Here is a 57671-nt window from a genome sequence, read left to right as displayed (position 1 = left end):
TGGGAAGGCGACCATCTGACGTTGTACGACTCGACGCAATACATCCATGGCGTGCGCCGCATCGTGGCGCAGACGCTGGGCATGGCGCCGGAAAAGCTGCGGGTGCTGTGCCCGTACATCGGCGGCGGCTTCGGCTGCAAGGGCTCGGTGTGGTCGCATGTGGTGCTGGCCGCGATGGCTGCGCAGATGGCGGGCCGGCCGGTGAAGCTGGTGCTGGACCGGCCGCAGATGTTCGGCCCGGTCGGCGCGCGCCCGGTGACGAAGCAGCGCCTCGCGCTGGCATCAAGCACTGACGGCAAACTCACCGCGTCGCGCCATGATGTGATCGCGGCGACCTCGATGATCGAGAACTGGATCGAGCCTTCCGCGCTCATCACGCGGATGATGTACGACTGCCCGACCCAGGAAACCACGCACCGCCTGGCCAGCATGGATATCGGCACGCCGACCTTCATGCGCGCGCCGGGCGAATCGACCGGCTCCTTCGTGCTCGAATCGGCAATGGATGAGCTGGCCATTGCGCTGAAGATGGACCCGATCGCGCTGCGCATGGCCAATTACGCGGAGAAGGATCCGGGCAAGGGCCTGCCCTGGTCGAGCAAATCGCTGGATGAGTGTTACCGCATTGGCGCCGAACGCTTCGGCTGGAGCGCGCGCAATCCCGAGCCCGGCAGCATGCGCGACGGCGACTGGCTCATCGGCTGGGGCATGGCTACCGCGACCTATCCGACCAACCGCTCGGCCGCGACCGCTTCCGCGCGCCTGAATGCCGACGGCAGCGCCGCGGTGTGCTCGGGTTCGCAGGATCTCGGCACCGGCACCTATACCGTGATGACCCAGGTGGCGGCCGACACGCTGGGACTGCCGCCGGAAAAGGTGCATTTCGATCTCGGCGACACCCGCTATCCGGATGCGCCGGTCTCGGGCGGCTCGACCACGGTGGCCTCGGTGGCGCCGGCAGTGCGCGCGGCCTGCGAAGCGGTGAAGATGAAACTGTTCGGCATTGCGCTGGCCGATGCGGCTTCGCCCCTGGCCGGGGCGCTGGCCTCGGACTTGGAGTTGCAGGACGGCTGGCTGGTGCACAAGGGCGATACGGCGCGGCGCGAGGCGGTTGGCGAAGTCGTGGCGCGCCATGGCAAACCGATCGCGGCCGAAGCCAGCGCCGCGCCGGGCCCGGAGAAGGGCAAGTTCTCGATGCATGCCTTCGGCGCGGTCTTTGCCGAGGTGCGGGTGCATGCGCATACCCGCGAAGTGCGCGTGCCGCGCATCACCGCGGCTTACGGCGTGGGCAAGCTGATGAACGCCAAGACCGGGCGCAGTCAGCTGCTCGGCGGCATCGTCTGGGGCATGGGCATGGCCTTGTTCGAGGAGAGTTATCACGACCCGGAAACCGGGCGCATCGTCAACGACAGCCTGGCCGAGTACCACGTGCCGGTGCATGCCGACATCGGCGACATCGACATCATCGTGGTCCATGAAGACGATCCGCATGTGAATCCGCTGGGCGCAAAGGGCGTCGGCGAGATCGGCATCACCGGCGTAGCGGCCGCGATTGCGAACGGGGTGCATCACGCTACCGGCCGCCGGGTTCGCGATCTGCCGATTACGCTCGACAAGCTGCTGTAGCCCGTCGCGCTAACTGACGAGCGCATTCCATGCGCATCGAGTGCCCTGCCCGCAGGCATCGTTCCTGCGCGCGGGGCACTTGTGCCTGACGCATCAGCACTTGTGTGCCCAAATCATGTTCCTGCGCAAACCGGCGCCAGAACTGCGCCTGCCGACAGCAGCCTAAGCCCTTGAGAACACAAGATTTCCGGCCCGCGTGAGCCGGAACGCATGATGACGAACATTGTTGCAATGATGAATGGCGGCGCGGGCGCCCGGGCCGGCGGCCAGGGCGGCACACCGAAGCCAGACCTGCTGAAACTGATGGCGCAAGCCAGCGAGCGTCTGAACCAGGTGGGCAGTGAAACCGATGCGCTGGCGCTGCTGCAAAGTTATGCGCACAGCGTGGCCGGCGCCGATGCGGCGATCCTGCTGTTGCGCGATTCCGGCCTGCGCCATAGCGCCACCAGTACCGATGCGCCCGATCCGTATCTGTGGGCCCTTGCCGACTGGGCCGCAAGACGACGGCAGACCGCCGTCGTTGCCGAGCTGGGCGCCGATACGCTTGTTGCGAGCAATATTGAGCGGCCGGCCGGCATCGGCAGCGTGGTGCTGCTGGCGTTGGAGCTCGCCGGCGAGCCGGCCGCGATTGCCTTTCTGTGGCGTACGCCGCATGCGCCGCAGCCGGATGAGCTTGCCGCGCTGGAGATCCTTGCGCACGCGGGCAGCGCGGCGCTGGCGCGGCAACGCTACGAGAACCGACTGCATGAAGACGAGACCCGCTACGCCGTCCTTGGCAGGGCCTCGCCGGCGCTGATCTGGCAAACCGATGCCGAGGGCAACCTGGCGCACATCAATTGGGACCATGTGAACGGCGATGCACAGGAACACGCCGGCACCTGGGACCGCTTGCTGCATCCGGAAGATACGGCGGCCTTTGGCACTGCGTTCGCCGACGCCAGGCAAAGGCGCGAGCCCTTCCGATGGCGCGCCCGCCTGCGCGATGCGCATGGCGCCTGGCGCTGGCTCGACATGCATGCGCTGCCCCTGGACGCCGCCGACGGCGGCTACGCCGGGCATGTCGGCATCGCCATCGATGTCAGCGAAGCGCTGCGCGCCGGAGAAGCCTTGCGCCAGGCCGACCGGCGCAAGGACGAGTTCCTGGCCACGCTGGCGCATGAGCTGCGCAACCCGCTCGCGCCGATCAGTAACGTCATGTACATGCTGCGTCACGAAGGCGGCCGCCGCCGTGCCGACCGGCTGCTGCAGATCGTCGAACGCCAGGTGCGGCACATCGTCAGGCTGGTGGACGATCTGCTGGAAATGTCGCGCATCACCCGCGGTCAGATCGCCCTGCGCCGCGCGCCGATGCTGCTGGCCGATGCGCTTAACGCGGCGATCGAAACAGCCAGGCCACAAATAGAGAGCAATCGACATCGGCTGGAGCTTTCGCTGCCGCCGGAAGCCTTGTGCGTGCATGGCGACATGGTGCGTCTGACGCAGGCATTCACGAACCTGCTCGACAATGCCGCCCGCTATACCGAGCCCGGCGGCGAAATACGCATCACCGCGCGCCGCGAAGGCAAAACAGCCACCGTATCGATCGCGGATAACGGCATGGGCATTGCCGCGGAACTGCGGGCCCGGATTTTCGATCTGTTCACCAGAGGCCAGCGCGGTTGCGGGCCCGGCGGGCTCGGCATCGGGCTGCCTATGGTGAAGAGCCTGGTCGAGCTGCACGGCGGCGTCGTGGAACTGCGCAGTGACGGCCCGGGACGAGGCAGCGAATTCATCGTACGGCTCCCCGCGCTGGAACGAACGCCTGACGAAACGAATTGATGGCAAAGGAGAATGCAATGCAAACGGTCGCTGAAATCATGACCAGGGATGTGCAGGCGATAGCGCCGCAAGACAGCCTGCGCCGCGCCGCGCAGTTGATGGACGACCTGAACGTCGGCGCGCTGCCGGTGTGCGTCGGCAGCAAGCTGGTAGGCATCGTCACCGACCGCGACATTACCGTGCGCGGCACATCGGCCGGCATGGCGCCGGAGACGGCGCACGTGGACCAGGTGATGAGCACCGACGTGCGCGCCTGCCATGAGCATGAATCGGTGGACGATGTGCTGCGGCAGATGGCCGACACCCAGATCCGTCGCATTCCGGTGCTGGCCAGCGGCGACGGCCGGCTGGTCGGCATGCTGTCGCTCGGCGACATCGCCACCCGGGCCGATGCGCAGATACGCGATGAACAGTTCAGCGAAGTGATGGGACGGGTGTCCTACCCTTCCGAGCCGGACCGCTCGGGCGCCGGCAATGGCGCCGCCGACGAAGCGCTCGCGTCGAACACCCACAGCGCGGCGCGCCTGGTCGGCTCGGATGTGCTTGCCGACCAGATGAATCCGGGCATCGAAGTCTCGGGCACCGCCGATCCGAGCGAGATGGTGGAAGTCACGCCGCGCGAACTGGTGAACCGCAACGCCCCGGGCAGCCGCATTCCCAATACACCGGACGGTGCGCAGCGCGTCAAGCCGAAGGAAGGCGTGACGGTGCGCCATGTCGCCGCGCGCGGCGAAGACACCAGCACGGGAGCGAGCGGCGCGCCGGAAGGCATCGATGCTGCCGGCGCAGCTGGTGCGTCGGGCGGCGCAGCTGGTGCGTCGGGCGGCACGGCTGGCACAGGCGGATCGGCCGGGACGGATGTGGGAGCGGCGCCGCAGGGCTAAGCCTTTCGAGTCGGAAGCTAATTCCGCGAAGGGGATAACGCCACTGGCGTCGAGGGTGTGCCGCGCGTACTCGTCCTGTCCGCGGCTCAGCGACTCCAACGGTGAGACGCTTTGATGTCGACCGAGCATTTCGATTCCCCTTGAGCGTGCTACCACGCTCAAGCCCCTCCAGAAAACGGCTCTGCGCGGACTTGCGTGAAGAGCCGAAAATTCGCGTGCGTTCACAGCACGTAGCATTCCTCATCCAGAAATTCCGCCGTTTCCCTATGAAGCTGCGCACGTGATGCCACCATCACGGTGGCATACATCCACCTCGCGTTCTTCTAACGCCCACAATCTTTGCGTCATCGCTTAACTCTTCTTCGAATCCGAAGAGTTAACTCTTAAGGACTTCAGCGCGTGCAGTCCCCCTGCCGCTGACCACATGCCGTTTCGTTGTGCGCCTAGCGCATGCGTAATCGGTCATGAACTCCGCTACCTGGCGAGGCCAGGCCCCCGCTTCCCCCCGGCGATGCCGGCTTGTTGTTTTCCCCTTCAGTCGTGTCTTCTTCGCACACAGGAGCGAACATGGTCGCACTCGTCGCCGGCAACAGCCTTGGCCTGAACCTCACTTCCCTTGCCACGCTCGGCGCGCGCGGTGTCGCGGGCAATGCCAGCGTCGGCCGCGGCACCGACCGCGCCTATGTCAATGTCAGCAATGGCAACCTGGTCATTCAGAACCGCGACGATGCGCTCGCCGGACCAGGCCTGTGGATCGACAGCCTGCGCACCTACAACAGCCAGGAACACCTCGGCGGCGACTTCCGCCTGCCTGGTTTGCAGCCACCCAGGCTCACGTCCACCGGCGGCATCGGCAAGTCCAACAGCAGCGTGGTCAGGAAGGATGCCGACGGCGGCGAAGATCTCTACACCTTCGACGCCAACCGCGCCGCCTACATCAGCACCGATGGCGCCGGCGCTTACGACACCATCCGCTACATCAACAACCAGCTGGTCTGCACCGATGGCGATACCGGGCTGACCGAGTACTACGCCCGCTATCAGAACGAATGGCAGCTCGTGCTGCGTCAGGACAGCGATGGCAATGGGATCAGCTTCCTCTACAACAAGGATGGCCAAGTCCAGTCGGCCATCAACCGTTCCGGCGAAGGCATCTATTACGACTACAGCAACCGGCTGCTGGCGCAGGTACGCACCGTCACCATCGATGCGAACGGCAATGCGCAGACGGTACGCGTGCGCTATGGCTATGACAGCTTCCGGAGATTGGCATCGGTGACAGTCGACCTGTCGCCGGAGAACGGCAGCACCGCCGACGGCCGCGTGTACGTGACCCGCTACGAATATGACGGCCCGAGCGACCGCATCACCGCAGTGCGCGAGAGCGATGGCAGCAGCCTGGCCATCACCTACATCGGCGCCGGCAACGACATCCGCGTGGCCAGCGTCACCAATGCGCTGGGCGAGACGCTGCGCTTTGCCTATGACACGGCAAACCGCCGCACCACCGTCACCGATGCGCTCGGCCTCATCACCCGCTACGACTACGACGCGCTGGGCCAGTTGACGCGCATCACCGGCCCAGCGATCAATGGCGGCTCGCAGGTGCAGAGCTTCGTCTACAACGCCCGCGGCGACGTGGTGCAGATTACCGATGCCAAGGGTGGTGTCACCGCGATGGAGTACGACGCCAATGGCAACCAGGTGCTGCAGCGGGATGCGGCCGGCAACGTGGTCGCGCGCAGCTACGACGGCCAGAACCAGTTGCAGACCGAGACGGTGTATCTGGTGCCGGATGCCGATGGCACGGGCCCTGGCCGGGCCAGCACGCCGCAGACCACGCACACCATCCACGACGCCGGCCAGCGCAACCAGCTGCGCTTCGTCGTCAGCCCGGAAGGCCGGGTTACCGAGTACCGCTACAACAGCACGGGACAGCGCATCGTCGAGCTGCATTACGCGGCGGCATATCGCGATACTGCCGGCTGGCCGATCGCGTATCCGCAACAGTTGCCGACCACGCCGCTGGGCATGGGCGCGGCCGTGTCCGGCGGTGGCTATACCGGAACAGTGCCGACCGAAGCGCTGCTGGCCGCATGGGCGGCTGCGCAGGACCCGAGCCAGGTGGTGCGCGTTGACAACCGCTATGACTTCCGCGGCCAGTTGCAGCAGCAGTTGCGCTATCCCGTGTTGCCGAGCGATGCCAGCACCAACGTCGCTACCAGCGCCGGCAGCAATCCGAACCTGATCACCAGCACGATCGGCAACGGCAATAGCGTCGGTAATGGAAATGGCAACGGCAATGCGAATGGCAAGGGTAATGGCGTTGGGAACGGCAACGGCGTCGGCAATGGCAATGGCGGCGTCGGTAACGGAGGGGGTAATGGCAATGGCAATGGCGTGGGCAACGGCAAGCCCTCCACCCCAGCCGACATCACCCAGTACGTCTACGACCCCTTCGGCCGGCTACTGCAAGTCATCACACCCAATGGCGGCACCACGAGCTACGCCTACGATGGTCTGAACCGCGTGCTCACCGCGAAGGACGCCTACGGCACGCTCACGCTCACCAGCTACGACGACGCCGGCGACCGCACCACCGTGCAGTCCGCCAACGGCTTGCGCAGCGTCAGCAGCTTTGACCGCGCCGGCCGGCTGATGAGCCTGATGCAAACCGACGCCGCCGGCCAGGCGCTATCGACGACCACCTACGACTACGACGCCGACGGCCGCCTGCGTCACCGCACTGACCCGACCGGCGTCGAACACTGGATGCTTTACGACGATGCCAGCCGCCTCGTCGCCGAGATCGATGGCAACCGCAGCCTCGTCGAATACGTCTACGACCGCAACAACCAGGTGGTGCAGACGATCCGCTATGCCACGTCGGTCTTGGGCACGCTGCCCGCAATTCTGCCGTCAACGTCGCTGGCAAGCTTGCGCCCGTCAGCACAGGCAGGCGATGTGCGGACCTGGCGCCTCTTTGACGCCGCGAACCGCCTCGTTGCCGAGGTCGATGCCGAAGGCGGCGTGGTACGCACCGAATACGACGGCGTTGGCCGTGTGACCCGCACCACCGCCTATGCGACGGCTATCGATGTCTCGAGGCTGCCCGCCGAGCCGACACTGGCTGCAGTGCTCCCAGCCACTTCTCAAGAAGATCGCATCGCCCGCCGCTTCTACGACAATGACGGCCTGTTGCGCGGCATGCTCGACGGCGAAGGCTATCTGCAGGAATGGCGCTATGACGCCGCCGGCCAGCAGGTCGCAGGCATCCGCTATGCCACCGCGACGAACGCCTCCTTGCGCGCCACCGGCGCACTCGCGCAACTGCGTCCTGCCAGCAGCAACACCGACATCCTCACCAACTGGATCTACAACGCGCGCGGCCAGGTGACGGCCGAGATCGATGGCGAGAACTACCTGACCAGCTATCGCTATGACGGCGATGGCAACCGCATCAGCACCATCCGCCATGCCCGTGCATTGACCGATGCCCAGCGCGCCGCGCTGATCGCCGGCGGCATCGCCTCCAGCTGGAGACCGGCGCCGAGCAGCGCCGACGGCGTGCAAACGCAAAGCTACGACCTGCTCGACCGTCTCGTCGCCAGCACCGACATCAGCGGCACTGTCACGCGCTATGACTATGACCCGATGAGCCGTCTGGTAAAGACCACGATGGCGGCCGAATCAGTGGAAGAGCGTATCCAGACCCGCCGCTACGACCTGCAAGGCCGGCTGCTGGCGGAGTTGTCTGGTGAAGGCAATGCGGCGCTGGCACGGCTGGTCAACCCGAACGCTGCGCAGGTGGAAGCGATCTGGCAGCAGCATGCAACGCGCTACCAGTACGATGCGGCCGGCCGGCTTCTGACGCGCATTGACGCCAACGGCAACCGCAGCCTGTTCTATTACGATGCCGACGACCAGCTGCTGTATGCGGTCAATGCCGCCGGCGAAGTGCAGGCCCACCAATACGACGCGCTTGGCCGCGAACTCCTGCTCACGCGCTATGCGACTCGCCTCAGCGCCACGCAGCTCGCCACGCTGCAGGGCGGGCTAATCAACGGCAATCGCAACGCCGACATCCCGTCGCTGATAACTTCATTAACCAGCGCCAGCGGCGACAGCAGCACCCGCTACCGCTACGACCGCACCGGCCGCGTGATCGAAGTCACCGATGCGCTCGGCCAGCGCATCACGCAGCGCTATGACGCTTTCGGCGGCATGGTCGGCAAGACGCTGGTCGGTACCGAGAATGGCAACATCAATGAGGCGATGCGCTACGACCGACGTGGCTTGCTGCTGTCCGATGTGCGCGACGCCAGCGGCCTGCAGGCGCAAACCCGCGCCGACTATGACGCCTTCAGCCGCGCCATCCGCACGATCGATCCGAACGGCAACGTGCGCGAGCAGCGCTATGACCGCCTCGGCCGCACCGTGCAAACCATCGACGGCACCGGCGCGCTGTTCGCCACCGGCTACGACGCGCTGTCGCGTGTCGTCTCCCGTACTGATGCGCTCGGCAATACCACCACCATCGCTTACGACAACGCCGCGCGCTCCAGCACGGTCACTACGCCCGAAGGTGTCGTCGTCACCACGGTCATGAACCGCCACGGCCAGACGCAGCGCGTCACCGACGGCGATGGCAACACGACGACATCTGCGTATGACCGCAATGGCAACCTCGTCACGACCACGGCGCCGCTAGCCACGACGAACAAGCGCTACTATGCCGGCAACCGCCTGATCGAAACCATCGACGGCAATGGCGTGTCTACCATGCTGAGCTACGATGCGGCCGACCGCGTGCTGACGCGCATCGTCGACCCGAGCGGGCTCGCGTTGAAGACCAGCACCGTCTACGACGCGCTCGGCCGCATGATCCGCATCACCGATGCGAACGGCGTCGATACGAGCTACCGCTACGATGCCCTCGGCCAGCTGCTCGAACAAGTCGTCGACCCCGCCGGCCTGGCGCTGACCACCCGCTACACCTGGAACAGCCGCGGCCAGCAATTGAGCGTAACCGACCCGAACGGCACGACCACCCGCTACAGCTACGACAACCTCGGCCGCCGCATCAGCGAAACAGTTGACCCCGATGGCCTCGCGCTCACCACCCGTTACGCGTACGACGCCAACGGCAATGTCATCGCCAAGACCGATGCCAACAGCCACACCAGCCGCTACGCCTACGACGCCGAGAATCGCTTGCTCGCCAGCGTTGACGCTGCCGGCGGCGTCACCGTCACCAGCCATGACGCCAATGGCCGCATCGTCAAGACCATCTCCTACGCCACGCCCATCGCCCTCGATGGCTTGCCGCTTGCCGCCTCCGCTGGCGACCTCACTTCCCGCCTGCAGCCCGACGCCATCCACGACGAAGTACTCCATCGCCTCTACGACCGCGACGGCCGACTGATTGCCACGGTCAATGGCGTTGGCGCCGTCATCACTTACCGCATGGACGGCAATGGCAACGTCGTCGAGCGCCGCGCCTATGCGCAGGCCATAGCCATGGCCACCTGGACGCCCGGCAGCCTGCCAAAGCCGCAACCGGACGACATTCACGATGCACGCCAGCGCACGCTGTACGACGCCGCCAACCAGGCCATTGCCATCCTTGATGGCGTCGGTGGCCTGACGCGGCAACGCTTCGACGCCAATGGCAACCTGCTCGCGCGCACCGCCTACGCCACGCCGATCGATCCTGATCTCGAACTGAACGCTGCCACCATCGCCGCCGCCGACGCGCGCATCGCCAATGCCACCGTCGACCACAGCGAGGTCTACCGCTATGACGCCGCCAATCGCCGCAGCTGGAGCGCCGATGGCACCGGCGCGGTGCGCCGCTATCGCTACGACGGCAATGGCCGGCTCACAGGAACCGTCGCCTATGCGACCCCGCTGGCTGCCGGCGCCGCGCTGGAGCAGGTTGCACTAAACGCAGCCGATAGCGTGACAACCTACGACTATGACGCAGCCGGACGGCTGCGTCATACGACAGATCCCACCGGCGTCGAGCGCTGGCGCCTGGTGGACGCCGACGGCCGGCTCACCGCCGAGATCGATGGCAACCGCAGCCTGACCGAATACGTGTACGACCACGCCGGCCGGCTGCTGCAGACCATCCGGTATGCCACTCCCGTGTCCGGCCCCTTGCTGCCGATGCTCTCCGCCGACGCGCTGACATTGCTGCGGCCGGCGGCGAGCGCGCAGGATAGCCGCAGCTGGCAACTGCATGACGCCGTCGGTCAGCTCGTGGCCGAGGTCGATGCCGAAGGCACAGTCACCCGGCATGATTATGACGATGCCGGTCACCTGCTGCGCAGCACGACCTATGCCACGCCGATCGATCCAGGCGCGCTGGGGGCGGCACCGACGCTGGCACAAACCCAGCCAGTTGCCTCCGAGGCCGACCGCATCACCCGCCACTTTTACGATGCCAACGGCTTGCGGCTCGGCACGCTCAATGCCGAGGGCTATCTGCAGGAATGGTGTTATGACGCCGCCGGCCGGCAGATTGCGGGCATCCGGTATGCCACTGCGACTGCTGCCGAGCGGCGCAGCACCGGCACGCTCGCCCAGCTGCGTCCGGCGGCCAGTGTTGCCGACATCGTCAGCGATCAGATGCATGACGCCCTTGGCCAATTGCTGGCCGAGATTGATGGCGAAGGTTATCTGACGAGCCATCGCTACGACGCCGACGGCAATCGCGTGGGCAGCACACGCCATGCACGCGCATTGACCGAGGCGCAGCGTGCCGCGCTGGTGAGCGGCGGCATTGCCGCGACCTGGCGACCAGCCCCCGACCGCGCGGACGCGGTGCAAACGATGACCTATGACGCGCTGAACCAGCGCCTGGCCAGCGTCGACGCGAATGGCACGATCACCCGCTATGGCTATGACAGCGCCGGGCGGCTGGCGGAGACCCGCACTGCGGCGGGAAGCAGCGAGGAACGGGTACGGACCCGGCGTTATGACACGCAAGGCCGGCTGTTGGCGGAGTTGTCGGGTGAAGGCAATGCGGCGCTGGCGCGGTTGGTGAATCCGAACGCTGCGCAGGTAGAAGCGATCTGGCAACAGCATGCGATGCGCTTCCAGTACGACGCGGCCGGCCGGCTGCTGTCGCGCACTGATGCGAACGGCAACCGCAGCGTGTTCTATTACGATGCCGACGACCAGCTGCTGTATGCAGTCAATGCCGCTGGTGAAGTGCAGGCGCATCAGTACGATGTGCTCGGCCGCGAACTCCAGCTCACGCGCTATGCGACTCGCCTCAGCGCCACGCAGCTCGCCGCACTGCAGGGCGGCCTGATCAATGGCGATCGCAATGCCGACATCCCGTCGCTGATCGCGTCGCTGACCAATGCCGGCGCCGACAGCAGCACCCGCTACCGCTACGACCGCACCGGCCGCGTGATCGAAGTCACCGATGCGCTCGGCCAGCGCATCACGCAGCGCTATGACGCTTTCGGCGGCATGGTCGGCAAGACGCTGGTCGGCACCGAGAATGGCGACATCGTCGAAGCAATGCGCTATGACCGGCGTGGCTTGTTGTTGTCTGATGTGCGCGACGCCAGCGGCCTGCAGGCGCAAACCCGCGCCGAATACGATGCCTTCGGCCGCACGATCCGCAAGATCGATCCGAACGGCAACGTGCGCGAGCAACGCTACGACCGGCTGGGCCGCACCGTGCAAACCATCGACGGCACCGGCGCGCTGTTCGCCACTGGCTACGACGCGCTGTCGCGCGTCATCTCTCGCACCGATGCGCTGGGCAATACCACCACCATCGCTTACGACAACGCCGCACGCTCCAGTACGGTCACTACGCCCGAAGGTGTCGTCGTCACTACGGTCATGAACCGCCACGGCCAGACGCAGAGCGTCACCGACGGCAATGGCAACACGACGACCTATGCGTATGACCGCAATGGCAACCTCGTGGCCACCACGGCACCGCTCGCACAAACCACCAAGCGCTACGACGCCGGGAACCGCCTGATCGAAACGATCGACGGCAATGGCGTGTCCACCGCGCTGAGCTACGACGCCGCCGACCGCGTGCTGTCGCGCATCGTCGATCCGGGCGGACTGGCACTGAAGACCAGCACGGTCTACGACGCGCTCGGCCGCATGGTCCGCAGTACCGATGCGAATGGCGTTGACACCACCTACCGCTACGACACCCTCGGCCAGCTGGTCGAACAAGTCGTCGACCCCGCCGGCCTGGCGCTGACCACCCGCTACACCTGGAACAGCCGCGGCCAGCAATTGAGCGTGACCGATCCGAACGGCACGACCACCCGCTACAGCTACGACAACCTCGGCCGCTGCACCAGCGAAACCGTCGATCCCGACGGCCTCACGCTCACCACCCGCTACAGCTATGACGCCAACGGCAACGTCATCGCCAAGACCGACGCCAACAACCACACCAGCCGCTATGCCTACGATGCCGAAAATCGCCTGATTGCCAGCGTCGACCCAACTGGCGGCGTCACCGTCACGGGCTATGACGCCAATGGCCGCGTCACCAAGACCACCGCCTACGCCGCACCGATCTCGCTCGCCGGCTTGCCGACCTCGGCGTCCACTGCCGACATCAACTCCCGCCTGCGCCCCAGCGCCAGCGACGCGATCAGCATGCGGGTCTACGACGGTGATGGCCGTCTGTCCTTCACCGTCGATGGCGTCGGTGCCGTGATCGCCTACCGTTTTGATGGCAATGGCAACGTCATCGAGCGCCGCGCGTATGCGAAGCCAATCGACCTGGCAAGCTGGCAACCCGGCACCGTGCCCACCGTGCAAGCCGATGAGGCGCACGATGCCCGTCTGCGCACCTGGTATGACGCAGCGAACCGGGCAATCGCCACCGTCGATGGCGTCGGCGCATTGACCGTGCAGCGCTTCGATGCGAATGGCAACCTGCTTGCGCGCACGACGTATGCCACGCCGGTGGACGCCAATCTCGCGTCCACGCCCCAGGCGCTGGCCGAAGCGATAAACCGCGTCGTGTCCTCCGCGGCCGATCACAGCGATAGCTACCGCTTCGATGCCGCCAACCGTGTCACGCTGCATGTCGACGGCATCGGCGCCGTCACCCGCTATCAGTACGATGCCAACGGCAACCTGCTGCGCAGCATCGCTTATGCCACCGCGCTGCAGCGGGGTCAGGATTCGAGCACAGTGCGCGTCAGCGCCGCAGATCGCATCACGGACCAGGCCTATGACGCGGCCAATCGCCTGACTTGGCAGACCGATGCGCTCGGCGGCGTCACGTCCTGGCAGCGCGATGCGAACGGCAATGTGCTGCGCACCACCCGCTATGCGCAGCCACTCGCCGCGCCAACGCCGCAATCCGCGCCGCTGTCGGCGGGTGCCTTGCAGGCGCTGGCGCAAGCGAATGTCTTATCCGACCGCACCAGCCGCTATGCGTATGACGCGGCCAACCGTCAGACTTGGGCGATCGATGCCGAAGGCGCGGTCACGGCGATGCGCTACGACGGCATCGGTCAGCGCATCGCGACGACCCGGTACGCCCAAGCACTGGGCATGGCCGCGCTGACTGCGATCGATGGCAACCGCGACGCCAGCAACACCAGCCGTGCCACCACCATCGCCAGCCTGACGCAAGCCGATCCCGCGCAAGACCGCAACACATGCACCGTCTTCGATGCGGCCAACCGCGTGGTCGCCAGCATCGATGCGCAGGGCTACGTCACGCTGAACGGCTACGATGCGCTCGGCCGCCTGCTGCGCCGCGATTCACTGGCCCGGCCGATTGCGGTGAGCGCCATGCCCGTCACCGCCGACGCGCTCGCCGCCGCGCTGCGCCGCGCACCGGATGCCGACCATGTCGACACCTACATCGTCGACGCCGCCGGACGCACCGTCTCGCATACCGATGCGCTGGGCAACACCGAGTCCTGGACCTACGATGCGCTAGGCAACAAGCGGGGTTTCCGCAACGCGCTGGGCGCGCTCTGGACCTACGACGTCGACGCAGCCGGCCGCACGGTCCGCGAAACATCGCCGCAAGTCATGCTGGCAAGCCTGCGTACGAACCCGGACGGCAGCCTGGCAATCGATACCGCGCAATCCGGCTACGCCGCCATCGTCACCGCGCTGCGCTACGACGCGCTCGGCAACCTGGTCGCGCGCACCGAAGCGCAGGGTCGGCCCGAGCAGCGCACCACGCGATACCAGTACGACGCCCTCGGCCGCCAGATCCGCACCGACTTCCCGGAAGTCGGCGTCTACGATGCCGCAAGCGACAATCTCGGCGCCAACGGCCGCACCGGCCTGGCTTTACGCACCGAGCGCAATGCGGCGCTGTACAGCGAAACCCGCTTTGATGCGCTCGGCAATGCCGTGTCCGGCCGCGATGTCGGCGGCGCGATGAGTTACAAAACCTATGACCGTATCGGCCGGCTGGAATACGAGGTCGACGCGCTCGGCCAGGTCACCGGCTATGCGCGCAACGCCTTCGGCGACATGACCAGCCTGGTGCGTTACGCCATCGCCATCGACGTGCCGGCCACCGTCACCAGCGACAGCATCCGCACCGCGCTGCGTCAAACCGCGGACGGACGCAGTCTGCGACAGGACTACGACCGCGCTGGCCGCCTGGTACGCAGCGAGCAGTCGGCGATCGATGTCTTTGACAGCAGCGCGCCGGCTGGTCAGCAAACCTTCCATGCCGGCGCCGTCACCACCCAGCGCTACAACGCCTTCGGCGAAGCGATCACAACCGCGCAACTGAAGAACCCGTTGAGCAACGCCTGGCTCGTCAGCCATGCCTGGTACGACGGCAACGGTCGTCAGATTGCCATGCAGGATGCTGCCGGGTATCTGACCACACAGGCCTGGGATGCCTGGGGCAACCTCGTCGCGCGCACCGAGTATGCCGAGGTGCAAGCCGCCCCGACGGCCATGTCAGCCTTGCCGCCCGCGATGCGCGCCAGCGAAGACGACCGCAGCACCACCTATGCCTACGACCGCGCCAACCGCAAGATCCGCGAAACACGCGTCGGCATCCTCTACACCGATGCCGACACCGGCCTCACGCAACGCGGCGATGTCACCACCAGCTACGGCTACGACGCCGTCGGCAACCAGACCCGCGTCACCGATGCGCTCGGCGCGACCACCTTCACCTATTACGACGCCCTCGGCACCATCCGCGCCGTCGCGGCTCCGGCCCGCGACAGCGGAGACGCCACGCTGATCCCGCTGACCGAGTTCCGCCGCGATGCCTACGGCAATGTGCTGGCGCAACAGGACTATGCAAACGGCCACGCCTTGGCGGACGAGCGCAGCTATCTCCCCGCCGCATCCGCCGACGACCATCTGACGCTGAATCGTTACGACAGCCATGGCCGGCTGGTGCAAAGCCAGGACGCGATGGACGTCTCGCATTACCGCTCCTATGATGCGCGCGGCAACCTGGTCAAAGCCTGGCAACGCGTCACCGCCTCTGACGGCGTCACGCAGCGCACGCTGTGGCAAGCCTTCCGCTTCGATGCGCTCGGTCGCCAAACCGATGTGCTGACGCCGCTCGATGACGGCGGCGTGATCGACACCGCCACGCAATACAACGCTTTCGGCGAAGTCATCCGCCAGGGCACCGAGGGCCGCTGGGAAACCTACTTCGATCGCGACGCCGCCGGCCATGTCTGGCGCACCAATGACAAGGACGGCATCGAGCGCATTGCGCTCTACGACCTGCAGGGCAATGTCACCGCCGAAATCAGCAGCGACGGCAGCGCGCCGCTGAACATCAACGCTCCGGTGGAAGCACTCGCCGCCAGCCACACCCGCCGCATCGACAACCGCTACGACGCGCTCGGCCACCTGATCGACCGCCTCGACACCGCCCGCGACGCCAGCCCGCTGCAGGACGATGGCGCCGGCGGCCTGACCTGGGCCACGGCCGCCGGCCCCGAGCGGCTGCGTTACCGCGCCGTAGGCAGCCGCGACTGGAGCGAGGCCGCCATTGCCCATGCCGGGGACGAGTCGCACGCCGACCTGCAAACACTGGCCGCCGGCGACTATGCCTACGAGCTCAGCCAGACCGACGCCAGCGGCATCACCACCCGCACCACCGGCCAGCTGCACATCACCGCCGGCCAGCCGGCGCAGACCATCGGCGCCAACGGCGTACCCGGCATTGCGGGTGTCGCCGCGCAGGTCGACACCATCGGCGGCCAGACCAGCAGCGACGATGCCGCCGCCTGGCTGGTGTTCGCCGATCCTGGCAAGAACTACACCGCGCAATTCCAGTACCGTCTCGCCGGCACCAGCGCTTGGCTCACGCTGCCGCTGGTGGCGCGTGGCAATGGCAAGCTCGGCGTCGACCGTCGCGGCATCGGCGCCGGCCGCTATGACTACCAGCTGCTGCTGACCCACGCCGGCCAGAACACGCCCGCGCGCACCATCGCCGGCACGGTCGCGCTCGGCGACTATATGGCAACGGATCACAAGGTCCTCGCCGCCAACCCCGACGGCAGCATCCCGGGCGCGATGCCCGCCAAGATCTTGCGCTGGACACTGCCGCCGGCTGGCGTGCAGGCGGTCCTGCAGGTGCGCAGCGTCAATGTCGAAGATGGCAGCGCCGGCGACTGGAGCGCGCTTGCGGTGCGCGACGAAGTGCTTGGCGTGGATGCGCAGGGCCAGCTCGCCGGCTACCAGAAAGCCAGCCTGGAAGGTCTGCCGCCCGGCAGCTATCAAACCGACCTGCTGTGGCTGAAGGACGGCCAGACCGTTGCCGAGACGGTCGGGCAAGTCATCATCGACGCCGACACGGTGCAATACCGCGCCACGCCATCGGCCTATGCGCCGTCCTTCACCATCGCCGCCACGCCGCCGCGCATCGACATCACCAGCGACCAGACACTGCGTCCCGAGATCCGGCAGACGGTGGACCGTTGGGGCAATGTGCTGGCCGTCAACGATGCCCGCTCGCTGGCCTGGGTCACGACCGCACGTTATAACGCCAACAACCGCGTCATCGAACATGCCGGCCCCGCTGGCACGCTGGCCAGTGGCGAGGCAGCGCGACCACTAACGCGCTTCTTCTACGACATGCTCGGCCGCCAGATCGGCATGCAGGACGCCAACGGCAATCTGACGCGCTGGCGCTTCGACGCCGCTGGACAGCTGCAAACCGAGGTACATGCCGACGGCGGCGTGGTGACGCATCAGTACGACGTCTTCGGCAATGAGGTCGGCATCGTCGACGCCTGCAACTACCGGCAAAGCATGCGCTACGACGCGCTCAATCGTCGCATCGAAACCCGCGTCGAGGGGGCACTGGTCAATGCCGCCGAGTACGACGATGCCGGCCGCATGACAGCGGCAATCAATGGCGCGCATGAAACCCTGCGCTACCGCTACGACTTGCGTGGCAATGTCGTCGCCGTCATCCAGCCGATGGGCCAGCAAACCCGGTACGCGTTCGATGCGCACAACCGCCAGACCGCCATCACCGACGCGCTCGGCCGCACTGCGACCTGGACTTATGACGACTTCGGCCTGCTGCAGTCGCATACGGACATTGGCGGCGCGCGCTATGCGTATCGCTACGACGCGGCGCGCCAGCTCGTCGAGCAAAGCAACAGCCGCGGCCAGCACCTCGTCTATGGCTACGACCTCGCCGGGCGCCAGATTCGGATCGACGACCAGGCCACCGGGAAGCTCACCGAGTACCGCGTCGATGCGCTGGGCAATCATCTCGCCGAACGCACCACACAGAACGGTGAAGTGCTGCAGAACAACCGCCTGCGCTATGACAGCGCTGGCCGGCTCACGCACATCGTCGACACCGCGGCCGGCATGGTTAGCATTGCGATCGGCTATGACGCCGTCGGCAATCGCGTCCATGTCGTCACCGACATCGCCGCTGGCAATGCGAGCCAGCACATCGACGGCTGGTATGGCTATGACGCGATGAACCGGCAGACGCTGGTCAACGCGCGGGATGCGCAAGGCACGCTCGGCGCGCATGGTCACCGCATCGCCTACGATCTCAACGGCAACCGCGTCAGCGATACCTGGCAGGGCGCGACCCTGAGCGATGCGTCCACAGCCGGCAACGATGGCGATGGCTTCGCATTCGGCCTGCTCAGGGGACGCTTCGCGATCGGCAGCGGCGACACCACCGCCACCTATGCCTACGATGCGCAGAACCGCCTGATCACTTCGTGGCGCGACGGCAAGCTGGTGCAGCAGCGACGCTACGACGACGCCGGTCGCCTCAGCGTCGAAGACGGCGGCGACGTCGATGAAGACGCCGTCAAGCAGCTCAACAGCGCCCTGCCCGAGGCCGACCGCCTGCCCGAGCGGCGCAGCGTCTATACCTATGACGACAACGGTCGCATGGTCTATCTGCAGGTGCAGCACCTGGACGGCGGTCGCGACTATGACATGGATTACAGCGACCCTCATGCCTACGATGCGCTCGGCAATGTGCAGCGTTACCAGGTCCATGGCTACAGCGACGATGGCTACACCAACACCTTCGTCAACCGCTATGGCCAGTACGAGAGCGATGTCATCACTGATACCCATGGCAGCAGCACTGTCAACGACGATGGCAACAGCCACCAGCAATACGACGTCAACGGCGACCTGATCGGCATCACCGACGATGCCGAGGGCGCGAACAACCGCAGCTATCTCAACGATGCGCAGGGCCGCGCGCTGCTGATCCGGCAGAACGGGCATACGCTGCGGCAGCTCATCGCGCGCGGCGAGGTGCTGGGCCGCTATGGCGATGGCGTGAACCCGTATGACGGCAAGGACGACGACAACCATCCGCAGTTCGCGACGATTCGGGATCTGAACTTCACCTACCAGCCGGTCAATGCGACGCACCCGGGTAGTGCGCCGGGCGCCTACATTGTCGCGAGCGGGGACACGCTGCAATCGATCGCCAGGCAGCATTATGGCGACGCAGCGTACTGGTACCAGATCGCCATGGCCAATGGCGTGGATGCGGACCACCCGCTCGTGGTCGGACGCAAGCTGGACCTGCCCTCGATCACCGGCACGACCTACGACCGCGCCGACAGCTTCAAGCCCTACGACCCGAGCAAGGTGATCGGCGACACCACGCCGACCCTGCCGCCGTCGGATGATGGCTGCGGGATATTGCAGATCCTCGTCATCGTGGTGGCGGTGGTGGTGACGATCTATACCGCGGGCGCGACGGCATCCGCGCTGGGCGCGACCGGCACCGCGGCAGGCGGCACGAGTCTGGCCTCAATAAGCACTGCCGCGCTCACCGGCGGGGCTCTGACGGGCGCCGGTGCAGTCGTCGAGGTAGTGTCCGCCGTCGTGGGCGGCGTGGTCGGATCTATCGTCAGCCAGGGCCTGGCCGTGGCGCTGGGCATTCAAAAGGACATCAACTGGAGCGGCGTAACGCTGAGCGGCTTGAGCGCTGGCATCACCTCGGGTGTCGGTGCGGCGGCGCAGGGCTGGCTTGCCGAACAGACCTTCGTGGGAAGCGTCAGCCGTGCCGTGCTAGCCAACGCGATTACGCAGGGCGTAGGCGTGGTGACGGGCTTGCAGGACCACTTCAGCTGGACCAATGTCGCGGCCGCTGGCGTGGGCGTGGGCGCGGCCGCGAGCTTCGCGGTTGCCGATGCGCTCGGCATGCATGCGGCGGACTTTGCGGATGCGAGCTTCGGAGAACAGCTGGTGAAGGGCACGATCCGCAGCTTTGCGGCAGGCGCGGCGGCGTCGCTGGCCGGAGGTGGGCGGGTGACGGTGCAGCAGGCGGCGATGGATGCATTTGGGAATGCGCTGGGGAGCAGCTGGGTGGATAGCATCGGCGGCCCTAGCCAGAACGAATTGGAGCTGCAGAAGCAGGAGGACGCGCGCGATGCGGCAATTTCCGCGGCTTTGAGTGGCGGCCCTGCGGAACGCAACGCGTACAGTTTGGCTTATGGTATGCGGGACAGCACTGGCCTGAAGCTGGGCGGCAGAACGGGCCTGCAATTGACGGATAGTGCCTACGCCGAATGGGTTAATCGGACAGATGCAAGCATTCATCAGGCGGCGAACAGCTTAGATAATGTTAATGATCCATCGGCATCCTCATCGGATGGAGGAATAAGCGAGTCTGATTATTGGGATGCTGGTAGGTCGGTTCGAATGCGCTTGACTCAACAAGGTATTCCATCCGCGAATGAACCGTACAGTCCCAATGATGGTGACTTTGGCATGGTGCTCACTGGTGGCGGAAATGCAAGAGGACCTGTGAGGCCTGGGCAGCCTTTGGAGATGGTTAAGAATTCTCGTGGTGATGCAGCGGCTCAACTGATTGCCGATCCATGGGGCTGTTGGGACCAGGGTTGACGGGCGAGTATAACGGTATTAGTGCAGCGTACGAACGTTATCGAATCAAGCAGGAAATTGAGGAAATCAGCAATCGCCTTGGGCAAAATGGGCGAAATGTGCCGGAGGTGCCCAAGGCTTGGGTCAATGGAGGGCAGCTCGTTGATGACTACTCTCCAGCTCAGCTAGAACGATTCCGCACTATCGATAACCTTGAGGCGTTACGCAAGCAAGGAATCGTCGAGCTTGATGCGAACTGGAGTATTAAGTCGGTTGCTAGCGGGCGTGAAATGTTTATCAACCCGCGTCAGGTACGATTTACTCAGGAATGGGTGAATTACAATTCCAGCGACAAGATCAATACACTAGACACAACCGGCCGTACAGTTCAGGTCTCCCCTGAAAATCTGCCGGCGATGGACGTAGTGCTGATGCCAGATGGACGGCTTACGAGCCTGGATAACCGGAGGTTGACTGCTTCGTATCTGTACGAAGCAGAAAATGTAAAAGTAATAATTCGTGCTGGCAATGATCCATTGCCAGATGCGCGGACCGTGGAGCGGTTTAGCTGGAAAGGATATGTTCCCCAGACTTGGGCCGATGCTGCGGCCGTTCGCATCTTCAAGCAAGGCCCCGAGTTCAGAGAGACATTCCGTCAAGGTAGCCCAGTAGTGCCCTTGGTGAAGAATGCTCCTTCGGATCCGTTCTATCGACCTTATCTGGCGCCTCCTACACGTCGGCGTTAAAGGTGAACAAAGATGAAAATTGAGCAAATTAGATCAAAGCTTGAGCATCAGGAACTGCCGGACAATTTCATTTATCCGACAAGTTTCGATGCGTATTTACTAGCGCACCCAACGGCTGGGAATGAATTGGAGCCGTGGGGTATTACAGCTGATCCCGAATCTAACGCACGATGCTCAGCACAATACGGACTGCCCTTAGTGAAGTTTGCGCAGGCGTGGCATGAAGACATGATTGCCTGCTTCATCGCAGGTACCGGGGACAATCCGAAGGTGGTGGTTCTGAATCCATGGGCACAAACGCTTGTAGATAATGAGTGGCGTGAGACTGGCCAAGTGCTCGAAGAGCTTCCTAACTTCGATGCTTGGCTGGAGTGGGCGCGTAATAGCGAGTTGGTAGCACTCTACGCTGAGGATCGAACTCAACGCGATGGGTGAATCTCAGGCACGCGAAGGATGCTCAACCGTCCCGGAGTGTCAGCAGAAATGTAGGTGGCACGGTTGGTGTGAGCCACACTCCGTTCTCTGCCTGATAAAACTTGTAGTCCTGTTGGTGCATGGCGACGGCTGCGATGGACAACACCACCGGTTTGCCATGGCGTCGGCCAACAGCAATAGCAGTCTGCGTATCCCGCGACAGATGCACATACTGACGTGACCCAGGTCGCAGGCCTTCCTTGAAGATCAAATCCAGAAAGCGAGTCGCGGTACCGTGATAAAGAAACTCAGGCGGCACCTTTTCCACGTAGCGGATATCTACGCGGTCGGTCGAATGCCCCTGCACAGCACGTATGCGAAGCCCATCCTCGGAAATGGCGAAGCGCCTCTTTTCGTTTGTTGCGACTATGGTCTCGATCAGCTTCCGGTCGAGATGTTTGCCTGCCTTGCTGGCGGCGGCAATCAGCGATGCGATATCGGTCCACCCTTGGCAGTCGAGTGAGATGCCGATGGCGTCCGGTCGGTGGCGCAGGACGTAGCTCAAAATTTTGCTAGCTCGGGTGTGCTTGCTGTTCATGGCTTGGCGAGAAAAAGGAAAAATGCTCTCCAAAACAAAATGCAATTCACCGCAGTATTAGCGTGCCTTTGCAAGCCGCAACAGCCATGAAGCGGCGGCCGTAACACGATAGATACGCGGCACTATCGTATTTGTTGCACTAGGCCTCTGCTTTTTGGCTTATTTCTTAGTTCCTCTCGCTGATGCGCTGAGCAATTCCTCGTCGAACACGCCACGCAGAATCGAAAAGTGTTGCAGAACAACCAGCTGCGCAATGACAGCAATGGCCGGCTGACGGAGGTCACCGATACCGCGGCCGGGTTGGTGCGCATCACCATCGGCTATGACGCCAATGGCAACCGCCGTCGCATCGCCACCGACATGCAAGCCATGCTCGGCCGGCAGGGCCGCAGCATTGCCTGCGATCTCAACAAAAACCGCATCAGCGACGCTTAATGGCGCACACGCCGCCGCTCGACAATTGCAACGACAACGACACTACCTATCGCGGTCACGTTGATGGTCTGCTCGACAAGCTACGCCATGAACTTGTCTGCATCACTAAACCCTATGCCAAATAAGCGGGGAACTGCCTCGTCGCAATGCGGCGACATCATTGCGCGCGACGATATGCCTCTGGCGGCCAGCTCAGCAAGACCGCTACCCTCGGCACCATCTCCAGCTCCGCCAATGAGAAACCCGAGCGCCGCTCCGGCATTCCGCACGTCACCACCACGCACCATACACACTCGACACCCCATAAGAAAAAACCCGACACCTCACGGTGCCGGGCTCTCAGCTCCTTCCGTACCAATCAACCCGCTTGATCAGTTCGGCACATTCACCGTCGTGCCGCTCACCGAGATCAGATTGCCCGCCGTCGGCGACAGGCTGATCGCCGGCAGGTTGGCATTGCCGATCGTTTCCGCGTTGCTGGCGCGCGTTACCGTGCGCACCACCTGACTCGGCGGCAGCCCGGCATTGCCCTGCAGGTTCGCATACACCGCATCCAGCGCACGGAACAGGTACACATGCAGCGGCACGATGCTGCCCGGGACATAGGTGCTGAAGGTGTCGAAGTGGTTGGCGTTGGTCACTTCGACATAGCGCAGCTTGCTGGCCGCGCCTTCGATCGTCGCATTCAGGCCGAGGTAAGCGCGTTCGGCATTGTTCGGCGGGATCAGGTGGTCGCTGCGGCCAGCCACGATGATGGCCGGCTTGCCATGCAGATTGCCGATCGCTTGCACTTGCGCGATGCCAGCGCGCACGCGCTGGCTCTGGTTGGCCAGGTCGCCGGTCAGTGCTTTGCCGGTCACCATGTCCACGCCAGTGGCCAGCGAGCGCAGGCACAGCATGCCATCCAGCGACCAGTCGGCGCGATTGGTGGAGGGTGATACGCCGAAGGTATAGGACTTGGCGCCGCCGACCGAGTCTTCATAGATCGGGTTGCCGATGATGCCGTTCTGGCTCGCGAAGCTTGACGCGCGCACTGCCGCCGTCAGCGCCACCGGATTGCCCGCGGTGTCGTTGCTGGCGAAGGTGAAGCCGCATACCTTCTCGTCCGGCGCGAAGCGGCCGTAGGCATTCGCGTAAGTTGCGGTGACGAGGAAGTTGGTGGTCGCGTTGAAGGTGGCGAACGGTCCGGACGCGGTGCCCTGGGTGCCGGTCAGCGTGGCCTTGGCCAGCGCATCCTGGAAGGCATCGCTGTCGGCGGTCCAGCCGTAATCCATCAGTCGCTGACGCGCGTCGGCCTGCTGCGTGGTGAGGTCGGCACCGTTCAGCAATCCCTTTTCCGCAAGGCTGGTGCAGCGCGCGGCAGTGCCGGCGATGCAGGGCTGATAGATCGCGGCGAAGCTGGAGTAGTCATACAGCGGCTTGCCTTGGGTCTTCACCGCCTGCCCGTTCTGTTGCACGGTGTAGCCGGTGGAAGTGCGCGGCTGGATCTGCGGCTCGTTCGCGGCCACGCCGTCGATCAGCCCCAGCTTGTCCTGCTCGGCGGCCAGCAGCGCCGCGCCGGCGCCGTTGGAGATCGACGAGGCCATCACGATGGTGTTGGCCGGCGTGATCACGCGCTGCTTCTGCCCATTGTTGCCGCTGTTGCCGGGCGTGCCGCCGTATTCCTGGTTCAGCGCATAGAAGGCGAAGGCGACTGCATCCAGTGTGTTGCGGCCCCAGTCCTTCTCCGGGTTCTGCTGCGAGTATGCATGCTTGAAGGCGATGCGGTTCGGGTATTGCGTGTTGAAGTTGGGGATCGACAGCTTGTTGAGGATCGCGGTGAAGATCGATTTCTTGGCGGCCGCATCTGCCGTGGCCCGCGTGCCGTCGCGCAGATTCACGGTGTTGTCGTCGAAGGTATGCAGGCCGGTGCCGCTGCCCTTGTCGGTGTAGGCCACCGCGCAGCCGTTCTTCAGTCCCCATTCACCTGAAGTGCCGATGGCGCCGTAGATGCCGCGCGAGCCGGACGAGGTGCCGGTGACGATGCAAGGCTTGGCCTTGTCGAAGCTGGCCGGGATCTGCACCATCAATGTCACATTCTTGCGGCCGCTGCCGTCGTCGACATAGGCGATGTATTCCTTGCCGGCGATCAGGCCCATGCTGGTGCCGCCGTTCTTGTCGACGTTCGGGCCGTAAAGCGTGCCGAAGCCGCTGTTGGTCGAGACGTCGATGACGGCGCGATAGTTGTTGTAGATCGCCAGCTTGCGCAGCTCGGCGGCGGTGAAGCTGGTTTGCGTGGCGGGGAAAGGCGCGGTGCCGGCAATGCCCTTGACGCCGAGCCCCGCGGTAAGCAGATCGTCGCTCGTGCCGTCATAGCTGGTAACGGTGATGTCGCGTATGCCTTCGGGCACGACGTTCAGGGAGATGTAGCTGTTGCCGCCGCCGGCAGCGCGGCCCGGCGTAAACAGGTTCAGCATGCGATCGACTTCATCGCCATCCTGGTCGTCGCTGGACGGGGTGAAGGAGACGAAGCGCGGGCTGATATCGGTGACGCCGGCGATCGTGCCGAACTCGTTTTTCAGCAGCGCCTTGAAGGCGTCGTCGGCGGCGGATAGCGTCGCCGCGCTGATCCTGGCGTAGCCGCCCTTGGCATAGCTGTCGTCGAGCGCGCTGTTGTCCGACGCATTGAGCGCAAGCTGCGCGATGGCATTGGTGAAATTGCTGATGTTGACGCGCTTGTTGCCGACGTCGTCGCTGGCGAGAAGGGTGTAATAGGTGCCATTGCTGCCCGCGACTTTCAGCATCAGCGGGAACGTGAGATTGGCGGTGGAAAAGCTGAAGTTGCCGTTGGCATCGGTAGTGGCGCTGCGGGTGGTGCCGTTGGCGTCGCGGATGCTGACGGTGGCCTTGGCGATTGCACGGCCCTCGGCGGCCACGCCGGCCAGGGTGGTGCCTCCGCCGCTCGTGCCGCCTGCCGTGCTGTTGTCATCGCCGCCGCCGCAGCCGAACAGCGCGGCGCTGACCAGCGACGCTGCAAATAGATGTGCGAGCAATTCCTTCTTCTTGTGCATGCTTGTCTCCTCGTTGGGTGGGTCCGACTACTGCGTCCCGGTACCCCGCTTGAGGAATGTGAAGGATGGTGCCGAGTCGATCGGAAACGAGGGCGAGGCGCGCAGCACGTTCGGGTCGGTACCCCGACGAGCATTTGCAACGCCGCAATCGCTTTCGAGCGGCCGACACAAGCATTCAAATCTTCTGGGACGGGGTACTGGTTGACTGATGCTTCTATGCTTGTTCATGCCGCGCCGGAGGCTGGCGCAACATTCATGCTTCTTTTTTCTATTTCAGGCAACACCGGAAGGTTCAAACAAACCGCAATCCATGTCAATCTTTCATGCCGCGCTTTTCCTGACCCTAGTGAAACTACGGTATCGGCGGCGGGCTGATGCCAATTGCGCTACGTCAAAAGCAAGATTGTCTTCCAGCCCAGCATTCCGGCAGGGACAAGGGGATGTGCCTTTTGTAATCAACAGGAGGAAGGGATGAGAACGAGGATGCGAACAAACCGGGCGGCGGCATTGGCCGCGTTGCTGTCCATGTTGTGCCTTGATGCCGGCGCCGCCGGCGGATCGATCGAGCGCGGACGTTACCTGGCGAAGATAGGCGGATGTAACGATTGCCACACGCCGGGCTATGGCCTGTCGGGCGGGCAGGTGCCGGAAGCGCAATGGCTGGTAGGCGATCAGATTGGCTGGAACGGTCCCTGGGGCACTACCTATCCGTCGAATCTGCGGCTGTACTTCCAGAAGGTATCCGAGTCGGAATGGCTGAAGGCGGCCAGGGAAAAGCAGCTGCGTCCGCCCATGCCCTGGTTTGCACTGCGCGACATGAGCGACGAGGACCTGGTTTCACTGCATCGTTTCATCCGCACGCTGGGCCCGGCCGGCGAACCGGCGCCCGCCTATCTGCCGCCGGGCGTGGAGCCACAGGGCCCGGCGATCCGCTTTCCGCAGCCGCCGAGCTAATCGCATCAGGAGCGCATCAGGAGCGCATCAGGGTCCGCCGTGGCCCCCGGTCTCGCCGTACACCTGGCCGGTGGCATAGCTCGATTCGTTCGATGCCAGCAGCACATACACGCCGGCCAGTTCCACCGGCTGGCCGGGCCGGCCCATCGGCGTTTCCTTGCCGAAGGCGGGCAGCTTTTTCGCCGGTTGCCCGCCGGTGACCTGCAATGGTGTCCAGAACGGTCCCGGCGCCACCGCATTCACGCGTATGCCCTTGTCCGCGAGCTGCTTGGCCAAGCCCTTGGTGAAGATCATGATCGCGCCCTTGGTGGCGGCGTAATCGATGATGTTCTGGCCCGGATCGTAGGCATTCACCGACGAGGTGTTGATGATGGTCGCGCCCGGCTTCATCAGCGGTATCGCTGCCTTCGTGATCCAGAACATCGCGTAGACATTGGTCTTGAAGGTTTCATCGAATTGCGCGGTGGTGATGTCCAGGATCGAATCCTGCGAGACCTGGCGCGCGGCGTTGTTGACCAGGATGTCGAGGCCGCCGAGTTCGCGCGCGGCCTGTTCCACCAGGCGCTTGCAGAAGTTCTCGTCCTTGATATCGCCGGGAATCAGCACTGCCTTGCGGCCTTCCGCGCGGATCAGCTTCGCCACGTCCTGCGCATCCGGCTCTTCAGCCGGCAGATAGTTGATGGCCACGTCCGCGCCTTCCCGCGCATACGCGATCGCCGCGGCGCGGCCGATGCCGGAATCGCCGCCGGTGATCAGCGCACGACGGCCGCGCAGTCGGCCCGAACCGCGATAGCTGGTCTCGCCGTGATCGGGAAGCGGATTCATCTTGCTGGCCAGACCCGGCCATGGCTGCTGCTGCTCGGGAAAAGGGGGACGCGGATATTCATTCAACGGGTTCTGCAGCGTCGCGGGCGCTGCTGCGCCGCCAGCTCCACCGCCGCCACCACCGCCGCCGCCGGCATTCTGCGCCATCGCCGGCGCCATCGCTCCGGCCAGCAGGCCGCCGGCCATGCCGCCGATGACCATGCGCCGGGATTTGTCGGGACTGTCCTTATCCATCGTCATGCCCTTCCAGTAAGTTGCGTGAGAAAACGTGGAAAGAGGATCAGAGTCGGAAGGCGGCCAGAGTTCCCGCGCGGCCACGGCGCGCCGCGCCTATCTGCAGGCTTGTTGCGGATTTCGTGCTGATGCGTCGTGTTGATGCGGCCAGGAGCCGGCGGAATGCGGATAGCGCCGGCGCGTCGACATGCGCGTCGCAAGCGTGGCGGCGGCAAGCGCCGGTCAAGGCCGGCGTCGCCGCTTTCAGCGGATCAATTGATGAGGCTTGCGGTGATCTCGTAGGAACGCAGCCGCGCCGCGTGATCGTGAATCTGCGAAGTGATCATCAGCTCGTCGGCACCGGTGCTGGCGACGAAGTCCCTGATCTGCCGGGCCACCGTATCCTTCGAGCCGATCGCCGAGCAGGACAGCACGTTGTCCAGCATCGCGCTCTCGGCTGGGCCTATGGTCGAGCGGTAGTCCCGCATCGGGCGCGGCAAGGGCGTCGGATGACCGCTACGCAGATTGACGAAGGCCTGCTGCATCGAGGTCGACAGGTATTGCGCTTCCTCGTCGCTGTCGGCGGCAAAGACATTGAAGCCGAGCATCACATGCGGTTTCTGCAGGCGCTCGGAGGGCCGGAACATGTCGCGATAGACCTGAATGGCCTGCATCATCTGCGTCGGCGCGAAATGCGAGGCGAACGCATAGGGCAGGCCGAGCATCGCGGCCAGCTGTGCGCCGAACAGGCTGGAGCCGAGTATCCAGATCGGAATATTCAAACCGGCGCCCGGCACCGCCAGTACGTTACGGCGCGGCGCAGCCGCGAAATACTCCATCAGCTCCATCACGTCCTGCGGGAAGGCATCCGGATCGCTGTTGAGATTGCGGCGCAGGGCGCGGGCGACAGTGAAGTCCGAGCCGGGCGCGCGGCCCAGGCCGAGATCGATGCGACCCGGGAACAGCGACTCCAGCGTACCGAACTGCTCGGCGATGACCAGCGGCGCATGGTTGGGCAGCATGATGCCGCCCGCGCCAACACGTATGCTTTTGGTGCCGGCGGCCACATGGCCGATCAGCACCGCGGTGGCTGCGCTGGCGATGCCGGGCATGCCGTGATGTTCGGCCAGCCAGTAGCGCTGGTAATGCCAGCGTTCGGCATGCTGCGCGAGATCGAGTGTATTGCGAAAGGAAACGGCGGCGTTGCTGCCCTCGGGGATCGGGGACAGGTCGAGGACGGATAAGGGGATCATGAGGCTGGTGTGAGGCAAATGAGAACGGCCATTCTACGCGGCTGAGGAAATCCTGCAGGATGGTCCCCCGCGCCGCCGAACGAAGCTGGGGCCGCGCGGTCATATGCTCGACAAGTTTTCAAACAGGCATATGGAGGTAGCGAAAATGACGTCTTCATCGCAGACACCCGCGCAGCCGCAGGCAGCATCCGGCAATGCATCGCCCGACAAGGACGCGGATGCGAAATACGCCGGACAGGCCGATGCCGGCGACACCAGCTTCGCCGGCGGCAATGCTCAAGCCGACCGACAATCCGCTGCGCCGAAAACAGTCGACGTGCCGCAAACCGCCAACCCGCCCGGCACGAAACCGCAGCCCGGCACCGGGCTCGACAGCCCCGGCACCGATGACGCGGACCAGGCCGACGCTGGCGACACCAGTTTCGATCCCGGTAAAAGCTGAGCCATTGCGCAAGCCGGCGAGCGCCGGCGCCGCGTCTCAAGCCACCGGCATTTGTATCACCTCTTCGAGCGCCGCCTCCAGCCTGCGCAGCGTGTACGGCTTGGGAAGGACCACATACGACAGCCCGGGCTCGGCATCGATGTTTTCGCCATGTCCGGAAGCGAATACCACGCGCAGTTGCGGATCGTCGCGCAGCGCGCGCCGCGCCAGCTCGACACCATCGATGCCCGGCAGGCCGACATCGGAAAGCAGGATGTCATAGCGTGACGCAGCGAGCATGGCCAGCGCCGCCTCGGCGTTGGCCGCGCATTCGACATGATGTCCGAGCACGCGAATGAGCTCGGAAGTCATTTCGCGCAGCTCTTCATCGTCTTCGACCACCAGCACCCGCCGCACTGCGCCGGCATGGGCATGCGGCGAGCTTGGCGGCGCCTTTGCCAGCGCCTGCCGGCTCTGCAATTGCTGCTGCCGGTTCGACAGCACATGCCGGATCTTGCGTGCCAGCTGCTCGCGGCGATACGGCTTGCTGATCAGCTCGACGCCGGGGTCGAGCCGGCCGCCATGCACGATCGCATTCTGGGTATAGCCCGAGGTGAACAGCACTGCGATGTCCGGGTGCAGCAGCTTGGCCTGGCGCGCAAGCTCGGGGCTGCGCAACTTGCCCGGCATGACGACATCGGTGAACAGCAAATCGATAGGCAAGCCGCTCTTGAGTATGCCGAGCGCGCTGCCGGCATCGTCGGCCTTTAATACCCGATAGCCGAGGTCACCGAGCAGCGCGACCACCGTGGCCTGCACCGCAGCGTCGTCCTCCACCACCAGGATGGTTTCGCTGCCGCCGACCACGGTGCCGGCATTGGCAACCGGCGCTTCGATCAGCGCCTCATGCGAACGCGGGAAATAGATGCGTATCGTGGTGCCGTGCCCGACTTCGCTGTAGATCTTGAAATGGCCGCCGCTCTGCTTGACGAAACCATAGGCCATCGACAAGCCCAGGCCGGTGCCCACGCCTTCCGGCTTGGTCGTGAAGAACGGGTCACAGGCGCGCTCCATCACTTCGCGGCTCATGCCGGTGCCGGTGTCCGAGATCGCCAGCATCACATACTGACCCGGCGCGATATCGCTTTCGCTGGACACATATTCTTCGTCCAGCGTCGCATTGCCGAGCTCGATGGTCAGGCGCCCGCCGTTGGGCATCGCGTCGCGCGCATTGATCGCCAGGTTCAACACCACATTCTCCAGCTGGTTCGGATCCACCAGCGCATTCCACAATCCGCCGACGCAAATGGTCTCCACTTCGATGAGCTCGCCGAGCGCGCGCTGGAACATGTCATCCATGCTGTTGATCACGCGCGCCAGGTTCACCACCGCCGGCTGCAGCGGCTGTCGCCGCGCGAAGGCGAGCAATTGCGAAGACAGCTTCGCGCCGCGCGTCACGGCATCGGACGCGGTATCGACGCGCTTGACTGCGAGCGCATTGCCGACGACATGGCCATGCAGCAGCTGCAGATTGCCGCCGATGATCTGCAGGATGTTGTTGAAGTCGTGCGCGATGCCGCCAGTGAGCTTGCCGATCGCCTCCAGCTTCTGCGAACGCTGCAGCGCTTCCCGGGTCTCTTCCAGCGCGCGCGTGCGCTCGCTCACCAGCGCTTCGAGGTCGGTCTGATAGCGCTTGAGCTCGTCCTGCGCGAGCTTGCGCGCGGTCACGTCGCTGCCCTGCACGAAGATTCCGCTGACGCGGCCCTCGGCATCCCGGATCGGTTGGTAGACGAAGTCGAGATAGCTGGTGACGGCTGTGCCGTCGCTTTGACGAATGTCGAGCGCCATCTCGCTGCCGATGAAAGGCTCGCCGCTGGCATACACCTGGTCGAGCAGCGTGATGAAGCCCTGCGCCGCGACTTCCGGCAAGGCTTCGGCCACGCTCTTGCCGACCACGTCGCGCTCGCCGATCAGACTGCGGTAGGCGCGGTTGGCCAGATCAAACACATGGTCCCGGCCGCGCAGCACGCAGATGAAGCCCGGCGCCTGCTCGAAAAGCTGCAGCAGATGGTTCTTGTCCAGCTGCAGCTCGCGCGCCAATTGCAGTGCGCGAGTAGCCTCTTCCAGTGCCCGGGTACGTTCATGCACCAGCGCTTCGAGCTCGGCCTGCTTACACTCGATTTCCTGTTGCGCGTGCACCTGCTCGGTGACATCGCTGCCCTGCGAGAACACGCCGACCACCCTACCCTCTTCATCGAAGATTGGCTGATACACGAAGTCGATATAGCGCTGCTCGCCGGGTCCGCCCGAAGCGGGCTTCACCATCAGCGGCAGCGCCCGACCGACATAGGGCGTGCCGCTTTCGAAGACGCCGTCGAGCAATTCGAAGAAGCCCTGGCCCTCGAGTTCGGGCAGCGCTTGCCGCACCGGCTTGCCGATGATGTCCTTGAATTCGGCCAGGCGATGATGCGCCGCGTTCTGCAGCTCGTACACATGCTCGGGTCCGCGGAAAAAGCAGACGAAGCCCGGCGCCTGCTCGAACAGACGCAGCAGCTGCCGGTATTCCTCGGTGCGCGCGGCCAATGCCGCTTCGCGTTCATGCGCCTGGCGCTCGCGCGCGCGGCGCTGCTCGGTAATGTCGCGCGTGATCTTGGCAAAGCCGATCGGCTGGCCGGCATCGTCAAACAGCGGATCGATGACCACATGCGCCCAGAAGCGCGAGCCATCCTTGCGCACCCGCCAGCCTTCGCTTTCGAACTTGCCTTCGGACAGCGCAGTCTGCAGCGCCCGCGCCGGCAGGTCCATGGCGCGGTCCTCCTCGGTATAAAAGCGGGAGAAATGCTCGCCGATGATTTCATCGGTGGCATAGCCCTTGAAACGCTCGGCGCCGGCATTCCAGGTGACGATATGGCCTTGCGGAGAGAGCAGATAGATGGCGTAATCGCGCACTGCGGAAATCATCCGGGCAAACTGGATTTCGGCGTCGCTTTGCTGATGGGAGGTGTCTTGGCTGACTGACATGCGAGAAACGCGCTACTTGGCCCGAGGGTCGGCAGCGCGGAAAGCGTTGGGCGAAGGCCGCATGGTAACCCGAGCTGCCCAGGATGTCCCCAGCGCATCACGAAGTCTGGCAATTCGTCAACATTGACGCGATGGATGGCGCAGCAACCAGATCAGGATCGTCCAGGCACAGCCCCGGCATGCATCCACGCGGCGAATCGCGGCCCGGAAAGCGGCTTGCGGATGAAGTAGCCCTGCCCTTCCTGGCAGCCGCGTTCGCGCAGGTAGGCGAATACCGCCTCGGATTCGATCCCTTCCGCCACGACGGTGAGTCCCAGCGTTCTGCCCAGGACGATGATGGCCTCGGTGATTGCTCTTCCCGCGCTGTCCAGTTCGATGCGCTGCACGAAGGTCTGATCGATCTTGAGCTTGTTCAGCGGCAGCCGGCTCAGGTAATTCAGGCTGGAGTATCCGGTGCCAAAGTCATCCAGCGACACCTTGATGCCCGCGCTCTTGAGCCTGCCCAGCACACCGACCGCGCGATCGATGTCATCCATCACCGCCGTTTCCGTCAGCTCGATCTGAATCGCACTGCCGCGCAGTCCGTAGCGCTTCAACGTCGCTTCGATCTGCTCGGCCAGGTCATGGCGCCGGAACTGGACCGGCGACACATTGATTGCAATCGGCAGGTCGGCCAGGCCCGCCTCTCTCCATGCGAGATATTGCTCGCAGGCCTCGGACAATACCCAGTCGCCTACCGGCCCGATCAATCCCGTGGCTTCGGCAATGGGCACAAAGCGGTCGGCGCTCGCGCTGTTTCCCGGCCAGCGAATCAGCGCCTCGGCGCAAACCACCTTCCCGGTATGCATCTCGACGACAGGCTGGTAGAACAGGCAGAATTCGTTTCCCTTGATTGCCCGTTTCAGCTCCTGTTCAATCACAGCCTGCCTTTCCACATGGGCTGACATTTCCGGGACATAGAACTCGAAGCCGTTTCGTCCACGTTCCTTCACGTAGTACATGGCCGCATCGGCATGCTGGATCAGCATGTCGGTCTCAACGCCATCATCAGGATAGAGGCTGATGCCGATCGAGGCCGATACCGCAAGGCTGAGATTGCCGACCTCGCAAGGTCTGTTGACGGTTTGCAGCAGGTGCTGTGCCATCTCCTTCACGGCCTCATGGCTGGTGAGGCGAGGCAAGAGGATCAGGAATTCATCGCCGCCAAGGCGAAATGTCATGTCCTCTTCGCGGGTATTTATCTTCAGCCGCTGCGCAATCTGGCGCAGTATTTCATCGCCGGTTTCATGGCCGTGCAGATCATTGATGGGCTTGAAGCCGTCGAGGTCAATGAAGAGGACGGCAACTTTTTCCTGCGACCGGCGCGCCGCGCCCAGCAGATGCTTCGCATACTCGAACAGCAACGCGCGATTGGGCAGGCGGGTAAGCGGGTCATGCAATGCGGCCTGGCGCGCATTTTCCTCGGCCCGCTTGCGCTGCGTGTAGTCATGGTAGATGCCCATGACTTCATCGGCGCCTTCCTTGTCATTGAGCAGCGGAACGAAGGAAGCGGCGACATAGCGGGTGCCGTATGGCGATGCATATTCAAAGTCGGCGCTCTGCAACTTGGCGTTATTGATTGCGGCCTGCAGCAATGGGCGGCGCAGATCGGCCAGTGGATGGCTTTTCAGCTCGCTTTCATGACGACCGAGGATGGCGGATGCCGGGCGCTGCAACAGCCGCGTCATCGCCTGGTTGACATAGCGTACCCGCAGGCTGCGGTCGTAAAGAACGACCGCATCCGGAATATGGTCCAGCGCGGTGCGAAAGCGCTGCTCGCTGTACCGCAAGGCCAGCTCCGCGTAATGCCGCTTCGTGACATCGCGCACTGTCAACACCGCGAATTCGGAATGCCCCTTGCTGCTGGTGGTCTTCGTGCCGCTGAAACTGGCGATCCACCTTCTCCCGGACTCCCGTTGCAGCACCCGCAGTTCGCTATTGGCCACGCTCTCGCCGCGCAGGATGCGGCATACCGGCCATTCTTCGACGGGCAGGAGGTGCAAATCCAGAGTGCGCACCTCGAAACGCTTCTCCAGCTCGACAACGCTGCTGCTGCTCTCGCTGACGTCCTGGTAGCCAAACAGCCGCAGCGCCGCTGAATTGGCCTCGATCACCTTGCCTCTGGCATTGAAGACGAACACCGCTTCATTGAGGCTGTTGAAAACGGCCTGGAGCCTCGCCTGGCTTTCTTCCGCCTTGGCCAGCACGCTCTTTTGCCATTGCACGTCGCTGAGCACCGCAATGAAGTACTTGGGCGCGCCGTCATCCTCGCGCACCAGCATGACGGCCAGATACGCCCAGACCGTATCGCCGCTCTTGTGCAGATAACGCTTTTCCAGGACATACGAACTTCTCTTGCCGCTCAGCAGTTCCTGCACCAGGGCATTGTCGGCTTCGAGATCGGCCGGATAGGTCACATCCTGATAAGTGATGGAAGCCAGTTCCTCGCGGGTATAGCCGAGCATGTTGCAGATGTACTGATTGACGCGCAGCCAGCGGCCAGTGGGCGCGACATGGGCAATGCCGACCGGGGCAAGATCGAAAGTTCGCTGCAGGTCGGCGGGCGGCATCGGCGTCGTGCCTTGCGTCTCGGTCTCGGGTTCGACGAATTCCGGCGCCGGGGCAGCGTGCTCTACCCGATGGGAATTGATGGCGGCATCGTCCGGAAAATCCTGTATGGCGATGGTCAGCAGCAGCGGATTGCCAAAGCAGTCCGACATCGGCATCAATTTGAACAGCATGCTGCGCGCCTGCCGTGCGCCAGTGCAGTGGCCGGTGACAAACAGCGCCTCGCCAAGAAAAGCGCGCCGACACATCTGCTCGAGTGGTTCCCTGTCCCCTTCAGCGGTTTCGATGAAGACAGGCACTTCGGAAAGCGCTGATCCGAATTCCACAATCGCGCCGGACAGGCGCGTCAATGCGTCCCGGCATGCTTCATTGATACCGACGATGCATAGCCTCGCATCGACTATCAGCATCGCCGCAGCGATATGACTGAGGTCCAGGCGACCATGCGTTGCGGCAGCAGGGCCCGGGTTCGTACTGGGTGCAGGGGATGGATTCTTGTGTTCGAAGGCATGCTTTTCCATGGAAACTCCAGTGCCTTTGGCCTTTCCGGACTCAGTGCATCAAGTATTGCACTGCAGCTCGCAATAGTCCGCATCACTTCAGCTGGCTGCGGCATGAATGGCGCAAAGCTTGATCTCGATGGACATTGAGCGTTCGCGCGGCGGCCTGACATTTCCTGTGCGATCTGTCCTGGCGGATAGATTGCCCCGGGCAGTGACGGCGCGACCTGTTTCCGACACGAGGCATTGCAGGAAAACTGCTTTCCAGACGTGTTTATGACCGTTCACCTGTCGGCGCCTTGCATATATTCGATTCAACTTCCTTGATTACGATATAAAGTTGCGACTTTCCGGAAAACAGGAGCCCCGTTTGGCAACGCCATCATCAAAAAGCAGTCTTGCCGCACTGACTCTAGCCGCCATTGGCATCGTGTACGGCGACATAGGCACAAGTCCGCTGTACACGATGAAGGAAGTCTTTGCCGAGCACCATGGCCTGACGCTCAGCGCCGACAACATCATTGGCGTGGTCTCCCTGATCCTGTGGGGGCTCATCATCGTTATTTCACTGAAGTACGTGACGCTGGTGCTGCGGGCAGACAACCGCGGCGAAGGCGGCATCATGGCGCTGACCGCGCTTGCCCTGTCCTCGGTGACCCAGCAGTCGCGCTGGCATTACCCGGTGATGCTGCTGGGCATGGTGGGTGCGGGGCTGTTCTTCGGCGATGGCGTGATCACCCCGGCAATTTCGGTGCTGTCGGCCATCGAAGGCCTGGAAGTCGCGACGCCTGCGCTCAAGCCCTACGTGATTCCGATGACGCTGGCCATTCTGCTGAGCCTGTACATGGTGCAGCGTCATGGCACCGGCGGCATCGGCAAATGGTTCGGACCGATCGTGCTGCTGTGGTTCGCCACGCTGGCGGGCATGGGTATCTTCAATATCGTCAAGAACCCGGTGATCCTCGTCGCCTTCAATCCGGTGCATGCCATCGGCTTTTTGGCGCGCAACGGCTGGTACGCCTTTCTTTCCCTGGGCGCCGTAGTTCTGGCGCTGACCGGCGCCGAGGCACTGTATGCCGACATGGGGCATTTCGGCCGCAAGCCCGTCCGGCTCGCCTGGTTCGCCGCGGTTCTTCCGGCGCTGGCGCTGAATTACCTGGGACAGGGAGCGCTGCTGCTGTCGCACCCGGCGGCGGTGTCCAATCCCTTCTTCCAGCAGCTCGGGTCCTGGAGCGTGATTCCGCTGGTGGTGATTTCCACCATGGCCACGGTCATTGCGTCGCAGGCTACGATCTCCGGCGCGTTTTCCGTGACGCAGCAAGCTATTGCGCTGGGCTTTCTGCCGCGCATGCGCGTCTGCCAGACTTCCGAACACGAGCGCGGGCAGATCTACATTCCGCTGGTGAACTGGCTGCAACTGGCAGCCGTGGTGCTGGCCGTGGTCGGATTCGGCTCATCGTCGAACCTGGCATCGGCCTACGGCATCGCCGCCACGGCGACGATGCTGACCACCACGCTGCTCACCTTCTTCGTCGTTCACTACGGCTGGAAGTATCCGCTGTCGCTCACCCTGGCCGCGACAGCCTTTTTCTTCGTCATCGATGTCACGCTCTTTTCAGCAACCAGCCTGAAAATCATCAGCGGCGGCTGGTTCACCCTGGCCATCAGCGCCTTCATGGTCACCATCATGCTGACCTGGCGCACCGGGCGGCAGCTCGTGTTCGAGAACCTCCGTTCGCACCTGATACCGCTGGATGGCTTCTTGAGCTCGCTGTTCGCGCATCCGCCGCACCGTGTCGCCGGCACGGCGATATTTTTCCGCTCGGAGGGCGATGGCGTGCCCCATGCCCTGCTGCACAACCTGTTCCACAACAAGGTTCTGCATGAGCGCCTGATCCTGTTGACGGTGCATCCGATGGATGTGCCCAGGATCCCGGACACGGAACGCGTCACGGTGGAAGCGCTCGGCCATGACTGTTACCAGGTCGATGTGCATTACGGCTTCATGGATGAACGCGATATCCCGTTTGCGCTCGAGCTGTGCAAACGAAAGGGCCTGAGCATCGAACTGATGGAAACCTCCTACTTCATTTCGCGCCAGACGGTGCTTGCCACGCACAAGACCGGCATGGCGCTGTGGCGCGAAACGGTGTACGCGGCCATGGCGCGCAATGCCAGGGACGCCGCGGACTACTTCAAGATTCCTCCGACACGCGTCATCGAGCTGGGCACGCAGGTGGAGATCTGAAGCGGCCTGGTGCCTCGAACGCTGGAGGCGGCGCTTGCCAGCGGCGGCGCCGGGTCGACAGCCACAGGCGCGGTGCAGGCTTCAGCGCTGATTGCCGTTCCTGTCGAAAGCCTCACTGAGCAGGGCGTGCGCCTCGAGAATCATTTTCTCGGTGGTCTCCCAGTCGACGCAGGCATCGGTGACGGAGCAGCCATACACCAGCTTCGACAAATCCGCGGGAATCGGCTGATTGCCGGCGACGATGTTGGACTCGATCATCACGCCGACGATGGAGCGGTTGCCGAGCCTGACCTGATGCACCACGTCGGTCAGCACCAGCGGCTGCAGCTCCGGGTTCTTGAAGCTGTTCGCATGCGAGCAGTCGATGACGATGTTGGCCGGCAGCTTCGCCTTCCTGAGCGCCTGCTCGGCGAGCGTCACCGACACCGTGTCGTAGTTCGGGCGGCCATTGCCGCCGCGCAGAACTACGTGGCCATGGGCATTGCCGCTGGTGCGCACGATGGCAACCTTGCCCTGGCCATTGATGCCCAGGAAGGAATGCGGACGCGAGGCGGAAACGATGGCATTGATCGCGATGTCGATATCGCCGTCGGTGCCGTTCTTGAAGCCCACAGGCGTCGACAGGCCCGAGGACATTTCCCGATGCGTCTGCGATTCCGTGGTTCTTGCGCCGACCGCGGTCCAGGCGATCAGGTCGCCCAGGAATTGCGGCGATATCGGATCCAGCGCCTCGGTGGCGGTCGGAAGGCCGAGCTCGCAGACATCAAGAAGGAAACGACGCGCATATTCCATGCCGCGCGCGATATGGAAGGTGTCGTCCATGTCCGGATCGTTGATGTAGCCTTTCCAGCCCGTCGTGGTGCGCGGCTTTTCAAAGTAGACGCGCATGACCAGCAGCATCGTGTCCGCTACCTTTTCCTGCAGCGCCTTGAGCCGACGCGCGTAGTCCATGCCGGCTTCCGGATCATGGATCGAGCAAGGTCCGACGACGGCGAAGAGGCGCTTGTCCTTGCGGTCCAGGATGTTGCGCAGGTCCTGCCTGCCGCGCATGACGGTGATGCCGGCGGCATCAGTAAGGGGCAGTTTTGCATGCAGTTCGTCGGGCGTCGGCATGCTGTCGAAGGAAACGACGTTGACGTTTTCAGCAGAGAAGTGAGTCACTTTGATAGTCGGTTGTGGTGCAAGGCTGCCATCCTAACCGATGTCCGCCGTATGCAGCCGTGTGGGGAAACTGCAAATCCTGATGTGCGTCAGGACACGTGCGGACGTTTGAAATGCAGGAATCGTGCGTGGAGCGGGGAATCGCTGGTCATGACGCCTTCCGTGCGGGACAGCACGCTGCGGCGGCGCAGCGGATCGCGATATTGCGGGACAAATCTGCATGTCGGCGTTCCTCATGCCTGACAGTCAGAATTCAATGGTTGAAAAATCAGTTTCATGTAGAGGACAAAAACACGATGACAAGCCAAACTTCCGGGCCCGCGCCGGCGTTGAAGCGACAGCTCAGCAACAGGCATATCCAGCTCATCGCCCTCGGCGGCGCCGTCGGCACCGGGCTCTTTCTCGGCATCGCGCAAACGATACAGCTCGCCGGACCTTCAGTCCTGCTGGGATATGCGGTGGCGGGACTGATTGCGTTCTTCATCATGCGGCAGCTGGGGGAAATGGTCGTTGCCGAACCGGTGGCGGGATCCTTCAGCCACTTCGCCAACCGGTATTGGGGCGACTTCGCCGGCTTCATGGCCGGCTGGAATTATTGGGTGCTGTACGTGCTGGTGAGCATGGCCGAGCTCACTGCAATCGGCGTCTACGTTCAATACTGGTATCCCGACATTCCGACCTGGGTTTCCGCGCTTGCGGTGTTCCTGATGGTCAACGCGATCAACCTGCTGCATGTGAAGCTGTTCGGCGAGATGGAGTTCTGGTTTTCCTTCATCAAGATCGTCGCGATCGTCGGCATGATCGCCTTTGGCAGCTACCTGCTGGCGACCGGCGGCGGCGGTCCGGAGGCGAGCGTCGGCAACCTGTGGAAGCTGGGCGGCTTCTTTCCGCATGGCGTGGAAGGCCTGGTGATGGCGATGGCGGTCATCATGTTTTCCTTCGGCGGACTGGAACTTGTCGGCATTACCGCGGCGGAGGCGAACAGGCCCGAAGAGACCATACCGCGCGCCACCAACGGGGTGATCTATCGCATCCTGCTCTTCTATGTCGGCGCGCTCGCCGTGCTGCTGTCGCTCTACCCATGGAATGAGGTGCAGCGTGGCGGCAGTCCCTTCGTGCTGATTTTCCAGTCTCTGAACAGCCCGATGGTCGCGCATGCTCTCAATGCCGTTGTGCTGACTGCCGCACTGTCCGTCTACAACAGCTGCGTGTACTGCAACAGCCGCATGCTTCTCGGCCTGGCGCTGCAAGGCAATGCGCCGCGCCGCCTTGCCCGGATCAATGCGCGGGGCGTGCCGGTTTCGGCGCTGATGCTGTCGGCCTCGGCCACCGCCATCTGCGTGCTGATCAATTACCTGATCCCGAAAGGAGCGCTGGAACTGCTGATGATGCTGGTCGTGGCGGCGCTGGTCATCAACTGGGCCATGATCAGCGTCACCCATCTGAAGTTTCGACGCGCGATGCGAGCCCAGGGTGTGGCTACGTCCTTTCCGAGCTGGGGATACCCGGTCACGAATTACCTGTGCCTGATGTTCATCGCAGGCATTCTGGTCGTGATGGTCCTGTCGCCGGGCATCAGGCAGGCAGTGCTGCTGATTCCGGTATGGATAGTCGCCATGGCCGGCGCGTTTGCGCTGATGCGCATGCGCAGCGGGACGAAGCCGGTTGCGGAAGCGGCTTCGAAACGATAAATGCAGGCATGAGGGCAGCCTTACCGAAGCAGGATGCCCTCATGCACCAGAGGTTGTTGGCCATACGGAAGCAGCCCCGTTTGCGCACCAGCGTTGATTGACATCAAAGCTTGCGTGCCGCCAAGTCACGAGTCATAAAGGATCACGTACGCAGCATGCGGGCGGCATCAGATTCATTGCATTTAATCGTTAAGGCATTGATTGCTCCATGCCACAATGCGTCCGCCGGAATATGCCAGGCACAACATAACGCATGGAGACGATTCGAAGATGAAAGCATTGAAGTCAGTCGCAACGCTGTTCCTGCTCAGTGCAAGCTGCGCTTTTGCCCAGACCGCTCAGCCTGTGGTCGCAATGATCGCCACCGGAGGCACGATCGCGATGAAGATCGACCCGGTAAAAAAGGCCCCCGTACCTGCGATCTCGGGAGAAGATCTGCTTGCCACGGTTCCTGACGTAGCGAAGTACGCAAAGGTCGAGGTGAACAATGTCTCCAATGTGCCGTCCGACTATATGGATCCCGCACGCTGGGTACAGCTCACCAAAGTGGTGTCCGACACGCTGGCACGCCCTGATGTCGCCGGCGTCATCGTGTCGCACGGCACGGATACGCTTGAAGAGACCGCCTACTGGCTTGATCTGACCGTGAAATCCGACAAGCCCATTGTCCTCATCGGCGCGCAGCGCAATGCGTCCGAACCGGACTTCGATGGTCCGCACAATCTCCTGAATGCCGTGCGTATCGCGGTCGATCCGCAGGCGAAGGGCAAGGGCGCGATGCTGGCCATGAACAGTCAGATCAACGCGGCGCGCGATGTGACGAAAACCCATACCTCCAGCGTCGAAACATTCAAGTCCGGCGATTACGGCTTTCTCGGAGAAGTGGACTTCGACCGCGTGACATTCTCCCGCGCGCCCTTGCGTCGCCAACATATCGACCTGGCGACGGAAAAAATGCCTGACGTCGAAATCGTTGCCATGTATGGAGGCGCCGACGGGCGTCTGTTGCGATCCGCAGTCGACAGTGGCGCCAAGGGCATTGTCGTGCAGGCGCTAGGCTGGGGAAACATGAATATTCCCATGTTCAATGCGGTGAAGTATGCGCTGTCCAAAAACGTTCCTGTCGTGATCGCGAGCAGGGTGCCGAATGGCCGAGTGCTCCCGAATTACGGCTTCGAAGGCGGTGGCAAGACGCTGGTGGATGCCGGGGCCGTCATGGCTGACGACCTGTCCCCGCAGAAGGCGCGCATTCTGCTGATGCTGCTGTTACAGAACGGCACATCGAACCAGAAAGACCTGCAGGCGGCATTCAGCCGCTGAATGAGAATGTGAGAACGGAATGGCCGGTTCATGTACCGGCGCATTCCGTTTCCGTACTGCTGCTATCCAGACTACGTTATCGCATCCTGTCCAGCAAAACGCCCGTCAGTATCCGGCAGCCTGGCCATCGCCACGCGGGTCGGTTGCTCCATAACGTACGTTGGTCTTCGGGTCGATCAGGATCGCGCCGGCATGCCCCATCGTGTCGGTATAGTTTTCCACTACCCTGACCGGGTGACCGCGTTTGCGGAGCTCATCGGTGACTTCCGCAGGAATGCGTCCCTCGAATTTCGTATCGTTCGAGGACGCGCCCCAGGTACGTCCATGCAACCAGCGCGGCGCGTTGATCGCTTCCTGCGGCGTCATGCCGTAGTCGACGACGCGGGTCACGATCGCGGCCTGGGTCTGCGGCTGCCCTTCTCCACCCATCGTTCCATACACCAGATAAGGCTTGCCTTCTTTCAGCAGCATGGCCGGATTCAGGGTGTGATAAGTGCGCTTTCCGGGTTCGAGATGATTGACGTGCTTGGCATCCAGTGAAAAGAAGCTGCCACGATTCTGCAGCAGCACACCGGTGCCGGCCGGCACGATGCCGCTGCCGAAGTCGTGATAGATGCTCTGGATGATGGATACGGCATTGCCGTCCTTGTCCACGACGCCGAACCATACCGTGTCGCCCTTGGGATCCAGAGGCTTGAGGTCTTGCGCGGCGACGTTCATCTGTATGCGTGCCGCCTGGTCCTTGCCATGCTGTGCCGACAGCAGGTAATCCAGCGGGATCTTCACGAAGTCCGGATCGGACAGGTATTTGTCCCGGTCGACGAATGCTTCCTTGGTCGCTTCCACCAGCACGTGGTAGTAATCGGCGCTGCCTTCGGGGATCTTCGACATGCCTACGTTATTGAGGATGTTGAGGATCTCGAGCGATGCCATGCCCTGCGTGTTCGGAGGCAGGTTGTAGGCCACCGTATCGCGATACGGCACATGCAGCGGCGCCACCCAGTTCGCCTTATGTTGCGCGAAGTCCCTGGCAGTGAGTATGCCGCCGTTCTTCTGCAGATCGTCGACGATCTTCCTGGCGATCTCGCCCTGGTAGAACTCCTTTGCACCGTTCTTTGCGATCAGGCTGATCGTATTGGCCAGATCCGGCTGCTTGAGGATTTCGCCCACGCTGTAGGCCGATCCATCCGGCCTCAGGAAGGTCTGGCGGAAGCCGGGAAAGCGCTGCAGATTCCGGAATTCCTGGTCCTTGGTATCCAGGTTGATCGTGGTCCAACGATAGAGCGATGGCGTGACGGCAAAGCCGTCGCGGGCGTAGGACGTTGCGCTGTCAAAGAGCTGTGACCATGCCAATTTGCCGCCCATTGCCGTGTGCGCATACTTGTAGGCTTCGTCCCATCCCGATACCGCGCCGGGTACGGTATTGGCGGCGAGATAGCCACGCGAAGGAATGTGGCTGAAGCCCTTGGACTTGTAGAGGTCGATGGTCGCTTTCTCACCGGCGCGGCCGCTGGCATTGAGCGCCTTGACCTCGCCAGTCTTGGCGTTATAGATCAGCCAGAAATTGTCGCCACCAAGCGTATTCATCTGCGGATACACCACGGCAAGGGTCGCGGCGGCAGCGATGGCGGCGTCAACGGCATTGCCGCCGTCGCGCAACACCTTCAGGCCAGCTTGCGTAGCAAGGTAATTCGAGGTGGTCACCATGCCATGCGTCGTGGCAGGGTCAAGGCAGCGTGACGCGGTATCGCAGTATTTGCCCGCCTCGGCATTCGAATCAAAGGCAAGGGCGTCGCCGGCGGTGGCGAGCGCCGTCAAGCCTGCGCACAACATCACTTCGGGAAGGAAGCGCATCTGGGTCTCCGGGATATTGGAATTGTTGGTGTGTTTCGCTCGTCGATTGTTTGACGAGCGCCAGTACATTAACGTAGGCGCGAAGTTGTGTTTATCGAAGAAACGACATGAACCATCGCCAATGCGACATCTCGGCGAGCACGCAAGGGGAGTTAGGGATACTGGCTACCCTGCCGCGGCCCGTGTACGGCCATGTGCTCGGAATAAACAATCGCGCGATCGGCTTCCCGCATAGCCATGCGTGGGCGCAGTTTTCCTACGCGACAGAAGGAGTTCTTGAAGTTCGCACCGCTTCCGGTCGATTCATTGCGCCGCCGCTGCGCGGCGTCTGGATTCCTGCAGGCACAGAGCATAGCGTGTACTGCTCTGCCTATGCACAGCTGCGCAGCCTTTACGTTGATCCAGGTGCGATCTCATTTTCCTGGCCGGAATGCAAGACACTGACGGTAAGCCCGCTGTTGCGTGAGCTCATACGCGAGTTCAGTGAAATGCCGGTTGAATACGATGAGCAGGGAAGCCAGGGACGACTGGTCAGTGTATTGCTCGACCAGATCGGCCTGGCTGCCGAAGCCGGCCTGTCGCTGCCATGGCCCAGAGATGTTCGCCTCCAGGCCATCTGCGATGACATTCAGGAACATCCGGAAAATCGGCATACCCTGATTGAGTTCAGCCAGCGTCTGAAGCTGTGCGAACGCACTTTGAGCCGCCTTTTCATGCAGCAGACCGGAATGAGTTTTCGCCAGTGGAGGCAGCGTTCGCGCCTTCTTTTCTCGCTTTCGCTGCTGGCAAAAGGCGAGCGGGTGACTGATGTAGCCATCGCATGCGGCTATGAAAGCATGTCGGCGTTTATCGTTGCCTTCAAAGAACAGATGGGCGTCACCCCCAAGGAGCTTTTCCCGACGCACGGCTAAGCGTCTGCGCCAATCGGGCGTTGGCATCACTGGTCTGCATTGCTGTGTTCAACCCGAAACATCAAGCAGGACAGATAGCTGCGGTTCTCGCCTTGCCAATACGCGTCTTGCAGCGTTCCCTTGCAGCCTGTGGCCACCCCCAGCAATACCACTATGGCGAAAAATTAGCGGTGAAAATTACCTCTATAAATATCAGGCACTTACTGGCACCATTACAACGCCGCTCTCTCGAAAAGGAATGTAATTCCTTTTCAAACCTAATTTCTCGAGAACGGCCCACTCAGCGCACTCGCATGCGACGAGCTTGGAGACTCAATGAACTAGGGCGTGTCATCAATCAAGCCAGATAACAGCGACGGCGAGTGGCCAGCGTCTTCCAGGGCAGCCCGCATACCAGGACCTGCAACTGCTCGGCAGTCAGAGCAACGGTAAGTGCAGAGGGATCGCTGTTCCAAACGATGCGGCCGCGGTTCAGGCGCCGGGCAGCCAGCCAGATACCGAAGCCGTCGTAGACGAGAACCTTGATGCGGGTGGCGGCCTTGTTGGTGAACAGATAGGCGTGGTGCGGCCGCGCAGCGCCGAATACCTTGACCACGCGCGCCAGCGCGGTGTCCGTGCCGGCGCGCATGTCGAGCGGCTCGGTGGCCAGCCAGATGGCGTCGATGCGGATCACCGCAGTACCTCGCGCAACCACGCCGCACATTCCGCAGATGCCGACAGGGGCCAGCAGACCGTGGCAGTCACGGCGCCACGCCGCACCTCGATACGCAGTTCGACGGCCACGGGGTCATGGCTGTCGTGGGCAGCGGCACAGGGATGAAGGCAGCAGAACCGGCTTGCGCCGCGGCAGTCTGCTGGTTCATGGCGCGGACACGCCATTTGTGCACGAGATTGGTGTTGATGCCGTGTGCCATGGCCACTGACGCAATGGAGGCGCCAGGCTGCTCGCATTCCGCAAGCACTTCGGCCTTCACGTCCTTGCTATGGCGCCGTCTGCGTAATGTCGTTTCTGTCATAGGTGTCCACCTCGTTTAGGTGGGCACCATCATCCTTACGCCTCAAGTTCACTTCAAGGCGACTTCGCCGGGCGCTTACGGATGGTTCCTAAGTCGCGCGTAACAACGGCGAGCGTGTACGAGTCGCATTTTGCTTTGGACTGTTACGACCGAGAAGTCATGACTTGGGTCGCCACCACCGAAGGCATCGATGCCGGACTGGTAAGCGACTTGATGATGCAGGCAGTGGAATATCGCTTCTGCCCGAACAGCAAAGCGCCGACCGAGACTGAGTGGCTGACCGACAATGGCCGCTGTTACACCGCGGTCGAGACACGCTTGCTAAGTGCCAACACCTCGAGCCGGTATTGCTCAGCAATTCGCGCGAGCTGCCCATGCGCACCCTCCAGTTCTTTCTGGAGTTTTGCAGCCGCAATCCTCTCGCGATCGATTTCCAGGAGCGCCCGCCTTTCAGTAGCACGAAATCGCTCCTCGGCAAGTTGGGATTCCTGGCGCAGCGTCGCGATTTCCGCGGCAAAGTCGTGACGCGCCCGTTCATTGGCTTACCGGTACGCCGCGATGTCAGCGTGCGCTTGCGCGAGCTGGGTATCCAGCCCGTCGCGTATGGCGGCGGATGCGGCAAGTTGCTGCTGTAGATCGGCGATTTGCTCGCGTGCCTGTGCCAGGTTCGCGCGAACGCTTTCCCGATCCTTCTGAAGCGCCTCGCGCTCGGCCTCTGCCTGGGCTCGTGCGCTTTCCGCTTCAAGCACCTTCGCCCTCGCCTCGTCCTGGTAAGCGTTCAGCGAAGCGTGCGCCCTCTGCTGAGCCAGATCCCACAATGCCGCCGCCATCTCGCCTGCCCTGGTTTTCAGGTCTTCAGGGAGATCCGGGTGTTCGATGCGCACCCGGCTTTTCTCTCGCAGCGTGTCCCAAAACTTGCCGAGCGCCTCGGTGGGCGCGCTCATGCTGCCCTTTTTCACACACTGATACAGCTTGTTGGCGGTCGGCGTGATGCCGTACCGGAAAAACATCACGGTGCAGACTTCCCGGTACAGCTCTTGCGTATTCGGGAAGCGATCACGCAGCGCCGCGACATCGGCCATGAGTCTCGAACTGCAACTTGTGGAACTGAATTGCGTAGCGACCTGCCTATTCCTTAGAGCAGGCGCAACGAAACGTCAACTGAACAGGAGACATCATGCCCAAGGCAATCTGGAACGGCAGCGTCATCGCGGAAGCACCGGACGATGCGGTCGAAATCGTGGAAGGCAACGTGTATTTTCCCATGCATGCGGTGCGCGAGGATCTGCTGCAACCAAGCGACAATACGAGTTCCTGCTACTGGAAGGGCCGCGCAAACTACTACCATGTTGTGGTCGACGGCAAGGTGAACCAGGATGCAGCCTGGACGTATAGGACGCCGTCAGATGCCGCGCAGCGCATCGCTGGCCATGTCGCATTCTGGCATGGCGTGGAAGTGGAGCGATGACCGCGGTGCGCACATGACCGCACCTGGACGCTCGGCATGCGCAATGAGCAGCGGCATGTACACCGGTGCGGTATCGCCTTGCAGGTTCGCATCTGCTGGTTAAAAGCTGGCATATCGCGTCTTGCATGCAGCTGTCACGCACCTTGTCAACATCAGTGCCGTAACCGCCTGATTGCGTGATTCCCACAAGGTAAAGCAACAGGTGGCGAGATGGGCGAGACCGTCAACAATGCAATAGGGGCAGAGCTGCGCTCCTTGACTGGCATCTGGTAGGCCACGTATTTCACGGACACGGAGGCGAACGGCGCGGCTGCTGCCGTTGTAAGGAATGCTTTTGGCCGGCTATTGCCCACATCAAGAATTGCAGCGCAAGCGGACAGTAGGCTTATCGCCCATACTGCAAAAAACGATTTCTCTGATAAAGCGCTTTACGTATTCCTAAGGACTTGGTCACTTGACCCCTGTTGGGCAAAGATCACTACGCTTGATACGCCGTAAGCATCACCTCAGCAGCTTCTTGACGAAGCGGAATGATACTTTGGTACGCAGGTGATGCTTCCCAGGCCTTGGCCGCTTCGATGCTTGGAAAGCGAATCACCACAATATCTGTGTACGGATTTTCTTTGGCAAAATCGGACGCCTTCTTTCCTCGAAATACGACTTCGCCTCCCCAAGGAGCAATTGTGGCAGGAACCTGATTTCGATACTCCACCCACTTGCGTTCGTCTTTAACACTGATTTTACCCACGACATATGCATTCGGCATGGCAAAACCTCTGTAGGAGTCTAAAACTATCAGGCGTACTGCATCGATCTGCTTTTGGCAGACTGTTGCCATAACCAGAAAGCGCAGGTCCGCCCCTGATGAGACATTCGCTGCATACTGATGAACGTCCAATAAGCAGCTTGCAGTGGTCGTTCCAAAAAAGCCTGATCGTCTGCTTCTCGCTGGGTTAAGCCTGACATCAAACTGGCATGTACGTCCCTTTACTGCCACGCGTGTTCGCCTCTTCCTTGGGACTGTCTTCGATGCAAATGGTCTGCAACGCAAACATCTCCCCCGTACTTATTGTCCTCCTTCCTTGTTCTATTCTGGATCTCGGGCACTAACAGTTCGCTCTCGAGGGCGGCTCTAAAACTGTTGTTGCATCGTCACACAAGATCCTAAGTAAATTTCCTTGAAGAAACGTATGCGGTATTCTGTCTCTCTGATAGGACCACAGTAGCCGATGATTGAAGCCGCTACGCTAGGCAGAACCACCGGAAGGATCATCAGAAAAACGCAACAAGCCAACTGCCCAAAAAATCCATGCAGCAGTCAACACTTCCTAACGCAGCAAATGCCAGTCATGAATATCTTGCCTTCCAGTTGGGGCGGGAAGAATACGGTATCGACATTCAGAAAGCGCAGGAGATTCATGGATATGAAGCGGTACCGCGCATAGCCAATGCACCGGACTTTATCAAGGGCGTGGTTAATTTGCGCGGCACGATCGTGACAATCGTTGACATGCGCATCCGGCTCAACCTCGGCACGTCTACTTACGACCAGTTCACCGCGATCGTCATTCTCAACGTCAACAATGGCATCGTTGGCATTGTGGTCGACAGCGTATCGGATGTCATAACTCTGACAGCCGAGCAAATTCAGGCTGCGCCAGAGATTGGCATGGCCATGAACAGTGATCACCTGATCGGCTTAGGCACGCACAACGGGCAAATGCTCATATTGGTCGATATCGACCGCCTCATTTCCTTCGCCGAGCTGGGATTTGCCACCTCTTTAGCGGCTTGACTGAGCTTCAAGCCATCCAAACGCAGGTTGCTGTCACTAGCATCCTTTCACGCAGCACTGTTCTAATAGAAGAAAATGCAGATCTCAAATTTAAAAATTGGCGCGCGCTTAGCAATCGGTTTTGCACTCGTTTTGGTACTGGCTGGCGTCATGACCGGCTTGGGCATATGGCGACTACACGACATGCAAAGCGCTATCGCAGCAATGGATAATGCCGCGCTCAAAGAACGTCTTGCCAACCAGTGGTACCTGGGCAATATCGCCAACGCCATACGCACTACTGCACGCGTCAAGACGACGAGTGCGGAAGATGACAAGTTCTACCAAGCCGAGATGACCGCGCAAAGCGCCGAGATAGGCAAAATTCAAAAGGAACTCGAAGCCTTGATCACCCGAGATGAAGGCAAGCAGCTAATGAGGGTTGTCGGAGAGAAACGCAAGGAGTACATGGACGCCCGAAACGAAGTTTTCAGACTGAAGGCACTAGGTACGCCTGAATCTGAGGCGGCGTTCAAGAAGATGCTCGCTTCGAAAATGAATCCGGCCATGGATTCCTATAACCAGTCCGTTCTTGATGTCGTCAATTATCAGCATAGGGTCTTCAGCGAAGAGCAAACAGCTGCCGATGCGATGTCCGAATCAGGACGCAATTTGTTGATCATTATTGGAGTTGTCGCGCTTGCAGCCGGAGCTGCGCTTGCTTGGCTACTCTCGCGCAGTATCGTGCGTCCGATCAGCTACGCGGTCTCGGTGGCACGTACCGTCGCCGCTGGTGACCTCAGCAAAGATATCCGCGTACAGTCGAAAGACGAGGCAGGCGAACTCATGCAGGCATTGAAAGACATGAATGATAGCTTGGCGAAGATTGTCGCTGAAGTTCGCGCTGGTACTGAGACCATTGCGACCGGTTCGGCACAAGTGGCCGCCGGTAGTCAGGACCTGTCCGCTCGCACCGAGCAGCAGGCTTCCTCGCTCGAAGAAACCGCTTCTTCGATGGAAGAACTTACCTCTACCGTCAAACAGAATGCCGAAAATGCTCGCCAAGCCAACGTTCTCGCTGGCACGGCATCTGAAGTGGCCTCGAAAGGCGGTGAAGTCATTGGCCAGGTAGTCGGCACTATGGGAGAAATTCATGCCTCGGCCAACAAGATTGTTGACATCATCAGCGTTATTGATGGCATTGCCTTCCAGACCAATATCCTGGCACTGAATGCCGCGGTGGAAGCCGCTCGCGCCGGGGAGCAAGGCCGTGGCTTTGCCGTTGTCGCAAGCGAAGTCCGGACGCTGGCGCAGCGCTCGGCAAATGCAGCCAAGGAAATCAAGTCCCTCATTGACGATTCGGTGGAAAAAGTTGAAGCCGGCAGCCAGCTGGTCAACAGTGCCGGCACGACGATGAATGAGATCGTTGAGAGCGTCAGGCGCGTCACCGACATCATGGCCGAAATTTCTTCCGCAAGCGCCGAACAGACTGCTGGCATCGACCAAATCAATCAAGCAGTAACGCAAATGGATAGCGTTACACAGCAGAACGCCGCCCTAGTAGAGGAAGCTGCGGCCGCCTCCGAATCGATGCAGCATCAGGCCGCAAGCCTAGCAAACACAGTTAGCATTTTTAGGCTCGCAAATAGCCACGTCGCCACGGCTTTAACCACGCCGCGCAGCAAGCATGTTGCGAAACAGCCGCCTAGGGCAATCGTAACAACAGGCAATACGACTCTGTCCGCACCCAGACGCCGCGAGCCAACATCCACGGCGATAGCAAGGAACGCTGCCGCCAGCGGTGATTGGGAAGAGTTCTGAGAAACGCGTAGAGCTGAACTTGGTATTCAATGCCCCGGCAACGGGGCATCCTTTTTTCAAGTCCCAACAAATGCCGGAGCACGTATTTCTATTCCGGCAATCCGCCAATCGAAGGCAAGTCCATCGCATTTTCACCTTGTTAGGACTTCCCTCGTTGGTAATCGATCGCTAGTACCGCTAACCTTCGGCAGTCATGCACCCATTAGCGGACGTTCGCATTTTCAATTTGACTGTCTGCTAGTGGCCGATCCCGGCCGCTGGACCTTGGCGGGCACCAACTTGAACGGCCCCATTTCGCTCTTGTGATACGCATTCCATAAAGCGTCAGAGCGGTCAAAAAAGAGGGTTGGCTGCAAAAGGGATATGGTCTTCCCCCGGAGCCCCCGCACTACTAGGGCTGAACTTCGCCTCGATGATTCGATCAATCCTAGCCATCGCGGATGGTACATGCGACAAGTCTACAAGGAGTGATGCCATGAGCGAGCAGCAGCCGAACCAGAATATGAGCAAGGCGGTACAGTCGCCTGATGAGTGCCTTGTCGCCGCTGCACACGCCGGCGATCTGCCTGCGGTACAGCAAGCTATCACTGATGGCGCCAACATCAATGCGAAGGTCGTCACGGACCGGTTCCGGGGCGAAAAATTCCAAAGCACGGCCTTGCATCTGGCGGTACTGTATGCGCACGAGGCGGTCGCTGCCTATCTCTTGGAAAAGGGTGCAGACGCGAATGTGCTCGACAGTGCCGGCCGCGCACCGCTGCACCTGGCGATTATCGCGCGACAGACCAACTTCGTACGTATGCTTTTAAACGCCGGCGCCGATGTGAATCTGAAGGATGCCAAAGGATATTCGCCGCTGCACTCGATTTCCTCAGCAGGAGACTCCACGGAAACTGTCGATCTGTTGCTTGAGCGCGGTGCCGATGTAAATGCCGCTGACAATGGCGGCGTGACCCCAATTTTTGATGCGGTGTATAACGCGCAACCGGTGCTCGTCAAGAAATTGCTTGAACATGGCGCGATGTTCAATGCGTTCGATAACAATGGCGAGCAGCCGATCCATTTTGCCAATCGAGATAACTTGAAAGAGCATGGGAAAGCGGAACGGACAGTGGAGTGCCTCGCGCTCCTGCTTGAGGCCGGGGCAAGCGCGGACGCGCCTGATCGTCATGGCAAGACCCTGGTGGAGCAATGCGAAAATGATGCGCGGATAGCAGAGCTGGTGGCAGTGTTCGAAGCCAAAGGCGGAGTCGATGCTGCGCTCGCAAAGATTCGGCGTGAAGGTCCACAGGGAGATAGCGATGACTGAAACAGACTGTGAAAAAGTAACGACCGAAGCTGCGCCGATCCAACATGTCCAACAAACGGTGGTTCGGTCACTCGCGCAATAGCTTTAATTCGTCGTCTATTTCGGCGGGATCGTAATCAACCAGCGGAATTCCGCGCTTTTGCACTTCTACCCAAAATCGACTTCGCTCATGCCAGCACTGAGTGCTGCTCGACCAGCCGATACATCGCCTTGCCGAAAACTCTCAACAGCTTCATCGATGGTCATTGCTCCTCCTGTTCAACAAATGGCTATTAATTCAAAAGCGCGTCTGCATACGGACCGGGTACATCCTTCGGGGAAACTGCTACAGCCTCCAGCACATCGGCGCTTGGGTAAGCTTACTCGGTCAGGCGCGCCGCTGCAGCGCTCGCGGATCGAGGTCGTCTATTTTCGACTCACTGCCGCCAGTCGGCTGGACTCCTTGAAGGTCTCTTCTTCGCGTAACACCGGACGTTCGGAACGGAAGCACAACAACAAAGCTTCAGTCAGAAGTAGACGTTCATATACTTAGATGACTTGGCGGATCGCTTCCATGGTTCGACGGCTTTGAAGAATCTCGACCACCCGACAGCCAAATACCTTTAAGAAGCAAATTAGCCAGTCGGCTGTGCGCGCATGCAAGTTGGCGAAAATCACTGTATCAAGAACACTTTCGCGCTGGCAGAAGTCGGCTAGCTCGCGCTGAAAGGGCGCCAAGGATGCCCGCGATCATGAGCAAGCCCGCACTTGTGCCGAAGGTCGCCCGATAGCCGCTCGTATCAAACAGGACGCCGCCTGCCATGGCACCGAGGGTGATCGCGAGCTGGACGACTGCCACCATCAGCCCCCCACCGCGCTCGGCATCCCTAGGCAAGGTTCTTGCCAGCCATGCCCACCAGCCGACCGGGGCCGACGTAGCGACAAGGCCCCAAATGGCTACCAAGATTGTGGTGACGGCAACTGAGTTGCCAAACATGAGGAGTGCTACGGCATCCGTTGCCATCAATATTGGAATGATGAAGAGCGTGCGGTAGAGGTGACCTTTCAGGAGCCACCCGATCAAGATTGTACCGACAAAGCCGGCCACGCCGAGGACGAGAAGCATAAGTGAAAGCGTGGAACCACTTACTTGCGTCACTGTTTCAAGAAATGGGCGCAAGTAAGTGAACAGAGCAAACTGCCCCATAAAGAACACACTTACAGCAGCCATACCTAACGCAACTTCGGGCTGCTTCAACAGGTTTAAGACGTTTCCAGACTGTGGCTTGCGTCCTGCATGCATTGGCGGAAGGCTGATCCATTTCCACCCTAGAGCAATCGCCGCGAGAGGCACGAGACAGAAAAAGGCTCCCCGCCAACCGACAATTGTTCCTAAGAAGCTACCCAGAGGAGCGGCGACCACGGTCGCCAGAGCATTCCCGCCATTGACGATCGCGAGAGCGCGTGTGACTTGGTGTTCCGGCACAAGCCGCATCGCAGTTGCCGCTGACATCGACCAAAAACCACCGATAGCCACGCCAATAAAAGCGCGAGCCACCATGAACATCGCGTAGTTTGGTGAAAAGGCAGCGATTGTTCCAGACACAATCATCAATAGCGTTAGCGCCAGCAACAATACCCTACGATCAAGTCGCCCAACTAACGACGCAATGAAAAGACTGGTAAGCAGCGCAAATGCCCCCGAGACGGAAATGGCCTGTCCGGCCTGTCCTTCAGTGACGCCAAGATCAGTCGCAATCGGTGTAAGCAGGCTAACCGGCATGAATTCGGACGCAACCAGTACGAATGCGCCGAGCGACATAGCCATTACGGCGCCCCACGATGCGTTTGCTTCAAAGTGTCGCTTGTTTTCAGCGTGGATATTCGAGTTCATCAGTCTTTCGAAAGCAGATTTGCCAAGGGCTCCAAGGCAATAAATTCGGTAAGCGGAATAAGGTTCATGCATAACGCGGATCGTAGCCTGCCCCGTCAATCGACTAAGGGCAGGCAGCGTTGCCACGCAGGCACTCGGGTGTGGCTGCTGCCCTGCGCAGGTCACCTATCTATCAATCGCATCATCGCCTCGTTGTACCGTTCGCCACGCACCGACGCGCTCGCCAACACGGCATCGAGCTTGTCCAAGTCGTCCACGCCCAACTCAACATCGGCGGCACCGGCATTCTCCTGAAGTCGGTGGAGCTTCGTCGTACCGGGAATCGGCACGATCCACTGCTTCTGAGCAAGCAACCACGCAAGTGCTACCTGAGCGGGAGTCACTTTCTTCTGCTCGGCAATGGTTGTGATGAGCTGGACCAACTTCGTATTGGCCTCGCGCGCCTGGCCCTGGAATCGCGGCAGCGTACTGCGGATGTCGTCGGCGCCGAAAGTCGTGCTCGTGTCGATCCGTCCGGTCAGTAATCCCTTACCCAGAGGGCTAAAAGGTACGAATCCGATACCCAGCTCCTCGAGAGCCGGCAGGATCTCCGATTCGGGGTCGCGGGTGAACATCGAATATTCACTTTGCAACGCTGCTACTGGCTGGATGGCATGCGCGCGGCGGATGGTAGCGACCCCCGCTTCTGACAATCCGAAGTATCGGACTTTGCCTTCGGCAATGAGATCCTTAACCGTACCTGCGACATCCTCGATCGGGACATTGGGATCGACACGGTGTTGGTAGAACAGGTCGATACGATCGGTCTTGAGGCGTTTAAGAGACTGCTCGGCGACAAAGCGAATCCGCACGGGACTACTATCCAGCTCTCCAGTCTTGGCACTGCCGTTCTTCCAACCGAATTTTGTTGCAAGGACCACATGGTCGCGGAATGCTGCAACGGCTTCGCCCAGCAACTCCTCATTTGCCGCACCGTAGGCTTCCGCCGTATCGAAAAACGTGATGCCGAGGTCATAAGCTGAGCGGATCAGGTTGATGGCGTGCGCCGCATCCGTCGCAGGCCCGTAGCCATACGACAATCCCATGCATCCAAAGCCTAGGGCGGAAACTTTGAGGCCGTTTGTGCCAAGTGTACGTTGCTGCATCATTTTCTCCTGTTGGGTGGTAAAGGCCTCGCAGGCATTTGAGGCCAGACGAAGAACCATCGTCGACGCGAGCGACAGCTTGCCGGCTATGCTCGCAGTGGATTGCGTAATCGGGATGTCCGCCGCCTATATCGCTGCGCTCTACATTTCACGTGGCCAATCGGTCCAGATCCTCACGGCGTTCGCTGTCAAATGCCCTGGCATTACCGCGCTGTGGCCGGAAAGCCGGCGATGAAGTCCGAACATGAAAGCCTTCCTTGCCGCAGTCTTTCCTATAAAACATTAATAAGTCGAAAGTTCGCGCCACAAGCAAGTCAACGGACTGCGAAACCGCCGCCGATGGCCGTCGGCTGGGCGATCATGAAGGCGGCTGCAGGACGGCACAGCCAAAAGCACAGCCGAGGCAATTTCGTCCGCGCGACCGGAATTTCCTTCAGCACTGCGTTCATCGTCTCCGGTTAATCGGCCAACGCCTGCTGCACCATGGGCGTATCGATGCATCCAGGACAGATCACATTGATCCGGATACCTTTTGCCGCATACCCGAGCGCGGCGCTTTTCGTCAGCCCAATGAGGCCGTGCTTGGTTGCGGTATACGCGCCGAGGCCGGGTATGCCGACAAGTCCAGCTTGGGAGGAGGTATTGACGATCGCACTGCTCCCCTGATTGCGCATATGGCGCAATCCATGTTTCATGCAGCTCCAGATGCCGCGCAGGTTGATTCCGATGATGCGATCGAAGTCGGCAGCACTGGCGTCAGCGGTCTCGGCGACCAAAACTTGAATGCCAGCATTATTGAACGCGGCGTCGAGGCGTCCGAAGGACGAGATAGTTTGTGCCACCATGGCAGCGGCTTCGGCTTCGTCGGCGACATTACAGCGGATGGCCAGCGCCTTGTGCCCGGCCGCTACCAGGACTTTTGCCGCTGAGCGCACGGCGGTCTCGTCAATATCGGCCAGCACAACGGCAGCCCCTGCTTGGGCATATGCCTTTGCGGTCTCGAAACCAATACCAGAGCCTGCGCCAGTCACGAGGGCAACCTTGTTTTCAAATGTCTGTGTCATGGCGAATCGTTCGATGGATGTCCTCAAAGCGAGGATGTGACTTTACTAGGCGCTTATTCATGCCGGTAGGGAGTAAACTTCGAATACCGATATACAAAAAATTTATAAATGCCACGCGTTGACTTCAATAATCTGCAGGCCTTTATCGTCGTAGCCCGCGAGCGTAGCTTCACGCGCGCAGCGGCGCAGCTTGGGGTATCGCAACCGGCGCTGAGCCATACGATCAGGGGACTGGAATCCCGGTTGGGAGTGCGCTTGCTTTCGCGCACTACCCGTGGAGTCTCGCCCACGGAAGCGGGAGAGCGTTTGCTGGCGAACCTCGGGCCGTATTACGAAGGGATTGAAACAGAGCTTGCTGAACTTAGCGGTCTTCGGGACAAGGCTTCCGGCACCATTAGAGTCACGGCGCCCGATTATGGCGCAAGCAGTTTCCTCTGGCCGAAGCTGTCCCACCTGATGCTGGAATATCCCGAAATCAACATCGAAATCGATATCAACAATCGAATGGTTGATATTGTGGCCGAACGTTTCGACGCGGGTGTCCGACTTGGCGACCAAGTGGCTAAGGATATGGTCGCTGTTCGCATTACGCCGGACCTGCGCATGGCTGTCGTCGCCGCACCATCGTACTGGACAGCGCATCCCCGCCCGCAAACGCCACAGGATCTCACTGCACACAACTGTATCAACCTACGCTTGGCAACGTATGGCGGCTTATATGCCTGGGAGTTTGAGAAGGATGGCAAAGCGCTGGAAGTACACGTTCGCGGGCAATACACAGGCAACACCACCCCACAAATGTTAGAAGGCGCGCTAGCTGGAGTCGGCGTGGCTTATGTGCCAGCGGGGCTGGCACAGGAACATATCGAGAAGGGGCGCCTAGCCCCAGCTCTGGAAGATTGGTGGGCCACATTTCCCGGATACCACCTCTACTTTCCAAGCCGACGCCAAACCTCGCGTGCATTTGCCCTCCTGGTAGAAGCGCTTCGGTATCCGTCTCTTTGAAGAGTGTCCGTTGATTACATTGTGCGCTTTGAGCCGCCAATACACCGCTCACTCCGAATAGGATGCCCATCCACAGGCAGATTCGATCGAATGGCCAATCCCTGCCCTAACGCGGTTGTCGGAATGCTAGACGGAGGAATGTAGAGGAATTAAAGCGGTCTAACCATGAGCATCGCCACCTTGAGGAGGCCATCATGGGCGCTGCTTATTCCGTGGATCTACGACGCAAAGTTGTCCGGGCCTGTGAGCGCGGTACAGCATCGCAGGCAGAAGTGGCCAGCTTCTTTGGCGTCAGCCTG

The 57671-nt window shown here is 61.8% G+C and carries 36 protein-coding genes (1 of these 36 running past the window's edge); 19 read left to right on the top strand and 17 right to left on the bottom strand.

Translation table 11 applies throughout. The features are described from left to right. The 6 genes from JJB74_RS27830 to JJB74_RS27805 form a co-directional block, all read left to right on the top strand. Positions 1 to 1626, top strand: the 3' portion of a protein-coding gene (locus tag JJB74_RS27830) for a xanthine dehydrogenase family protein molybdopterin-binding subunit (RefSeq protein ID WP_200597684.1). It extends 597 nt beyond the left edge of the window; the window shows 1626 of its 2223 coding nt (coding positions 598-2223); its start codon lies off the left edge, out of view; its stop codon occupies positions 1624 to 1626. Between the two features lie 210 nt (positions 1627 to 1836). Continuing rightward, complete coding sequence (locus JJB74_RS27825; protein WP_200597682.1) at positions 1837 to 3444, top strand: sensor histidine kinase; 1608 nt, start codon at positions 1837 to 1839, stop codon at positions 3442 to 3444. A gap of 17 nt (positions 3445 to 3461) precedes the next feature. Next, positions 3462 to 4328, top strand: a complete 867-nt coding sequence (locus tag JJB74_RS27820) for a CBS domain-containing protein (protein WP_200597680.1) — start codon at positions 3462 to 3464, stop codon at positions 4326 to 4328. Between the two features lie 567 nt (positions 4329 to 4895). After that, positions 4896 to 20696 (top strand): LysM peptidoglycan-binding domain-containing protein, encoded by a 15801-nt coding sequence (locus tag JJB74_RS27815; protein WP_200597678.1) that lies wholly within the window; start codon positions 4896 to 4898, stop codon positions 20694 to 20696. Next, positions 20693 to 21421 (top strand): hypothetical protein, encoded by a 729-nt coding sequence (locus JJB74_RS27810; RefSeq protein ID WP_200597676.1) that lies wholly within the window; start codon positions 20693 to 20695, stop codon positions 21419 to 21421. The genes JJB74_RS27815 and JJB74_RS27810 overlap by 4 nt, the downstream gene beginning before the upstream one ends. A gap of 12 nt (positions 21422 to 21433) precedes the next feature. Continuing rightward, positions 21434 to 21856 carry a hypothetical protein gene (locus tag JJB74_RS27805; protein WP_200597674.1) on the top strand — a complete coding sequence of 141 codons (423 nt, stop codon included), beginning with the start codon at positions 21434 to 21436 and terminating at the stop codon, positions 21854 to 21856. Between the two features lie 22 nt (positions 21857 to 21878). Here JJB74_RS27805 and JJB74_RS27800 read toward each other — a convergent pair whose 3' ends face one another. Continuing rightward, complete coding sequence (locus JJB74_RS27800) at positions 21879 to 22433, bottom strand: RNA 2'-phosphotransferase (protein WP_200597672.1); 555 nt, start codon at positions 22431 to 22433, stop codon at positions 21879 to 21881. A gap of 231 nt (positions 22434 to 22664) precedes the next feature. Here JJB74_RS27800 and JJB74_RS27795 point away from each other — a divergent pair, with 231 nt between their 5' ends. Then, positions 22665 to 22868, top strand: a complete 204-nt coding sequence (locus JJB74_RS27795) for a hypothetical protein (RefSeq protein ID WP_200597670.1) — start codon at positions 22665 to 22667, stop codon at positions 22866 to 22868. A 371-nt stretch (positions 22869 to 23239) separates the two neighbouring features. Here the strand turns inward: JJB74_RS27795 and JJB74_RS27790 are convergent, their stop codons facing one another. After that, entirely contained in the window at positions 23240 to 25918 is a 2679-nt protein-coding gene (locus JJB74_RS27790) for a 3-hydroxybutyrate oligomer hydrolase family protein (protein WP_234484925.1), read from the bottom strand. A 483-nt stretch (positions 25919 to 26401) separates the two neighbouring features. Here JJB74_RS27790 and JJB74_RS27785 point away from each other — a divergent pair, with 483 nt between their 5' ends. Next, a complete protein-coding gene (locus tag JJB74_RS27785) occupies positions 26402 to 26872 on the top strand; it encodes a cytochrome C (protein WP_234484924.1) in 471 nt (156 codons plus the stop codon). Between the two features lie 27 nt (positions 26873 to 26899). Here the strand turns inward: JJB74_RS27785 and JJB74_RS27780 are convergent, their stop codons facing one another. Beyond that, entirely contained in the window at positions 26900 to 27931 is a 1032-nt protein-coding gene (locus JJB74_RS27780; RefSeq protein WP_200597732.1) for an SDR family oxidoreductase, read from the bottom strand. Between the two features lie 251 nt (positions 27932 to 28182). Further along, the gene (locus JJB74_RS27775) at positions 28183 to 29163 is read right to left on the bottom strand and encodes an LLM class flavin-dependent oxidoreductase (protein WP_200597666.1); all 981 of its coding nucleotides are present in this window, start codon (positions 29161 to 29163) and stop codon (positions 28183 to 28185) included. 145 nt (positions 29164 to 29308) lie between these two features. Between JJB74_RS27775 and JJB74_RS27770 the strand changes: the two genes are divergently transcribed. Beyond that, positions 29309 to 29605, top strand: coding sequence for a hypothetical protein (locus JJB74_RS27770; RefSeq protein WP_200597664.1), 297 nt, complete (start codon positions 29309 to 29311; stop codon positions 29603 to 29605). Between the two features lie 36 nt (positions 29606 to 29641). Here the strand turns inward: JJB74_RS27770 and JJB74_RS27765 are convergent, their stop codons facing one another. Further along, on the bottom strand, positions 29642 to 32605 hold the full coding sequence (locus tag JJB74_RS27765; protein WP_200597662.1) for a hybrid sensor histidine kinase/response regulator: 2964 nt from the start codon (positions 32603 to 32605) through the stop codon (positions 29642 to 29644). A 152-nt stretch (positions 32606 to 32757) separates the two neighbouring features. Then, complete coding sequence (locus JJB74_RS27760; protein ID WP_200597660.1) at positions 32758 to 35733, bottom strand: sensor domain-containing protein; 2976 nt, start codon at positions 35731 to 35733, stop codon at positions 32758 to 32760. 349 nt (positions 35734 to 36082) lie between these two features. Here JJB74_RS27760 and JJB74_RS27755 point away from each other — a divergent pair, with 349 nt between their 5' ends. Continuing rightward, positions 36083 to 37960: a potassium transporter Kup gene (locus JJB74_RS27755; protein WP_200597658.1), complete on the top strand. Its 1878-nt coding sequence runs from the start codon at positions 36083 to 36085 to the stop codon at positions 37958 to 37960. Positions 37961 to 38041: 81 nt separating this feature from the next. On the opposite strand, the gene JJB74_RS27750 is transcribed toward JJB74_RS27755, so the two are convergent. After that, complete coding sequence (locus tag JJB74_RS27750; protein ID WP_200597656.1) at positions 38042 to 39121, bottom strand: 3-deoxy-7-phosphoheptulonate synthase; 1080 nt, start codon at positions 39119 to 39121, stop codon at positions 38042 to 38044. Positions 39122 to 39417: 296 nt separating this feature from the next. Between JJB74_RS27750 and JJB74_RS27745 the strand changes: the two genes are divergently transcribed. Next, complete coding sequence (locus JJB74_RS27745) at positions 39418 to 40812, top strand: amino acid permease (RefSeq protein WP_200597654.1); 1395 nt, start codon at positions 39418 to 39420, stop codon at positions 40810 to 40812. 354 nt (positions 40813 to 41166) lie between these two features. Continuing rightward, complete coding sequence (locus JJB74_RS27740) at positions 41167 to 42132, top strand: asparaginase (RefSeq protein WP_234484928.1); 966 nt, start codon at positions 41167 to 41169, stop codon at positions 42130 to 42132. A 105-nt stretch (positions 42133 to 42237) separates the two neighbouring features. Here the strand turns inward: JJB74_RS27740 and ggt are convergent, their stop codons facing one another. Then, positions 42238 to 43986 carry a gamma-glutamyltransferase gene (gene ggt / locus JJB74_RS27735; protein WP_407672433.1) on the bottom strand — a complete coding sequence of 583 codons (1749 nt, stop codon included), beginning with the start codon at positions 43984 to 43986 and terminating at the stop codon, positions 42238 to 42240. Positions 43987 to 44093: 107 nt separating this feature from the next. Between ggt and JJB74_RS27730 the strand changes: the two genes are divergently transcribed. Continuing rightward, positions 44094 to 44897: an AraC family transcriptional regulator gene (locus JJB74_RS27730; RefSeq protein ID WP_200597650.1), complete on the top strand. Its 804-nt coding sequence runs from the start codon at positions 44094 to 44096 to the stop codon at positions 44895 to 44897. A 337-nt stretch (positions 44898 to 45234) separates the two neighbouring features. On the opposite strand, the gene tnpB is transcribed toward JJB74_RS27730, so the two are convergent. Both tnpB and tnpA read right to left on the bottom strand, forming a co-directional pair. Then, entirely contained in the window at positions 45235 to 45591 is a 357-nt protein-coding gene (tnpB, locus tag JJB74_RS27725; protein WP_200597648.1) for an IS66 family insertion sequence element accessory protein TnpB, read from the bottom strand. 46 nt (positions 45592 to 45637) lie between these two features. Continuing rightward, complete coding sequence (gene tnpA / locus JJB74_RS27720; RefSeq protein ID WP_200597646.1) at positions 45638 to 45913, bottom strand: IS66-like element accessory protein TnpA; 276 nt, start codon at positions 45911 to 45913, stop codon at positions 45638 to 45640. A gap of 81 nt (positions 45914 to 45994) precedes the next feature. On the opposite strand from tnpA, the gene JJB74_RS27715 reads away from it, so the two are divergent. Then, the gene (locus JJB74_RS27715) at positions 45995 to 46438 is read left to right on the top strand and encodes a DDE-type integrase/transposase/recombinase (protein WP_234484923.1); all 444 of its coding nucleotides are present in this window, start codon (positions 45995 to 45997) and stop codon (positions 46436 to 46438) included. Between the two features lie 17 nt (positions 46439 to 46455). Here the strand turns inward: JJB74_RS27715 and JJB74_RS27710 are convergent, their stop codons facing one another. Beyond that, positions 46456 to 46995 (bottom strand): DNA-binding protein, encoded by a 540-nt coding sequence (locus JJB74_RS27710; protein ID WP_200597642.1) that lies wholly within the window; start codon positions 46993 to 46995, stop codon positions 46456 to 46458. 95 nt (positions 46996 to 47090) lie between these two features. Between JJB74_RS27710 and JJB74_RS27705 the strand changes: the two genes are divergently transcribed. After that, complete coding sequence (locus JJB74_RS27705; RefSeq protein WP_200597640.1) at positions 47091 to 47381, top strand: DUF427 domain-containing protein; 291 nt, start codon at positions 47091 to 47093, stop codon at positions 47379 to 47381. Between the two features lie 478 nt (positions 47382 to 47859). Here JJB74_RS27705 and JJB74_RS34015 read toward each other — a convergent pair whose 3' ends face one another. Beyond that, a complete protein-coding gene (locus JJB74_RS34015; RefSeq protein ID WP_325170188.1) occupies positions 47860 to 48378 on the bottom strand; it encodes a DUF1330 domain-containing protein in 519 nt (172 codons plus the stop codon). A 312-nt stretch (positions 48379 to 48690) separates the two neighbouring features. Between JJB74_RS34015 and JJB74_RS27695 the strand changes: the two genes are divergently transcribed. From JJB74_RS27695 to JJB74_RS27685, 3 genes are all read left to right on the top strand, one after another. Further along, positions 48691 to 49176, top strand: a complete 486-nt coding sequence (locus tag JJB74_RS27695) for a chemotaxis protein CheW (protein ID WP_200597638.1) — start codon at positions 48691 to 48693, stop codon at positions 49174 to 49176. Positions 49177 to 49251: 75 nt separating this feature from the next. Continuing rightward, positions 49252 to 50976 (top strand): methyl-accepting chemotaxis protein, encoded by a 1725-nt coding sequence (locus JJB74_RS27690; protein WP_200597636.1) that lies wholly within the window; start codon positions 49252 to 49254, stop codon positions 50974 to 50976. Between the two features lie 475 nt (positions 50977 to 51451). Continuing rightward, positions 51452 to 52285: an ankyrin repeat domain-containing protein gene (locus tag JJB74_RS27685; RefSeq protein ID WP_200597634.1), complete on the top strand. Its 834-nt coding sequence runs from the start codon at positions 51452 to 51454 to the stop codon at positions 52283 to 52285. Between the two features lie 147 nt (positions 52286 to 52432). On the opposite strand, the gene JJB74_RS33515 is transcribed toward JJB74_RS27685, so the two are convergent. The 5 genes from JJB74_RS33515 to JJB74_RS27670 form a co-directional block, all read right to left on the bottom strand. Then, positions 52433 to 52531, bottom strand: coding sequence for a UPF0175 family protein (locus JJB74_RS33515; protein WP_234484922.1), 99 nt, complete (start codon positions 52529 to 52531; stop codon positions 52433 to 52435). Between the two features lie 415 nt (positions 52532 to 52946). Further along, positions 52947 to 54158, bottom strand: a complete 1212-nt coding sequence (locus JJB74_RS27680) for an MFS transporter (RefSeq protein WP_200597632.1) — start codon at positions 54156 to 54158, stop codon at positions 52947 to 52949. 161 nt (positions 54159 to 54319) lie between these two features. Beyond that, complete coding sequence (locus JJB74_RS27675) at positions 54320 to 55303, bottom strand: aldo/keto reductase (RefSeq protein WP_200597726.1); 984 nt, start codon at positions 55301 to 55303, stop codon at positions 54320 to 54322. Between the two features lie 314 nt (positions 55304 to 55617). After that, positions 55618 to 55752, bottom strand: a complete 135-nt coding sequence (locus tag JJB74_RS33775; protein ID WP_267913209.1) for a hypothetical protein — start codon at positions 55750 to 55752, stop codon at positions 55618 to 55620. A 9-nt stretch (positions 55753 to 55761) separates the two neighbouring features. Continuing rightward, a complete protein-coding gene (locus JJB74_RS27670; RefSeq protein ID WP_234484921.1) occupies positions 55762 to 56367 on the bottom strand; it encodes an SDR family NAD(P)-dependent oxidoreductase in 606 nt (201 codons plus the stop codon). Positions 56368 to 56475: 108 nt separating this feature from the next. On the opposite strand from JJB74_RS27670, the gene JJB74_RS27665 reads away from it, so the two are divergent. Then, on the top strand, positions 56476 to 57372 hold the full coding sequence (locus JJB74_RS27665) for a LysR family transcriptional regulator (protein WP_200597630.1): 897 nt from the start codon (positions 56476 to 56478) through the stop codon (positions 57370 to 57372). Positions 57373 to 57671: the final 299 nt, after the last annotated feature.

This window comes from Noviherbaspirillum pedocola (assembly GCF_016632335.1).
Taxonomy (GTDB): Bacteria; Pseudomonadota; Gammaproteobacteria; order Burkholderiales; family Burkholderiaceae_D; genus Noviherbaspirillum_A; species Noviherbaspirillum_A pedocola.
The sequence above is the reverse complement of the archived record's forward strand: the minus strand, read 5'-3'. Positions and strand labels throughout refer to the sequence as shown.

Bases quoted from the DNA above. Each gene is read 5' to 3' on its own strand.
- JJB74_RS27765 (WP_200597662.1), bottom strand. From the start codon at position 32,605: ATGTCAGTCAGCCAAGACACCTCCCATCAGCAAAGCGACGCCGAAATC.
- JJB74_RS27760 (WP_200597660.1), bottom strand. From the start codon at position 35,733: ATGGAAAAGCATGCCTTCGAACACAAGAATCCATCCCCTGCACCCAGT.
- JJB74_RS27705 (WP_200597640.1), top strand. From the start codon at position 47,091: ATGCCCAAGGCAATCTGGAACGGCAGCGTCATCGCGGAAGCACCGGAC.
- JJB74_RS27710 (WP_200597642.1), bottom strand. From the start codon at position 46,995: ATGGCCGATGTCGCGGCGCTGCGTGATCGCTTCCCGAATACGCAAGAG.
- JJB74_RS27785 (WP_234484924.1), top strand. From the start codon at position 26,402: ATGCGAACAAACCGGGCGGCGGCATTGGCCGCGTTGCTGTCCATGTTG.
- JJB74_RS27745 (WP_200597654.1), top strand. From the start codon at position 39,418: ATGACAAGCCAAACTTCCGGGCCCGCGCCGGCGTTGAAGCGACAGCTC.
- JJB74_RS27670 (WP_234484921.1), bottom strand. From the start codon at position 56,367: ATGACACAGACATTTGAAAACAAGGTTGCCCTCGTGACTGGCGCAGGC.
- JJB74_RS27770 (WP_200597664.1), top strand. From the start codon at position 29,309: ATGACGTCTTCATCGCAGACACCCGCGCAGCCGCAGGCAGCATCCGGC.
- JJB74_RS27775 (WP_200597666.1), bottom strand. From the start codon at position 29,163: ATGATCCCCTTATCCGTCCTCGACCTGTCCCCGATCCCCGAGGGCAGC.
- JJB74_RS27825 (WP_200597682.1), top strand. From the start codon at position 1,837: ATGATGACGAACATTGTTGCAATGATGAATGGCGGCGCGGGCGCCCGG.
- JJB74_RS27685 (WP_200597634.1), top strand. From the start codon at position 51,452: ATGAGCGAGCAGCAGCCGAACCAGAATATGAGCAAGGCGGTACAGTCG.
- JJB74_RS27800 (WP_200597672.1), bottom strand. From the start codon at position 22,433: ATGAACAGCAAGCACACCCGAGCTAGCAAAATTTTGAGCTACGTCCTG.
- JJB74_RS27680 (WP_200597632.1), bottom strand. From the start codon at position 54,158: ATGAACTCGAATATCCACGCTGAAAACAAGCGACACTTTGAAGCAAAC.
- JJB74_RS27690 (WP_200597636.1), top strand. From the start codon at position 49,252: ATGCAGATCTCAAATTTAAAAATTGGCGCGCGCTTAGCAATCGGTTTT.
- JJB74_RS27740 (WP_234484928.1), top strand. From the start codon at position 41,167: ATGATCGCCACCGGAGGCACGATCGCGATGAAGATCGACCCGGTAAAA.
- ggt (WP_407672433.1), bottom strand. From the start codon at position 43,986: ATGCGCTTCCTTCCCGAAGTGATGTTGTGCGCAGGCTTGACGGCGCTC.
- JJB74_RS33515 (WP_234484922.1), bottom strand. From the start codon at position 52,531: ATGACCATCGATGAAGCTGTTGAGAGTTTTCGGCAAGGCGATGTATCG.
- JJB74_RS27820 (WP_200597680.1), top strand. From the start codon at position 3,462: ATGCAAACGGTCGCTGAAATCATGACCAGGGATGTGCAGGCGATAGCG.
- tnpA (WP_200597646.1), bottom strand. From the start codon at position 45,913: ATGACAGAAACGACATTACGCAGACGGCGCCATAGCAAGGACGTGAAG.
- JJB74_RS27805 (WP_200597674.1), top strand. From the start codon at position 21,434: ATGAAAATTGAGCAAATTAGATCAAAGCTTGAGCATCAGGAACTGCCG.
- JJB74_RS27815 (WP_200597678.1), top strand. From the start codon at position 4,896: ATGGTCGCACTCGTCGCCGGCAACAGCCTTGGCCTGAACCTCACTTCC.
- JJB74_RS27715 (WP_234484923.1), top strand. From the start codon at position 45,995: ATGGTTCCTAAGTCGCGCGTAACAACGGCGAGCGTGTACGAGTCGCAT.
- JJB74_RS27730 (WP_200597650.1), top strand. From the start codon at position 44,094: ATGAACCATCGCCAATGCGACATCTCGGCGAGCACGCAAGGGGAGTTA.
- JJB74_RS27665 (WP_200597630.1), top strand. From the start codon at position 56,476: ATGCCACGCGTTGACTTCAATAATCTGCAGGCCTTTATCGTCGTAGCC.
- JJB74_RS27695 (WP_200597638.1), top strand. From the start codon at position 48,691: ATGCAGCAGTCAACACTTCCTAACGCAGCAAATGCCAGTCATGAATAT.
- JJB74_RS27790 (WP_234484925.1), bottom strand. From the start codon at position 25,918: ATGCACAAGAAGAAGGAATTGCTCGCACATCTATTTGCAGCGTCGCTG.
- JJB74_RS27780 (WP_200597732.1), bottom strand. From the start codon at position 27,931: ATGGATAAGGACAGTCCCGACAAATCCCGGCGCATGGTCATCGGCGGC.
- JJB74_RS33775 (WP_267913209.1), bottom strand. From the start codon at position 55,752: ATGAACGCAGTGCTGAAGGAAATTCCGGTCGCGCGGACGAAATTGCCT.
- JJB74_RS27675 (WP_200597726.1), bottom strand. From the start codon at position 55,303: ATGCAGCAACGTACACTTGGCACAAACGGCCTCAAAGTTTCCGCCCTA.